The sequence below is a fragment of the Brachybacterium sp. p3-SID1565 genome, assembly GCF_025143785.1.
GTDB lineage: Bacteria > Actinomycetota > Actinomycetes > Actinomycetales > Dermabacteraceae > Brachybacterium > Brachybacterium epidermidis.
The window spans coordinates 1-48401 of the sequence record NZ_JAMBDS010000017.1 but is presented as its reverse complement, the minus strand read 5'-3'; the positions used below and the strand labels follow the sequence as shown (position 1 = coordinate 48401).

Genomic DNA, 48401 nt, shown 5'->3' with positions numbered 1-48401 from the left:
CGCGGCCCACGCTGAGGTGGACGACAACGCCCTGATGGAAGTGGCCCGCCTGACCAGGGTCTCCAGCTCCCGGACGATCAGCACGCTGGCCGGTCGCTACGACGTGCCGGAGGAGACGCTGCGCTCCGCCTACAACGCACTGAAGGACCGGTGGGAGCGGCAGGCACCGCCGCTCATGGACGGCGTGCTGGAGGTCATGGATGCCGTGCGCGCGGCCGGCGGTGTGAACCTGGTGGCCACCCACCGCGACCGCGACAGCGCGACGGTGCTGGTGGAGTCCCTGGGCCTGGAGATCGACGACATGGTGTGCGCCCCGGACGGCTTCCCCCGCAAGCCCGATCCGGCGATGCACCGAGCCCTGCTGGAGCGCAACGACCTGACCGCACAGGACTGCCTCGCAGTGGGGGACCGGCCCGCCGATGTGGAAGCCGCCGAGGCAGCCGGCATCCGCGCCTATCTGCTCACCACCCCCGGCATCCCCCTGGGGGCGCCGGGGATGCGGAGGATCCAGTCGCTCAGCGAGCTGCCCGTGTGAGGGCTGGAGCCCATCGACACCGGCAGGAGCCCCTTTTGGACCGCGGCGATCAGTGGCACCGTTCTGCTATGACGACGATCACAGGACAGTCGCTGCTAGGGGTGTGACCAAGGGCGACCTGCGCATGGCCCCCGCATCATCGAGCTCGCCGAGCAGGCGGGCGTAGAAGCGGATCCGTCGGCCCCGACAATGCTCGAGCTGGGCCTGGACACCGCGAACCGGGATGTGATCGCACCGTTCTGGGCGGCTCTGCTGACCGGCGATGCGAGCAACGTCGACGGGGACGACGTCGTCGATCCCAGCAAGCGGGTTCCGGCGGAGCCTGAGGGCACACGACCCGCGGCACTCGGGACATCCTGTGGCCCGACGCGCCAGCAGATTGTCGACGCGCTGACGGGGGCTGCGGGAGAGGAGCAGTCCTGACCGCCCCCCCCGTCGTACTTTACATAACGTACATTATCGGCGTGCACTCAAGATGGCGTCATGTGCCCCTTCGCCCAGGGGTGATGACGCGGAGCTTTGCGAGGAACCGTTCATCGCCCCAGCGCACGCCGTCGTGTCCGTGGGGTCATGGTGGACTCAGCTCGCCTGCTCCTCGAGATCCTCGAGGGTGAACTCCCCGCGGCGCAGTCCGCTCAGCACGCGCCAGGTGCGGATCACCCGCGGCAGGGAGATGACCAACAGACCACCGAGCATGTTGAACGGGATCACGATCGCGAACCATGTGAGGAACTGACCGATGGAGATGTCCGCACCAGCGAGCATGGCAGCGAAGATGACGATCGCGTTCAGGGCGCCGTGGAGCATGCCCAGACCGATCACCAGCAGGCCCGAGACCAGGCACACGATAGCGGTGACGACGTCGTTGGAAGTCCCCTGCTGCATGCGGGTGGACAGGGTGATGGTGGCGCCCGCCAGCAGGGACAGGCCGATCATGGCTCGGAGTGAGTCCTGGTCGAGGTACTTCTGGGCGGTATCGATGATGGTCCCGTGGTACCCCGGCAGTGAGAGCACGATCAGTCCCGCGAAGGCCAGTCCCCCGCCGAGGTTCGTCACCAGGCTCACCGCCCACAGGCGCGCCATCTGCACCCAGGTCCCCTGGCCCGCGATCACTGCGTTCAGCGGTAGCAGGAACTCCTCGGTGAACAGCTCCGAGTGGGCGAGCTTCAGAGCGAGCAGTCCCACGCCGAAGGCCATGCCTGCCAGCACATCGGAGCCTGTGGCCTGCTTGACGAGCACCATCGCCAGGATGCCGAGCCCCACGTCGATGCCACCGAACATGCCGGTGATGATCAGCTCGGGCCATTTGCGGTTCAGTCGCTCAGCGCCTTCGGAGACGGTGTCGAGCGCCTCGTCCAGCAGCTCGTCCTCGATGTCGAGGTCGTTGGTACCGAGCCGTCGGCGCTGCTCCCCCTGATCTAGCTGGGCGCTCTGATCCATGCCCAGATCCTAGGCCTTCGCGATCGTCGTGGACTGCCGCCCGGCCACCACGAAGCATGCGATGGAGATCAGCGAGCCCGCCACCATCGCGATCGCCATCGGCAGCGAGGATTCCGTGCCGGCCAGTCCCACCAGCGGAGCCGCCAGGGACGCGGAGAACGAGAAGCCCAGGCCCAGTATCGCCGAGCCGGTGCCGGCGAACTCCCGGGCCTGCTCCGAGGCCATCGCCGCGCCGTTGCCGAAGATCATCCCCTGCGGCGCCACCGTGAAGAAGAACGCCGGCAGCACGATCCACGCCGGGGTGTCGAAGAACAGGCTCCCGATCAGCAGCGCGAAGCTCGCCAGGCTCACCACCGCCAGGGCCACTCGCATCAGCCTGCGCGGGTGGATGGTGCGGGTGAGCCGGGCCGAGAGGAACGCGGCGGCCATCATGCCGGTGGAGTTGATCGCGAAGCTCACCGAGTACTGGGTGGAGGAGTAGCCCAGCATCTCCTGGACCACGAAGCTGGAGGCGGAGACATACGCCATCAGCGCGAAGGCCGAGAACGCGTTGACCAGCATGTAGGCAACGAACAGGGGCCTTCCCAGCAGGGCGCGCGCGTTGCGCAGGAAGGTCCGGAACCCGCCCGCGTGACGGCGCGACCGCGGCAGCGACTCCGGGATCAGGAAGAGGGTGCCGATCAGCGAGATCAGCGACATCGCGGCGATCACCACGAAGATCTCCCGCCACTGACCGACGATGAGGATCAGCCCGCCTAGCAGCGGGGCGACGATCGGGGCGATGCCACCGATGCCCTGCATGATGTTCATGACGCGGAACAGTTCGGGTCCGTCGGTCATGTCGATCAGCACGGCACGCCCCAGCACCATCCCGAAGCCGCCGCCGATGCCCTGCAGCACCCGCACGATCAGCAGCACTTCCACACTCGGAGCGAGGGCGCAGCCGATCGACGCGAGCAGGCACAGCACGATCCCGATCAGCAGCGGGGTACGCCGGCCGATGCGGTCCGAGAGGGGCCCGGCCACCACCTGGCCGCTCGCGGTGCCCACGAAGAACGCCGTCAGTGTGAACTGCAGGCTGGCGGCGCTGGTGGCCAGGTCCGAGGCCACCTGCGGGAAGGCCGGGATGTACATGTCAGTGGCCAGCGGCCCGATGGCGCTGAGGGTGGTGAGCACGACGATCACCATCACCGTGACCTTCGCGCGGGTGCGCGTCAGCTCCTGCTCGTCGGGCAGATGGGCGATGTCGCGATCGGCCTGGTCCTCCAGCACCGGGATGGCACCGGTGATGGTGGGCAACGACCCGGTGGTGGTGGGCACGGGGCCGGTGGTGGGTGCCGGTTCGTCGACCGCGGGGGCCTGCGCGGGCTGGTCGTGATGGTGATCGCGGGCGGGGGAAGCCACGGGCGTCCTTTCAAGGGGGAAACGGGCGAGCCGAGCAGGATCGCAAGGATCCCGCCCGGCTCGACCGCACCATCCTAGGGACAGGCGGGAACCACCAGAAGCGCTCAGGCCGTGGGCTGCGCTACTCCTTCGTGCACCTCGGCTGCGCGACGGCGACGTTCGAACAGCCACACCAGGGCCACAGCCACCAGATCCATCCCGATGTACACGAGCATGAAGGGGCCGCCCATGCCCACGGAGCGGTCGATCGCAATGTGCCCGTCGTCGGACCCGAGTGCCGACAGCACCATCATCACGACGTTGTTGACCACGTGGAAGGCGATCGGCGCCTCCAGCCCGCGGCTGATGATCGCCATCAGGCCCGTGCACACCCCGAACAGGACGTAGTAGGAGAGCAGCCACGGGTCGATCGAGGCGTGCATGATGCCGAAGACGAGGCTCGAGCCGATCAGCGCCACCACCACGGCGGCCTTCGCCGGCCGGATCCAGGAGCCGATCGCGGGCATGATCGCGCCGCGAAACATGACCTCCTCGGCCGCGGCCTGCAGCGGGGTGGTCAGCAGGGTGATCGCGATCAGCAGGATCACCCCGGCGCTCAGGCCGATGCTCTGCAGCATGCTGGGGTCGACGGCGACCATGATCCCGTTGACCACCAGCAGCAGCACCAGGAACACGCCGGTGTACAGACCCAGTCGGCCCCAGGAGGCGCGCCGGCCGATGCGGAACTGCTCGCGCACGGGCACCTTGCCGATCCAGCGCATCAGCAACATCGCGACCGGCGCCATCACAGCGATGCTCAGGTTCGCGGCCAGCATCATCCACGGCGACAGAGGAGCGCTGCCATCCACCGGGGGCTGCACACCGGTCACCACCATCTCGATGAGCATCACGATGGTGCCGACGATGATCTGCAGCACGAGCATCAGCACCAGCAGCACGGGGATGATCACCAGGGGCTTCCACCAGCTCATCCGCACATGCGCACCGAAGGGGCGAGCGTGGTCCACCGCAGGCGGTCGCGGGCAGGACGCCTGGGGCGGCATCGATGATCCGTAGGTCCCGTGCCACGTGGCAGGACCCTGCGGGGCGGGGACGCCGTGCTGGGCCGATGGACCTGGTGCCGGGGGGCGAGGAGTCTGCGTCATGGATCCATGATCGGGGATCGGTCCGACCGTTCGGTGCCGCCGTGCGTCCATGGTCGACCCCACCTGGGGCGGTCGACCTCCGGTGGTGATCAGACCATGGTCGGGTCCGCGGGGGCGCGATCCGCGAGGCGGGACAGGCGCGCCTGGTAGGTGGGGTCGGTGCGCTTGAGCCAGCGGATCACTGCGGCGGTGACGGGGATGGCGGCGTACTGCACGAGCACCTTGTACAGGAATCCCAGCAGGGTGTACTGCGCCCATTGCTCCACGGTGGTGATGCCGATGGCGGCCGCGGCGATGGTGCAGAAGATGACGGTGTCCACCAGCTCGCCCAGGCCGCTGGCGGTGAACAGGCGGCCGATCAGCCCGCGCTCCCCCGACCGCTGCTTCATCCGGCCCACCAGGAAGGAGTTCAGGGACTGACCGGCGGCGAACCCGGCCAGTCCCGCCACCACCACGATCCACACCGGGCCCAGGGCCAGTTCGAGGGCGTCCTGCTTGGCCAGGCCGTAGTCGTCGGGGAACGGGGGCAGGGCGATGATCACCTGGTAGCTGAGGGTGGCGATGACGCTCACGGTGAAGGAGGTGATGATCGCGCGGCGGGCGGCGCGGGGGCCGTACAGCTCGGTGATCACGTCGCCGAGGATGTACGCGAGGGGGAAGAGGAAGAAGCCGCCGTCGGTGATGATCTCGAAGCCCGTACCGGGAACGGTGCCGAAGGTGACGCCCTTGGCAGCGCCGATGCCGGAGAGGATCACCACGGTGACCATGGCGGCAAGGAGGATGTCGAAGTGAGAGGAACCCCGGTCGGCGTAGACGGCGCCGGCCGGGCTTCCAGGGTACTGACTGGTGGGGGTGCTGTTCGGTGAGGTCACCGGAGCAGGGTACACAGCCCTGCCCCGGTGGAGTGGACCTCAGATGCCGTGGGCGTCGTAGTCGACGTCGCAGACGAAGCTCTCGAACTGGGCCTGGGTGCCGTGCCAGAGGTTGGAGTCACCGGCGAAGGGACCGGAGTCGGAGTACTGCCACAGCTCCCAGCCCCACCAGCGGCCGGGCAGCAGCACGGGCGGCTCGGCGCGGTAGGCGGCCAGGAACAGGGGCGTGTTGGTGGGTGTCCATTCCCCCACCACGTCCATCCACCAGTAGTAGTTGGTGTAGACCACGGGCCGGCGGCCCACCGAGTCCTGGTAGCGCACCAGGAAGGCGGAGATCCACTCGCGCATCTCCTGCTGGCCCAGTCCGTAGTCGCGCGGCAGGCCGCGGTAGCCCTCCAGGTCGACCATGCCGGGCAGGGTGCGTCCGTCCTCGCTCCACCCGCCCCCGTTGTTCAGGAAGAAGTCCACCTGCTCCTCGGGGCCGCCGGAGTCCGGCCGGGCGAAGTGATAGCCGCCGCGCATCAGACCGGCGTCGCCGGCCCCGGTGTACTGGTGGTCGAAGTCGGGGCTGCGGTAGCTGCGGCCCTCCGTGGCCTTGACGTACGCGAAGCGGGAGCCCAGTTCGCGCTGGGCAGCCCAGTCCACGCGGCCCTGCCAGGCGGAGACGTCCTGCCCGTGGATGCCGGTGGCCGCTGCAGGAGCGGCAGGTTCGGCCGCGGCGGGGGCGGCGTGAGCGGACGCCCCGAGCGCGCCGGAGGCGCCGACACCGAGGGTGGCCATGCCGAGGGCCCCTCCGCGCAGCAGGCTGCGACGGGAGGATCCGGCGGGCGGGAGCGGGGGCTGGGACGGGGTGCGGGCAGGCGCGAGATGGCGCGGTCGATAGGCCGCCATGGGGTTCTCCTGGGGAAGCGGAGGACGGGGAAAGGGGGATGCGAGGTTCGCCACATCCGTGCCTCACCGTAGGAGCTGGGATCGCGCGATCGTGGGAGATCCGCCGTCAGGGCGTGTCGGTCTGCTCCTGGCGCACCACGAATGCCCGCAGGGTGCCCAGGATGGTGGTGGCCGCCAGCTCGGTGACGTCCCGGCCGTCCATCTGCTCACGGAGCATCAGGTCCACGAAGATCCCCACCAGCAGCTGGGCCAGATCCTCCGGCGCCAGCAGCGGCCGCTCGCCCGTCATGGTGATGCCCCGCATCAGCAGGTCGCCGATCTCGTCCCGCAGGCGCTCCCGCTGGACGGCGAGGCGGCCCCGCAGCTCCTCGTCGCGCAGGGAGCGGGAGATCGCATCGGAGTACAGCAGGTACCACTAGCGGCCGAAGGGGCGGATCGCCTCGAACACGGCCACCATCACCCGGTCGTCGCCCGCCTCGGCGTGCAGGCTCATGGCTTCCTCGACCGCGGTGCGCATGATGCCCAGCAGCTCTTCGGTGACCGAGGCGAACAGCTCGCTGAACACCTCCTCCTTGGTGGAGAAGTTCGAGTAGAACGCGCCCCGGGTGAATCCGGCGGCGGTGACCAGGTCGTCCACGGTGGCGCCGTCGATCCCCTTCTCCACGAAGACGTCCAGGGACGCCCGGACGAGTCGCGTACGGGTGTTCTCCTTGCGTCGCGTGGCAGCGGATTCGGGGAGAGGTTCGAACAGATCGGTCATGGGTCCTCATCGGCGCGCAGGGGCCTGGGTGCTGATGGTCTCTCTTCTGGAGGCGGCCCTTGGCATGCACTCAGCTTCACGAAAGCACCCCACTGATACATTAGTGTATCGAGTGCACCACTGTTTCCAGTTCGAGATCGTCTCGAGTGCGGGACCAGGCCCGATCCCGTCGCGGTGCACGTCTCCCCCGTCGTCCGCCTCGTCCCGCCTGGAGGCCGTGTGTCCTCATCCCTGTACCGCCTCGGCCGCGCCATGGCAGCGGCCGGGTGGAAGATCGTCGCCCTGTGGACGGCTCTGCTGATCGCGGTCGCCGCCCTCGCCTTCGGGCTGAACGGCTCCTTCTCCACCGAGTTCGAGATCCCCGGCACGGAGGGGCAGGCCGGCATCGACAACCTCGCCACCCGCTTCCCCGAGATGGGCGGCACCGCCGGCCAGGTGGTCTTCCGCACCACCGACGGCACCACGGTGGACGAACTGCAGGGGCCGATCGAGGAGACGATGACGGCGATCGGCGAGGTGGAGGGCGTGGAGGTGGCCCCCTCCCCCTTCGACGAGCTCTCCCCCGGCACCCGCAACCAGGACGACACCGCCCTGATCGCCCAGTTCCAGATGGACGGGCAGATCGGTGAGTTCCCCGCATCCGCTCCCAGTGAGGTGCTGGAGATCGTCGAGTCGGCGAACACCGCACAGCTCGAGGCCCACCTGGGCGGTCAGGTGCTCTCCAGCGCCGAGATCCCCTCCAGCATCGGTGAGGTCCTGGGCATCGTCGCCGCCCTCATCATCCTGGCGATCATCTTCCGCTCGTTCCTGCCCGCGATCATCCCAATCGTCACCGCCGTGGTCGGGGTGGGCATCTCCATGCTTGCCCTGGTCGCGCTCTCGGCCGGCGTGGACATCCCCTCGGTCACCACCGCCCTGGGGGCGATGCTGGGCCTCGCAGTGGGCATCGACTACGCGCTGTTCATCCTGCACCGACACCGCGGCAACCTCGAGCGCGGCGACGACGTCTCCGAGTCCATCGGCACGTCCCTGGCCACCTCCGGCAGCGCCGTCATCTTCGCCGGCATCGCCGTCATCATCGCGCTGGTGGGCCTGTTCGTCACCCGCATCCCCTTCGTCACCATCATGGGCATCGCCGCCGCCGCCACCGTCGCGCTGTCGGTGCTGGTCGCGGTGACGATGCTGCCGGCGATCATGGGCATCCTCGGGGAGCGACTGCGGCCGCGGAAGGTGCGACGCCTGATGGCCGACAACGGCGGCACGCTCCCGCAGGAGGATCCCTCCAGCGGCACCCGCAGGAAGCCCTTCGGCACCACCTGGGTGCGCCTGGTCACCAAGGTCCCCGCGCTGACGATCCTGCTGGTGGTGATCGGTGTGGGAGCGCTGGCCGTCCCGCTGAAGGATCTGGAGCTGGCCCTGCCCGACCAGGGCACCGATCAGCCAGGCACCCCCGCCCGCGAGACCTACGACCTGATCGCCGAGGAGTTCGGCCCCGGTTACAACGGACCCCTGCTGGTCACCGCCGACATCATCAACACCACCGATCCCCTGGGCGTGGTCGAGGCCCTCGAGACGGAGATCGCCTCGCACCCCGACGTGCGCGAGATCCAGATCGCCACTCCCAACCGGGGAGCGGACCTCGCGGTGATCGCCGTGGTCCCCGAGGGCGGCCCCACCGAGCAGTCCACCAAGGACCTGGTTCAGGACCTGCGCGAGGCCGGCCCCTCCTGGGAGGAGGAGTTCAGCATCTCCGAGGTCACGGTGACCGGTGCGACCGCCGTCGGCATCGACGTGACCGACATGCTCTCGAAGGCGCTGCTGCCGTTCGCGATCTTCGTCGTCGGCCTCTCGCTGATCCTGCTGATGGTGGTGTTCCGATCGGTCTGGGTCCCCATCAAGGCGTCGCTGGGATACCTGCTCTCCGTGGGCGCCGCCTTCGGTGTGACCGCGATGGTCTTCGAGTACGGCTGGTTCAACGGCCCGCTGTTCGTCAGCGTGAACGGCCCCGTGGTGGCGTTCATGCCGATCTTCGTGATGGGTGTGCTGTTCGGCCTGGCCATGGACTACGAGGTGTTCCTGGTCTCCCGCATGCGGGAGGAGTTCGTGCGCACCGGCGATGCGAAGGGTGCCATCGAGAGGGGCTTCACCGGCAGCGCCCCCGTGGTCACAGCCGCTGCCCTGATCATGGTGGTGGTGTTCACCGGCTTCATCACCTCCGGCTGGTTCATGCTGCAGCCCATCGCGGTGGGCCTGGCCGTGGGAGTGCTGGTGGACGCCTTCGTGGTGCGCATGACCCTGGTGCCCGCCGTGCTCGCCCTGCTGGGTCCTCGTGCTTGGGCACTGCCGGGATGGCTGGATCGCCTGCTGCCCACGGTCGACGTCGAGGGCGAGGGCCTCGAGCACGTCCTCGAGCATCGCGACTGGACCGAGCACAACGGGAGGGCCTCCCTGCGCCTGGACGGCGCCGTGGTGCCCACACCGGACGGCGGTGAGCCGCTGGGCCCGCTGAGCGGATCCATCGCCCCGGGCACCCTGCTGGTGGTGCGCAGCACCGACGACGCGGCCCGCGCCGCGCTGCTGTCGCTGATCGGCGGGCGCATCAAGCCCACCGAGGGTGTGGTCGCCCTGCATGACCGGCTTCTCCCCCAGGACACCGGCGTGATCCAGGCCCGCACCCACTGGATCCCCACCGGGGCCGACGTCTCCTCCCGCCTGGAGGACGTCACCGGCCGCGACCTGGCCCACCGCATGGTCGTCATCGAGCAGATCGAGGACCTCGCCCACGCCGCCACCGTCAGCGGTGACCGCACCGTCGCGCAGCTCGATGCGCTGCTGGAACGGGACGTGACCGTGGTGGTGGGATCCCGCAGCGAGCAGGCCCTGGACGCCGAGCACCATCTGCGCGCCTTTCTGCAGGACCCCACCCGTCTGACCGCACTTGCCCTGCACCGCTCCCCCGCCCCTGAAGGAGCCCTGGTATGAACCGCCTTCGCCATCCCCGCACCCTGATCGTCGTGCTTCTGCTGCCCCTGATGGTGGCGGCCGTCGGCATGTGGGCGCTCAGCGGTCGCGTGGACCGCATCGACCAGGTGCCCGCCGCCGTGGTGAACCTCGATGAGGGCACCACCATGGAAGTCGACGGCGAGGAGCAGATGGTGCCGTTCGGCCGCCTGCTGGCCGGAGCCCTCACCCAGCCCGACACCGTCACCGGGCAGGAGGCTCCGGAGATGACCGGCTTCGACTGGCGCCTCACCGATGCCTCCGATGCCCGCCAGGGCCTGCGCGACGGCACCTACGCCGCGGTGGTGACGATCCCCGAGGACTTCTCGGCCAAGGTGGGCACCCTGGGCACGCCCGAGGCTGTCCAGGCCCAGCTCCACGTCACCACCAACGACGCCAGCGGCCAGCTCAACGCTCTGGTGGGCACCGCCGTCGCGCAGGCCTCCGCCTCGACCATGGGCGGGGAGATGGCCCGCCAGTACCTCGACGGCATCTACCTGGGCTTCAACGACCTGCACGCCGGGTTCGACGAGGCCGCCGACGGTGCCCGCGAACTGGCCGACGGCACCTCCGAGCTCGACGACGGCCTGCAGCAGACCGCCGATGGCACCAGGGACCTGGCCGGCGGCGCCGGTGAGGCGGCCGACGGCAGCCGGGACCTGGCCGACGGTGCCTGGGGGCTCGCCGACGGCACCCGCGGCACCGCCGATGGCACGCGCAGCCTGGCCAACGGCCTGGGCGAGCTGGCGGACGGCACCGACGACCTCGCCGGCGGCAGTCGCGACCTCGCCGACGGACTGGACCAGGTGGCCGATGGCACCTCGGATGCCGCCTCCGGCGCCGACGACCTCGCCGGGGGCCTGGACCAGCTCGCCACCGGAGCGGACGACGCCGCCGGTGGCAGCAGCGACCTGGCCTCGGGCCTGGACGAGCTGGCCACCGGCACCGAGCAGCTGGCCGATGGGGCCGAAGCCCTGGAAGGCGGCCTCACCGGTACCGCGGACCAGCCGGGCCTGCTGGACGGCATCGATGCCCTGCGCAGCGGTGTGGAAGGGGACGGCACCGCGGAGAACCCGGGCCTGGTGGCCGGCGCCGATCAGCTGGCCACCGGGCTGGAGCAGTACGCCGAGGGCGTGCAGAGCGCCTACGACGGCCTGAGCGTCGGCCTGAGCGGTGATGGCAGCGAGGAGAACCCCGGCCTGGTGGCCGGCAGCCGCGGCGTCGCCGACGGTGCCGCACTGGTGGCCGACGGCGCCGAGGAGCTGCGCGACGGCATCGCCGGTGACGGCACGGCCCTGAACCCGGGCATGCTGGGCCTCGCCACGTCCCTGCGCGACCAGGCCTGCGCTTCGGGGGATCCCGCCCTGTGCGCCCAGGCCGAGGGCAATCTCGCCTACGTCCAGGGGGTCGACGACGGTCTCAACGGAGACGGCTCCGAGCAGAACCCCGGCCTGGTGGCCGGCGCCCGTGGCGTCGCCGACGGCGCAGGCGGCGTCGCCGAGGGCATCGAGCAGCTGGCCAGTGGCGTCGATGCCGCCTTCAACGGCGACGGGACCGCCGAGAACCCCGGCCTGATCACTCCGGCCCGGCAGCTCGCCGAGGGTGCCCGGGCCAGTGCTGACGCCGCTACCCTGCTGGTGGACGGCGTGGGCGAGTTCGCCGATGGGCTGCACACCTACGCCGATGGTGTCAGCGACTTCTCCGACGGCGCCCGCGACCTCGCCTACGGTGCCCGTGCCAGCGCCGACGGTGCAGGCGAGCTCTCTGCCGGCCTGCGCCAGCTCTCCGACGGCACCCGCGCCAGCGCCGACGGTGCAGGCGAGCTCTCCACCGGCCTGCATCAGCTCTCCGACGGCACCCGCGCCAGCGCCGACGGTGCAGGCGAGCTCGCCGACGGGGCCGGTCAGCTCGCCGACGGCACCCGCGCCAGTGCCGATGGCGCCGGGGCGCTCGCCGATGGCAGTGAGCAGCTGGCCGACGGCACCCGCGAGTTCGCCCAGGGCAGCGATGAGCTCGCCAACGGCGTGGGGCAGCTTGCCTACGGCACCGACGAGCTGGCCGATGGCACCGGGCAGCTGGCCGATGGCTCGGGCCAGTTGGCCGACGGCACCGATGAGCTCGCCACCGGGCTGCGGGAGGGCGCCGACGAGGTGCCCACCTACACCGAGTCCGAGCGGCAGCGGATGGCCGAGATGGGCGCTGAGCCGATCACTTCGGTCAGCGAGCGGCACAACGAGGCCGCCGGTGCCTCCACGGCCACCTTCCCGTTCGTGGTGGCGCTGGCCCTGTGGCTGGGCGCGTTCGCCTCCTTCCTGCTGCTGCCGGCGCTGTCCGGCCGGCTGCTGGACCGTGCCCTGCCGATGTGGCAGGTGGCGCTGCGCTCCCTGGCCCCGGCCGCCGTGATCGCCGTGGTGCAGGCCGTGGCGGTGCTGGCCGTGATAACGGCGACCGGCGTGAATCCGGTGTCGCCCCTGGGCGTGGGTGTGGTGGCACTGGCCGGGGCGGTCATGTTCGCGGCGCTGCATCAGGCGCTGCTGACGGTGCTGGGCAACCGCATCGGCCGGATCGTCTCAGTGCTGCTGCTGGTGCTGCAGGCCGTGGCGCTGGTGGGGATCGTCCCGGTGCAGACCGCTCCCCCGCTGCTGCAGTCGGTCAGCTCGCTGATGCCGCTGACGATCGTCTCCCAGGGCCTGGTGCATGCGGCGCTGGGCGGCGCGGTGACCTCGCTGTGGAGCGTGCTGGGATCGATCCTGGTGTGGGCGCTGGTGGCACTGGTGGTGACCCTGGTGGCCGCCCGCGGTGCCCGCAGCTCGCGGCGCTTCGACCGGGCGCCTGCCGCGACCGGCATGGTCCCCGCCGCGGCCTGAGCCGGCCTTCTCTCCGAGCGGTCCTGCCGCCGGCCCTCACCGGAAGTCCCGGGAGGCGCCGGCGGCGGTCAGCTCGAGATGCTCGACATCGTCGGCCACCAGGTTGACGGCACCGGTGCGGTTCTCCACGATCCCGCGCAGCACGACCGCCCGGGAGGTGCGCAGCAGCACCCGGTGGCGGGACCAGAAACCAGCCGAGCACACCACGTTCAGGATCCCGGTCTCGTCCTCAAGGCTGAGGAAGGTGATGCCGCTGGCGGTCTGGGGTCGCTGACGGTGGGTGATCACGCCTCCCACCCGCACCCGGCTGCCGTCCTCCACGTCCCGGCACTCACCGATCGCCAGCACCCCCTCGGCACCCAGATGCTCGCGCACCAGCACCATCGGGTGATCGGCGAGGGTGATGCCGGTGGCCCAGGCGTCGGCCGAAGCGAGTTCGGCATCGCTCATGCCCGGCAGCATCGGGGCCCGGGCGCCCACAGCGAGGCCCGGCAAGGTGTGCGGGGACTCCTGGGCGGCGGCACCGGCGGCCCACAGCGCCTGCCGGCGTGAGCCGGCCAGGGTGTCCAGCGCCCCCGCGGTGGCCAGCGCCTCCAGCTGTCTCGCACTCAGCCCCACTCGTCGGGCCAGCTCCGGGACGGAGGCGAAGGGGCCGCCGCGCTCGCGTTCGACGACGATCCGCTCCGCGGTGTCGGTGGTGATCGAGCGCACTTGGTCCAACCCCAGGCGGATCGCCGGTCCGCGTCGTGCCGCCTGGTCCTGCACCTGCGGGCCGGGGTCGTCGGTGGGCACCGTGTAGCCGTGGTGCTCGTCGTCGGTCTCCAGGTCGGTGCGGGCCCTGCTGCGCAGCACGTCGGGCCCCCGCGTGAGCACGCCGTGCCGGCGGGCATCCGCGACCAGCGACTGCGGGGAGTAGAAGCCCATCGGCTGGGCGCGCAGCAGGGCGGCGGTGAACGCGGCCGGGTAGTGGCACTTCAGGTAGGAGCTCGCGTACACCAGGTACGCGAAGGAATAGGCGTGCGACTCGGGGAAGCCGTAGTTGGCGAAGGCCAGCAGCTTGCGGTGCACCGCCTCGGCGTCCTCGCCGGTGATGCCGTGGCGGGCCATCCCGGTGAACAGGGCGTCGGACAGCTCCAGCATCTTCTGCGTGGAGCGCTTGGAGCCCATGGCACGGCGCAGCTGGTCGGCCTGGGCGGGGGTGAAGTCAGCGACGTCCACCACCATCTGCATCAGCTGCTCCTGGAACAGAGGCACACCCAGGGTGCGGCCCAGGGACTTCTCCAGCAGCGGGTGGATGAAGGTGACCGGTTCCTCCCCGTTGCGGCGGCGGATGTAGGGGTGCACGGAGCCGCCCTGGATGGGGCCGGGCCGGATCAGCGCCACCTCGACCACCAGGTCGTAGAACTCGCGGGGCCTCAGCCGCGGCAGGGTGGAGATCTGGGCGCGCGACTCCACCTGGAACACGCCCACGCTGTCCCCGGCGCACAGCATGTCGTACACCGCCGGGTCCTCCTGCGGCAGGGTGCGCAGCTCGAAGGACTGCCCGTGGTGCTCGGCGATCAGCACCAGCGCGTGGTCCAGCGCGGTGAGCATCCCCAGCCCCAGCAGGTCGAACTTCACCAGGCCCGCATCCGCGCAGTCGTCCTTGTCCCACTGCAGCACGCTGCGGTCGGCCATCGCCGCCCACTGCACGGGGCACACCTCGATCACGGGCCGGTCGCACAGCACCATCCCCCCGGAGTGGATGCCCAGGTGGCGGGGGGCGTCCCGCAGCTGCTGGGCGAGCTGCACCACGTCCGCGGGGATCCCCGCCTGGGCGAGGGAGGAGAAGGAGCGCTCGATGCGCTTGGAGAAGGCGTCCTGCGCACCGGGGTCGTAGCCGAGCGCCCGGGCGGCGTCGCGCACCGCGAGCTTGGCGCGGTAGGTGATGACATTGGCGACCTGAGCGGCGTTCTCCCGGCCGTAGCGCTGGTAGACGTACTGGATGACCTCCTCGCGGCGGTCGGCGGCGATGTCGATGTCGATGTCCGGCGGGCCGTCCCGCTCCGGGGCCAGGAACCGTTCGAACAGCAGCTGGTGGCCGACGGGCTCGACGGCGGTGATGCCCAGCGCGTAGCAGACCGCGGAGTTCGCGGCCGAGCCGCGCCCCTGGCACAGGATCCCCTCCCGACGGCAGAACGCCACGATGTCGTGGACGATCAGGAAGTAGCCGGGGAAGTGCAGCTCGGTGATGACCCTCAGCTCGTGGTCGATCTGCGCCCATGCCCCGGGGACCCGCTCGGGGCGTCCGGCACCCGGCCGTGGCCCGTACCGCTCCCGCCCCTCGATCTCCACCAGCTCCACCAGCCAGCTGGCCTCGTCGTGACCGGCGGGCACCGGGGAGGGAGGCAGGTCCGGGGCCAGCAGGCGCAGGTCCAGGGCGCAGTCCCGACCCAGGCGGGCTGCGGTCTGCACGGCCTGCGGGTAGCGCGGCAGCAGCTGCGCGAGCTCCTGGCCGCTGCGCAGGTGGGCGAGACGGTCCGAGAGGTAGGGATCGGCCTGGGCCAGCGGCACCCCGGCGCGCAGGGCGGCATGGGTGTCGGCCAGGCGCTTGGCGGAGGGCTCGGCGTAGTGGGCGTTGGTTGAGGCCACCAGGGGCAGGGTGACCTGGTCCAGGCCGTGGCTCTCGCGCACCAGGCGGGCGCCCTGTGCGAGGGCGTCGTGCAGCTCGTCGGCCGCTCCTCCCCCGCCGGCCACCAGCTCCACGGCGACGTTGCCGGGACCGAACAGGTCGATGAGGCGGGCGATGGCGTCGGCCGCGGCGTGGGCGGCCCCGTCGAGATCGCCGTGCGCCAGGTGCGCGGTGGCGGCCCGGGTGACCGATCCCTTGCGGCAGCCGGTGAGGATCTGCCAGTGGCCCTGGTGGGAGATACGGGACAGCTCGGCCAAACGGTAGCGGGGAACGCCCTTCTGGCCGCTGTCGAGGTGGGCGCCGGCGATCGCGGCGGACAGCTCCCGGTAGCCGGTCTCGTCGCGCACCAGCACCAGCAGGTGCTCGCCGTCCGGATCGGGCACCCCGGTGCGCGGCGGGGAGATCACGGGAGTGGTGCCGGCCTGCGCATGGCCGGGTTCCAGTCCCAGGGTCAGCTCGGCACCGAACACGGTGGAAAGGCCCTTCTCACGGGCGGCACGCGCGAAGCGCACCGCTCCGGGCAGCCCGTCGTGGTCCACCAGCGCCAGGGCGCTCAGTCCCAGGGAGGCGGCCTGCTCGACCATCTCCTCGGGGCTGGAGGCACCGTCGAGGAAGCTGAAGTGGGAGTGGGCGTGCAGCTCGGCGTAGTCCACGCGGTGCGTGGAGCGGGGCTGCGGGGGCGGCTCGGGCCTGCGCCTGCCGGTGTGCTCCACGGTGATCGGCGGGGAGACCAGGTGGGCGGGGCGGTCCGAGAGGATCGCCTCGAGGTCCTTCCACGCGGGTGGGCCCAGGAACCAGCGGGCCATCAGATGCCTCGTGCCACGGTGTTCGGACGGACCCGCTTGCTGTGGATCGCCTCAGTCATAGACGCCCTCCAGGAACCATTCACCGGTGCGGGACAGGGCCAGCACCGCGGCCTCCTCCTCCCCCGCGGCGGCGAGCACCAGCTGCAGGCGCGCCGCACGGTTGCCGCCCGTGGTCCACCAGCGCTCGTCGATCACCGTGGGGGAACCGTGCGTGAGCACGGGGTGGGTGCTGCCCGCCCGCAGCCCGATCCGTTGCAGGGCGGGAGTGCCGGGAGCGGTGACCAGCAGGCGGGCCGGGGGCGCACTGAGCAGCCCGCGGGCGGTGACCACCACGGGATCGCCGTGCGCATCCTGCAGCTGCACCGGGGGCGGGGTGCGGAACACCGTGGTCGGCACGGGCCGCGGCAGGGACCCCGGCCAGGGGCCCACCCGGCGGGGAGGCTTCTCGGTGCGCCACGGCACCAGCTGCACCTCCTCGGCCAGCAGGCGCCCTCCCACCAGCACCGGCACCTGCACGGCGTCCTCCCCGGCCAGGCCCTGGGCACGGGCGAAGGCACGGGAGGCCCGCTGCGCGGCCTCACCGGCACTGCCCCACAGGGCGGGAGCGTTCCGGGAGGCCGGCTCCAGCTGCAGGGGGTGCAGGCCGATCCGCACGATCGCCCCGGTGGCGGGACCGCCCAGGCGGGAGCGGGTGATCCAGCCGTCGCACTGCCAGCGGATGCGGTCCACGACGTCGGCCACGGTGAGCGCACCGTCGTGCCGCCAGGTGCGCTCCATCTCCTCGCCGCTCTCGGTGCGCGCCACGATCCGCAGCCGGGTGCACACCAGGCCCCGCTCCACCAGCATCGAGTGCAGCTGCTCGGCCAGCGGACGAGCCACGAAGGCGGCCTGGTCGGTGCGCACCAGGGGCGGGTCAAGAGCGGTCTCGGCCAGGATCGGCTGGGCGGGGTGGTGCGCGGCGGGCGGCGCGGGCTCCCGGCCTGCGGACAGGAGGTGCAGGGTGGCCACGTCGGGGCCGAAGCGGTCGGCCACCGAGGCGGCGGGCAGGGCGGCCAGGTCCCCCAGGGTGGCGATGCCCAGGCGCTGCAGCAGGTCGACGGTCTCGGGCAGGTCCAGTCGGCGCTCGGTCCGGTCGGCCCGGGTGGCGGTGGGCTGGCCGCGGTGCCCCCAGCCGGGGCCGACGGGGGCGTCGCGGAGGGCTCCGATCGGGTGCGGGGCGAGGTAGTCCCCGGAGCGGCCGGGGTGGACGATCCTGCCGGTGCGGGCGGCGAGCAGGGCCGCGAAGGGACCGTCGGCGATGCCCACGGAGCAGTCCCAGCCGGTGAGGTCGGCGACGGCGTCGATGATGCGCTCGGCGAGCACCGGCTCGCCGCCGTGGTGGCGAGCGGGACCGCGGGCGGCCATCAGCAGGGTGCCGGGGCGCAGCACGTCCACTCCGGCGGCGACGGTGTCCACCGCGGCGGCCACCAGTTCGAACAGTGCAGATTCGCTCTCGCGGTCGCCCTCCAGCACCAGGGCGTCCGGACAGGCGGCGCGGGCGGCACGACGCCGCATGCCGGGCAGCGCTCCCGCCCGCTGGGCGGCGGTGCCGGCGTGGGTGACGCGGTGCTGGTCCACCAGGATCACCGGGTCGAGGGCGAGGTCCACGGGTGGGGAGTCGGTGCGGCGCTGGTGGCGGTCCAGGGCCGCTACCAGCGGCCAGTCCGGCACGATCACGGCAGCGATGCGGGTGGCGGTGCGGGTATCGGTGCTGCTCATCAGCCGGCCCTCCGCACGGGGTGCAGGGCGAGGCGTGAGGCGGCGCGCACGACGACGGGGTGCGTCGCAGCGGTGCCGTGCTCGATCCGGCCGACCACCTGCGGCAGCAGCACCTGGACCTCCCGTTGCCCGGCGATGCCCCGGCCGCTGGAGGTGACGTGGAGGCGGCGCTTGCGCAGGCGCCCCGATCCCTTCCCCAGTCCGGTCCAGCCGAGGGTGGTGGTGTGCAGGGTGATGTCGGCGGTGCCTGGCGGACGGGCGGCCAGCACCAGGGTGTCGGTGGCGCGGGCCCTGCCCAGCAGGTTGCGCCACAGGGCCGGGGCGAGCTCCAGCTCGGGGCCGAGCACCAGCACGCCCACCCCGTCGGCGAGGGCGGAGAGCACCTGCGGGCGCTGTTCCCCTTCTGCGGGGGCGAGGGCGAGGCGGCAGGGGTCCAGCCCAGCATCCAGCGCGGAGCGCAGCCCGAGATCCGGCATCCCGGCGACGGCGCACCAGGAGTCCTCCCCTGCGGCAGCGACGGCGAGGGCCAGCAGCAGCGAGGTGGGAGCTGTGCCCTGGACCGCGATGGAGCTGCCAGCACGCACACCGGCTCCGGGGAACAGATCGGCCAGCGGCTCCGGGACGGGCAGGTGGGCGCCGGTGCCGTCATCCCCCTCGGGCATCCCTGTCTCGGGAGTTGATCCGGGAGCGGACCCCGGGGTAGGAACGGGGCGCAGGGCGGTGCGGTCGATCCTCCCGCCCCAGCGGGCGGCGCTGCGCTCGGCCGCGGTGAGCACGGCACGCGCCTGTGCCAGACGCTCCTGCTGGACGGGACTCTCGCGGGTCATCGCAGTCATGGATCCACCTCCGTTCCGCCTCCCGTGGGATCGTCGTACCGCCATCCGATCGACACGCACGTATCGAATGTGCGTTCGAACTCTACGCCGGTGGGCGATGGTCCTCAAGGAAAGCAGGTCATAGCTTCGAACAGTTGTACGAAGCGTGACGGAGGGGTATGACAGACGAGGATCCGCAAAGCACGAACCTGTCAGAACGGTGGGTCCTCCGGCGGGGGTGGGCGTTGCTGGTCGGGGGTGGTGGGCTGATTGTGGTGGGCGCGCAGTGCGCGTTGTTCGCGGTCGCGTTCGAAGGTCTGCCACGCGGTGGTGAGCTCGGCGACGGTGGTGGGGGTGGCCAGGTCGGTGTCGTCCTGGACGGCGATCTTCGCGCGGGCGTGGATCTCCCATGCGGTCACCCCGGGCCTGCTGGGGGTGCTGGTGTGGCGGGCAGGGTCGATGAGGCCTGCGGTCTTGAGGCGGTGGTGCATCCAGCACAGCAGGTGCAGGTTGTCGATCTCGGTGAGCCCACCGCGGGTGGGGTCGGTGTGGTCGTACTCCTGGATGTGGTCGCACTCGGCGGCCCAGGAGGAGGGCCTCGTGCAGCCGGGGACCGCGCAGGTGGCGTGCCGCAGCCGCAGGTGCTCGAGCATCCGCGTGGTGGGGCGGTAGGTCTTGGCGGGCAGGGGCAGGAACGCGCCGGTGGCGGGGTCGGTGAGAACACGGTGCCAGGTCTCGCACTGCCCGGCGAGCTCTCTGGCCATGACGGCGGGGATGGGGATGGTGCCATCCAGGGTGCCGGGTTCCTCGGATGCGCCGAGCAGGGTCAGGGCCGGGACGGTGACGGCGAGACGGAACCGCTGCCGCGGGACCTTCACGCCGTCGGTGTCCAGGCTCGCGCCGGTGAGCAGTTCGTAGCGCAACCGGGCCAGGGACAGGGGCTTGCCGTGGGTGGTGACCGTGCCGTCGGGATCCAGGGGCGGGGGCTCCCCGGCCCCCAGGGCATGGCGCTGGGCGTGCTGGATGGCGCGGGCGGAAGCGTCCAGGCGCTGGGCCAGGGTGAGGATCTCGGGGATCGGGCCGATCACCTGGAGGCAGCCGATGCCGTCCTCCCCCACCGGCAGCAGGTCCACGCGGCGTCGTCCTTCGGGGGTGTGCTGGGCCGGGGTCTGTCGCTGTGCGGTGATGCGGGTCAGGGCGTGGGAGAGGCGGCGTCGATACTGCTCCACCGTCAGCTGCCCCAGCGGCCAGGTGGCGATGCTCTGGTCGAGGGCGGTCAGGTCCGTGGCTGTCAGGTGACGGGTGCGGCGCAGCAGGCGCTGGAACCACTCGCAGGGGAACTCCCCGGATGCGAGCCGGGCGAAACAGCACGGGAGACCGGTGAGGGCGCGGTGGGCATCGTTGATGCGGTGGTAGGCAGTGGCGCGGGTGCAGCGCAGGGCCAGAGCGACTGCGAGGGTCTCGGCCTCGTACTCATCGGCCCCGGAAGGGTCACCGCCCTGCGGGAACTCCAGCTGCCGCCAGAATCCGGCCAGACGCCGGTACTCGACCGCCAGGCGCTGGGACTCGGCGACGCCAGCGGTGAGCAGTTCCTGCAGGCCCGTATCGACCAGCAGATCCCCCAGGATCGGGTCATCCAGATCTCCACCCGGTGGTGCCACCGGGGGGCGCGATGAGCCTGCCGCCGACGGTGACGGGGCCACCGGCGGTGACGGGGCTGCCGACGGCTCGACAGTCGCGGGCGTGGCAGGCGCGGCAGGGCCCGCACTCATGCGTGCCGCCCCCTCATCGCAGCGTTCCTTCCGCGCGTTATCTTCCAGCTCCCCCATCACACACCCCCTTTGGCCAGTTGCCTGTTACGACCCGTTCGTTGATTCGATCCTAGGGGCCGCCACCGACAGATCAATGGCACACAAGAAATGGGGACACAAATGTGGAGAACACATGAATGGGGAGGAACCTCGAACACCCAGAGCATCCCGACGCCGCCCTTGCGGGCCAGCCGCCAGGACGCGCCCCCGCCCTACAGAACCTACTGGTCAGCCCGTAGCAATGCTCCACCGGTGATAGGCGGCACCCGGAACCGTACCGTCGTTCGAATTGTGGACAACCACCCGGTGGGGAGGAACCCGAAACCGCCCCGAACACCGGCTGTGGAAAACCTGGTCCCGAACACCCTGCGCACATCGCGCGAACAGCAGAATGGAAATATCCTGGTGGACAATCCCCCCAGCTGCACGGCTCAGCCGGCCCCCAGCATCGCCCGTCGCTGCCAGAAGACGACCGCGCTCGCGGCAGCCACGTTCAGCGAGTCCACTCCCCCGGCCATCGGGATCACCACATGATCGGGGACGGCGCGCAGGGTCGCAGGGGTGAGGCCGTGCCCCTCGGTGCCCAGCACGAACGCGACCTTCCGGTCCGGCCCCAGGTCCACCACGTCGAGCGCCCGCGCCTCATCGGTGAGCGCCAGGGCCAGCACGTCGAAGCCCGCCTCGCGCAGCCGATCGGCATCGGCCGGCCATGCGCGCAGGCGCGTCCACGGCACCTGGAACACGGTGCCCATCGACACGCGGATCGAGCGCCGGTACAGCGGGTCCGCACAGCGCGGCGTCACCAGCACGGCATCCACCCCCAGAGCCGCGGCCGAGCGGAACATGGCCCCCGCGTTCGTGTGATCGACGATGTCCTCCAGCACCGCGACGGTGCGGGCCCCCTCCAGCACCGCGGCCACCGGCGGGAGCTCAGGCCGGTGCATGGCAGCCAGCGCACCGCGGTGAAGGTGGAAGCCGGTGATCCGCTCCAGCAGTGCCTCCTCGCCCACCAGCACCGGCGCCTCGGGGAACCGGGAGGTGAGCGGCGCGAACTTCTCCAGCCACTTCTCGCTCATCAGGAAGGAGCGCGGCTGCATGCCGGCATCCATCGCCCGTGAGATCACCTCGAAGCTCTCGGCCATGAACAGCCCGCGCTCCACCTCGATGCGCGAGCGCAGCCGCACGTCGGTCATCCGCAGGTAGTCGTCCAGCGCCGGGTCGGCGACGTCGTCGACCCCGATCCGGCGGATCTGAGGCTCCACCTCAGGACAGGGTGACCGAGCGCGCGCTGAACCGCTCGCCGTGGCGGTCCACCACCAGGGGCAGCCCGAAGGTCCGGGTGAGGTTCTGCGAGGTGATCGTCTCGCCAATGGGGCCCGCCGCGACCACGCTGCCGTGACGCAGCAGAAGGGCGTGCGTGTAGCCCGGCGGGATCTCCTCGACGTGGTGGGTGACCAGCACGGTCACGGGGGTGGCCGGATCCTTCGCGAGCTGGCTCAGGGTGCGCACCAGCTCCTCGCGGCCGCCCAGGTCCAGCCCGGCGGCCGGCTCGTCCAGCAGCAGCAGCTCCGGGTCGGTCATCAGGGCGCGGGCCGACAGCACGCGCTTGCGCTCACCGGTGGACAGGGTGCCGAACATGCGGTCGGCCTTGTCGGCCACGCCGAAGGCGTCCAGCAGCACCCGGGCGCGGTCGAGGTCCATCTCGTCGTACTGCTCGCGCCAGCGCCCCACGATGCCGTACCCGGCGGTGACCACGACGTCCAGCACCTTCTCCTCGACCGGGACGGTCTCGGCGAGCTCCTGGCTGGCCAGGCCGATCAGGGGGCGCAGCTCGAAGATGTCGGTGCGGCCCAGCCGCTCGCCGAACAGGTCCACGGTGCCGCTGGTGGGGTGCAGGCGTGCCGCCAGCAGGCGCATCAGGGTGGACTTGCCGGCACCGTTGGGGCCCAGCACCGCCCAGCGGTCGCCTTCAGAGATGGTCAGGTCGACGGAATCGAGGATGGCGCGCCCGCTGCGGCGGACCACGACGTCGTTCAGGGAAGCTGCTGCAAGGGCCATGGGCCGAGCCTATCGCCCTAGACTGACCGAGCCGTCCCCGCCCAAGAGCCAGCAGGAGCCCACCGTGCTGCACCGTCCCGTCTCGCTCCACGCCCCGCGCGGCTCCGTCGCCGCCGATGTGATCTCCCAGGGCATCGACGCCCTGCTGGAGGAGTACCGGGAGCAGGTGCCCCTCGAGTTCCTCGCTGAGGTGCTGGCCGAGGCGGAGCGCGCAGCGAGCAGGGCGGGCACGTCCGCGGGGGCCGGTGCCGGCAGCACCGACAGCGGCCAGACCGACATCGATCGCTCCGATCGCACCGACATCCCCTTCGTGACCCTGGACCCAGAATCCTCCACGGACCTGGACCAGGCGATGTACCTCGAGCGCACCGATACCGGCTACCGGGTGCTCTACGCCATCGCGGATGTCCCCCTGTTCGTCGAGCTGGGCAGCGCCCTGGACGCGGAGGCCCGCCGTCGCGGTGCCACCGTGTACCTGCCGGATCGCCGGATCCCCCTGCACCCGGAGGTGCTCTCCGAGGGCGTGGCGTCGCTGCTGCCGGAGCAGGACACGCCCGCGTTCGTGTGGACCTTCGAGCTGGATGCGGCCGGAATCGTCACCTCTGTGGATCTCGAGCGCGCGACGGTGCGCTCGGTCGCGAAGCTCGACTACGACACTGTGCAGCAGCAGCTCGATGCCGGGCAGGGCCACCCCACGATGCAGCTGCTGCAGGAGATCGGGGACCTGCGCCTGCAGCAGGAGGCCGAGCGCGGCGGTGCGAGCCTCAATGTGCCTGAGCAGGAGGTCGAGGCCGAGGGCGACCACGTGCGCCTGACCTGGCGCGACCTCAACGCGATCGAGGAGGCCAACGCTCAGATCTCGCTGATGACCGGGATGGCTGCCGCCCAGCTCATGATCGACGGCGGCGCGGGGATCCTGCGCACCATGCCGCCGGCCGAGCCCAAGGCCATCGCCCGCTTCCGGAGGCAGACCCAGGTGCTGGGCACCCCCTGGGAGGAGAACGTGGCCTACGGCGACTTCCTGCGCTCCCTGGACTGGCGCGATGCCGCCCACCTGGCCCTGCTGAACCAGGCCACCTCGCTGTTCCGCGGTGCCTCCTACGTCGCGTTCACCAGACCGGAGGAGCTGCCTGAGGATCCGGCGCAGGCCGCCATCGCCGCTCCCTACGCCCACGCCACCGCTCCGCTGCGGCGCCTGGTGGACCGCTTCGTGCTGCTGGTGTGCCACGCCCATGCCCGCGGACAGTCCCCGGATCCTGCCCTGCTGGCCGCGCTGGAGAAGATCCCCGAGGCTATGCGGTCCACCGCCACGAAGGCCGGGGAGCTGGAGCGTCGGGCGATCGAGCTGGTCGAGACGGCGGCCCTCGAGGCCTGGGTGGGAGAAGAGTTCGACGCCAGTGTGATCGAGCGTCGCGAGGCCTCCGAGGGGAAGAACGGCAACGGTGGTGCCCCCACCCGGGTGGAGGTGCAGCTGATCGACCCGCCGGTCACGGCCTGGGTGCCGATGGACGCCGAAGCCGGACAGGTGGTCCGGGTGCGTCTGGAGTCGGTGGACCCCCGGAAGGGGAAGGCCCACTTCGTGCCGGCGGGCCCCGCCGGAGCGGATGCGGCCGGCACCCCCGGCACGGCCGGCGCCACCACCGCCCAGAGCTACTGATGGACACCGCTCCGATGGCCTCCTCCGAGCTGCTGGCGCTGCCCCGCGCGGCGGTCCTGATGCTGTGGGCGGGTGCCTACCTGCGGGGGGACGCGGGACCCGACGACGCCGCCCAGCACGCTCTGGGGGCCGGGAAGGACCACTCGGGAGCCGAGGGGGTCGAGCTGTTCGACTGGCTCACCGGGCTGCGCCGACTGCCCCTGGTGCAGCTGCGTCTGGTGCTGCCGGTGCCTGGCAGGATCGCCGGTCTCGTCGGCCCGCCCACAGCGGTCCAGGCGGCGCTCGCGGCCGAACAGGCACTGGTGGTCACCGCGGCGGGGATCCCCGATCACACCCTGGTGCCCGAGGACACCCCGGTCTCCTCACTCCAGGGCCCGATCGCGCTGGTGGACTGGATGCAGTACCCCGCGCCGCTCGGCGCGAACCTGGCCCCTGCCAGCAGCTCCGGCACGGCCCGGGAGCAGCTGCTGCGCGTGATGCAGAGGGTCGCCGATTCCTCGCAGGACCTGGACCTGGTGCCCGACGAGCCGATCCCGGCCCGGGATCTCCCCTCCGGGTGGGCACGCACCATGCCGCCGCGGCACGTCACCGCAGCCGATGCGCACCTGCTCACCCTGGCGGGCAGGATCCTGGCGCTCAGTGCGCAGGAGCTGCGGGCCGGCTCCCCCACTGCCCGCGCGCTGGCCGATGACCAGGCCCGACGGCGACTGCTGGAGGAGCTGCGCGATGCCGCCCGGGAGGCACTGGTCGAGACGGTGCAACGGGCAGCGGACCCCGAGGGCTGAGCCCTCGCCCCGCACCCCCGGCACTCAGGCCCCGTGGGACTCCAGCACCGCGCGGTACACCTCGACGGTGCGCTCCCCGATGGACGTCCAGGAGAAGTGCTCGGCCGCGCGACGCCGGGATGCCTCCCCCATCTGCCGGGCGCGATCCGGGTCGGAGACCATGCGCTCCAAGGCCCGCGCCATGTCGGCGATGAACCCCTCGGGATCGGTGGGGGTGCCGGTGCCGTCGGTGAGCTGGTCGAAGTGCACCAGGTACCCGGTCTCGCCGTCCACCACCACCTCGGGGATCCCGCCGGTGGCGGAGGCCACCACGGGCGTGCCGCAGGCCATCGCCTCGAGGTTCACGATCCCCAGGGGCTCGTACACGCTGGGGCACACGAAGGTGGTGGCGTGGGTGAGGATCTGGGTGAGCTCCGTGCGCGGCAGCATCTCGGTGATCAGGTGCACGTTGCCGCGGTCGCGGTTCAGCTCGGCGACCAGGTCGTCCACCTCTGCGGCGATCTCCGGGGTGTCCGGGGCGCCGGCGCACAGCACCACCTGGTGCTCGGCGGGCAGCTCCCGCACGGCGCGCAGGAAGTACGGCAGGCCCTTCTGCCGGGTGATGCGACCGACGAACACGATGGTCGGCGCCTCCGGATCGATGCCGCGCGAGGTCAGAGCGGTGGTCTCCGGGTTCGGGGACCACTGCTCGATGTCGATCCCGTTGTGGACCACGTGCACGCGGGCCGGGTCCACGGCCGGGTAGGAGCGCAGGATGTCCTCCCGCATCCCGGCGGAGACTGCGATCACCCCTGCGGCGGCCTCGTAGGCGGCGCGCTCGGCGAAGGAGCTCAGGCGGTAGCCTCCGCCCAGCTGCTCCGCCTTCCACGGCCGCAGCGGCTCCAGGGAGTGGGCGCTGAGCACGTGGGGCATGCCGTGCAGCAGGGAGGCCACGTGCCCGGCGAAGTTCGCGTACCAGGTGTGGGAGTGGACCAGGTCCGCGCCCTCGCAGTCCGCCGCGATCAGCAGGTCGGTGCCCAAGGTGCTGAGGGCGGCGTTGCTGCCGGAGAGCTCGGCAGGGGGCCGGTAGGAGGTGGTGTCCTGCTCGTCGCGGTCCGCCCCGAAGGCGCGCACCTGCACCTCGATGTGGTCCCGGAGGACGGACGACAGCTCTGCGACGTGCACACCCGCCCCGCCGTACACCTCCGGCGGGTACTCCTTGGTCAGCAGATCCACGCGCATGACGATCCCTCCTCCGGCACCTTCGTCCGAGGGCCGTTCGACGACGTGATGGACACCACCCTTGCATTATCCTCGACGCATGCAGAAAAAGGTCCTCGCCATCGTTCTCGCAGGCGGAGAGGGCAAGCGCCTGATGCCGCTCACGCTCGACCGGGCGAAGCCCGCCGTCCCCTTCGGCGGGATCTACCGCCTGATCGACTTCGCTCTGTCCAACATCGTCAACTCCGGCTACCTGCGCGTGGTGGTGCTCACGCAGTACAAGTCGCACTCCCTGGACAAGCACATCTCCCAGACGTGGCGCATGAGCTCGCTGCTGGGCAACTACGTGGCCCCGGTGCCGGCGCAGCAGCGCATGGGCAAGCACTGGTACCGCGGCTCCTCCGATGCGATCTACCAGTCGCTGAACCTGCTTCACGACGAGAAGCCCGACTACGTGGTGGTGGTCGGGGCGGACCACGTGTACCGCATGGACTTCTCCCAGATGCTGGATGCGCACATCGAGTCGGGCAAGCCGTGCACGGTGGCAGCCATCCGCCAGCCGATCGAGATGTCCGATCAGTTCGGGGTGATCGAGACGGTCCCGGAGGACCCCACCACCATCGCCCGCTTCGTGGAGAAGCCCAAGGAGACCACCGGGCTGGCCGATGACCCCAGCCAGGTCCTGGCCTCGATGGGCAACTACGTCTTCACCGCCGATGCCCTGGTCGAAGCGGTCACCAAGGACGCCGAGGACGACGGGACCGCCCACGACATGGGCGGGGACATCGTGCCGTACTTCGTGGCACAGCAGGCCGCCGGGGTCTACGACTTCATCCACAACGACGTGCCGGGCTCCACCGATCGCGATCGCGACTACTGGCGGGACGTGGGCACGCTGGATGCGTTCTACGACGCCCACATGGACCTGATCGCCATCCATCCGGTGTTCAACCTCTACAATGAGGACTGGCCCACCTACACCGGTCACCGCACCGTGCCGCCGGCGAAGTTCGTCCACGCCGGGCCGGGCCGCATGGGTTCGGCGGTGGACTCGATCATCTCCCCCGGAGTGGTGATCTCCGGTGCGCAGGTCTCCAATTCGGTGGTCTCGCCCGGCGTGCGGATGAACTCCTGGTCGGCCGTCTCGGACTCGGTGATCATGGACGGCGTCTCCGTCGGCCGTCACAGCCAGATCCACCGGGCGATCATCGACAAGAACGTCGTGGTCCCGCCCCGCACTCAGATCGGCCTGGACGCGGAGCAGGACCGCGCGCGCGGCTTCGTGGTCACCGAGTCGGGGATCACCGTGATCGGCAAGGGCACGGTCCTCGAACTGTGACGGGGCCCGGGTCCGCCGGTGCCGTCACCGGGCTGCTGGTCTCCGACGTCGACTCGACCTTCCTCACCCAGGAGGTGATCGAGCTGGTGGCCGATCACGCCGGGGTGCGGAGCGAGGTGGAGCGCATCACCGAGCAGGCGATGCGCGGGGAGCTGGACTTCTCCGACTCCCTGCGCCGCCGGGTCGCCCTGCTGGAGGGCCTTCCCGCCGCCGTGCTGGCGAGTGTGCGCGAGGTGCTGGTCCCCACCGACGGTGCCGTCAACCTGATGCGCCACGCGCAGCGGGCTGGATGGGTGACCGCGCTGGTCTCGGGGGGCTTCCATGAGGTGATCGACGAGCTGGCCGCGGCCACCGGCATCCATCACGTGGTCGCCAACCGGTTCGAGATCCGCGAGGGTCGGCTCACCGGTCGGGTCGACGGGCCGATCATCGACGGGCAGGCGAAGCTGCGCACCCTCGAGGATCTCGCCGAGCGCTACGAGGTGCCGCGGTCGCGCGTGGTCGCCGTCGGCGACGGTGCCAACGACCGGGCGATGGTGCGCGCCGCCGGGATCGGCATCGCGTTCAACGCCAAGCCGGCACTGCGGGAAGCGGCCGACGTGATCGTGGACGGGAGCCTGGCCGACGTGTGGCCCCACCTGGAGGCCGCCGCCGGGGCCTGAGAGCGCTCAGGGCCTGACGATGGTGTGCAGTGTCAGCGAGCCGTCGGTGAGCTCGGACCAGTGCGCGAGCGGCCCGGAGAGGACGCCCATCGCACCGGTGGGCAGCCCGATCCTGGCCTGGGCCACGGATCCGGCATCCGAGTCGTCGTCGGCGAGCTGGGCGACCATGCTGGACATGGTGGGCTCGTGGCCGATCACCATCACCACCGCGTCCTCATCGGCGCAGGAGCGGATCAGCGCTGCCAGTTCGGTGGTGCCGCCGTTGTAGATGTCCTCATGGAGGCTGACCGTGCCGTCGAAGCCGTGCATGGTCGAGAGCAGGTGCTCCCAGGTCTCCCTGGTGCGCGCGGCGTCGGAGACCAGCACACGGGTGGGTCGCACGTTCTGGGACTCGAGGTACTCCCCCACCAGCTGCGCCTGGGAGTGGCCGCGATCGGTGAGGCGCCGCTCGTGGTCCGGCTGGCCGGCGCCGCTGTCGGCCTTGCCGTGGCGCATGAGGAGCAGGAGCCGACTGTCGGGGTCGGAGGATGACATGAGGGGGCGATCACACCTTGTGCATCGGGGACAGGAGGGCCGGGATCGGAGCGGCCAGGATCAGTGTCCCATGCCGAGGCCCCCGTCGACGGGGATCACGGCGCCGGAGATGTAGGCGGCGTCGTCGCTGGCGATGAACGCCACCACGCGGGCCACCTCGGAGGGGTCGGCGAAGCGGCCCGCGGGGATGGCCTTGCGATAGGAGTCCTGCAGCTCGTCGGAGAGCTGTGCGGTCATGTCGGTGTCGATGTAGCCGGGCGCGACCACGTTCGCGGTGATGCCGCGCGAGCCCAGCTCGCGGGTCAGCGCGCGGGCGATGCCGACCAGCCCGGCCTTCGAGGCGGCGTAGTTGATCTGGCCGGGCGAGCCGTACAGGCCCACCACGGAGCTGATCAGCACGATGCGGCCCTTCTTCCTGCGCATCATCGAGCGGATCACCCTCTTGATGGTGCGGAAGGACCCGGTGAGGTTGGTGTCCACCACGGACTCGAAGGAGTCATCGCCCATCCGCAGCAGCAGCTGGTCGTCGGTGATGCCGGCGTTGGCGACGAGCACCTCGATGGGTCCGTTGGCCTCCTCGGCGGTCTTCACCGCCGCGTCGAGGCTGTCCCCGTCGGTGACGTCCGCGGCCACGGTGAGCGCGCCGTCGGGCCCACCGGAGCCGGACCTGCTGGTGACGGCGACCTTGTCCCCGCGCCGCAGGAACTCCTCAGCGATGGCGCGGCCGATGCCTCGGTTGCCCCCGGTGATGAGGACGCTGCGCGGTTCGGTGGCGGGATCGGACATCGGCTCTCCTGAGGTGGGGTCGGGCACAGGGCCCCGGGCTGGGTGTGCTCTACGATACGTGGCAGGAATGGTCGCAACCTTCGGGGGGAGCCGACCGCAGTCGACATCGGGAAGGTGCCTCAGATGGCATATCGCTTCAATCCTCCGCCGAACTGGCCCATCGAGGACCCGAACTGGACTCCGCCCCCGGGGTGGCAGCCCGATCCGTCGTGGGGCCCGCCGCCGGCCGACTGGAACTTCTGGGTCGATGCGGATGCTCCTGCCGAGGGCGGTGACGCGTCCGGTGGTGAGGTGACCGGCGGCAGCGTGCCTGTCGAGGACAGCGCGGTCCAGGACGCCTCTGATCCCGCCCCCCTGCCTAAGGACGACGCCACCCGCGTGGCCGGCACCGGCGAGCCGGCCTCCACCGATGCCGCTCCCCTTCCCGAGGACGATGCGACCCCTCTCGCCGGCACCGGCGAGCAGGCGCCGGCCGAGGATCCCGGCAGCGCCGCGCAGGTCGGCGAGGGTCCGATCGAGCAGCCGGGTGCGCCCGAGACCGCGGAGTACGGCGGCCCGGATCTGGAGGCCGATCTGGCCCAGCAGGCACCCTACGAGACGGGCGACCAGGGCTACTCCGACCAGTCCTACCCGCAGCAGGGCACGAACCACCCTGTCGACGGATCTGCCACTGTCGGCGGTCTCGCCGCCGGAGGGGCCGCTGCCGGCTACGGCCAGGCATCGCCGAACCAGGGCTACGGGCAGGACTCCGTCGACCAGGGGTACGGCCAGGCATCGCCCTACGGTCAGGCGTCCCCCAGCCAGGGCTACGGTCAGGCATCGCCGAACCAGGGCTACGGGCAGGATCCCGTCGACCAGGGGTACGGTCAGGCATCGCCCTACGGTCAGGCGTCCCCGAACCAGGGCTACGGCTCCCCGGACAGCGCATCGCAGTGGACGGCCACCACGAGCCCGGAGAACGCGCCGAAGAAGAGCGCGATCGCTCGCTTCTGGTGGGTCGGCTGCCTCGTGCTGCTGCTCATCGGCCTGCTGATCGCCGGTCTGGTGGGCGGCCTGGTGCTGATGAACCGCGGCGGCGACGATCCCACAGGAGACGGGGGAACCACCACCACCGCCACGGAGGATCCCTCCTCCGAGGAGCCCACCTCCGACGATCCCACCTCCGAGGATCCCACCTCCGAGGAGGCCGCCTCCGAGGAGGCCGCCAGCGACGACGTCGTCACCCCGTCGGTGCTTCCCACCGTCGACCCGGCGGCCGAACCCGTCGAGGTCGTCTCCATGGACGGACGCGGCACGATGCAGGTCTCGATGGAATGGCTGCCCGCCGACCAGCTCCCCAGTGTGTATGGCGGCAACATCGAGCCCAGCGAGAACGGCGACTACCTGGCGGCGACGGCGAAGATCACCGTCACAGAGGGCGAGATGTACTTCAACCCGTTCACCTTCGCGGTCGTCACGCCGTACGGCGGCAAACTCGACCCCGCCACCGAGACCTTCTCGCTGAAGGACGCCGGGGTCGGCATCGATGCGCCCACCGACATCAAGGCCGGTGACGAGTACACGATCCGAATGCTGTTCGCACCTGTGCGCGCCGGTGGGCTGAAGCTGGAGTTCGACTCCTTCACCGACCAGTACACCTGGGACGTCCCTGAGTGACCGAGCGCTTCAACCCGCCGCCGAACTGGCCGGAACCCCCGCACGACGGGTGGCTGCCTCCCGCGGACTTCCGTCCGCAGCACGGGTGGGGGCCGGTTCCGGCCGGTTGGCGGCTGTGGCTGAGTGAGCGGCTGCCCTCGCGTGGGGAGCCGCCTCTGCAGCTGTCGGAGGACGTCCCGGCCAGCGGCGCCCGCCCGCGGGCGCGGGTGGACACCTATCCGGTGTCGGTGCTGAATCCCGGCATGTGGTCAGAGAACCACCTGCAGGACGAGGACTACGGCTTCCCCCCGGCGAAACCGGTGAAGAACCGTCCGCGGCTGCGGCTGGCGATGACGATCCTGGCGACCGTGCTGGGCTTCCTTCTGGCCGCCGCGACCGCGGTGATGTTCGTGATGCTCACCGACTTCGCCGTCGAGAAGCTGCCCGGCATGATGACCGGCTGGCTCGGTGCCGCCCTCCCGGTCACACCGGGCGACGTATGACGGCGTCCTCGTCCCAGGCCGCCCCGTCCGCCCGGCGCCGAGTCCTCCTCAGCCGCGACACCCTCGTCGGGCTGCTCGTCGTACTGCTGGCGATGGCCGTCTGCGCAGGACTGGGGCGGTGGCAGTACGGCCGGTTCGAGGACCGCCGCGACCAGGCCCGGATCGTCGAGGCCAACTACGACGCGGAGCCGGTAGCCCTGGATCAGGTGCTCGATGATCCGGCAGCCGGTCTCGGCCCGGCGGACGACTGGACTCCAGTGCAGCTGCGGGGCCAGTACTGCACCGACCGCGCCTGCGAGCTGTACGTGCGCAACCGCACCCAGGGCTCCCAGGTCGGGTTCTGGCAGCTGGTCCCCTTCGAGGCCGATGACGGCACTGTGCTGCTGGTGGTGCGGGGATGGGTGACCGCCCACGACCAGGACTCCGCCCCGGCCGATCCGCCGTCCGTTCCCGAGGGGCAGCGGACCATCACGGTGCGACTGCGACCGGCCGAACCCCCGCTCGAGCGCCGCGGCAACCCGCGCGGGCAGGTCCACTCGGTGGCGCCGGAGCAGATCGCCTCGGTGCTTCCTGCGGAGCAGTTCGGGGATCTCGATGCGGATCTGGTGACGGGGGCCTACGGCAGCCTGGTCTCGGAGGATCCGCCTGCGGACAAGCCCACTGCCCTGGAGCCCCCGGACACCTCCCTGGGCCCGCACCTGTCCTACGCGTTCCAGTGGTGGATCTTCGCCCTGTTCTTCCCGGCGGCCCTGGTCTACCGCACCCACCGCCTGATCCAGGAGGAGTCCGACGATGACGGCACCCCCTCCCGTGCCGCACGGGAGCCCCGTGCACGACGCCGCAGCCGCGATGAGGAGGAAGAGGATGCGCTCCTCGAGCACCCCCAGCACTGACTCCCCCCGGCCCGGTGGGCCGAGCAACAGGGCCGATGCGCCCCTGGATCCACCCTCCCGCTTCCTCCCCGGCCCGCGCCCGCGGCGGATCGCGCACCGGGGTCTCGCCCTCGACGGGGCGGAGAACACGATGCGAGCCTTCCAGGACGCCGTCGACGCCGGTGCCGACATGCTGGAGACCGACACCCGCGCCACTGCCGAGGGCCTGGCACTGGCCTTCCATGACGAGGACCTGCTGCGGGTCGCCGGTGACGCCCGCCGGATCGACAGCCTCGACGACACGCAGGCACGCGCGGTGCGGCTGGCCGGGAACGAGCCTCTGGCCCTCCTGGAGGACGTGCTGGGCACGTTCTCCGACCTCCCGGTGAACATCGATGTGAAGGCTCCCTCGGCGATCGAGCCGGCGGTCCGCGCCATCGCCCGCACGCGCAGTGCCGACCGCATCTGCCTGGCCGGATTCGACGACGCCGTCACCGCGCGGGCGGTTGAGAAGGTGCGGGAGGCCACCGGCATCACCCCTGTGCGCAGCCCCTCACGGCGTGCGATCGCACTGTTCCTGGGCCTGGTGGCCTCCGGAGCACCCACCGCCGCAGTGCGCAGGCTGCTGGCCCCCTATGGTGCACTCCAGGTGCCCGTCTCCCACCGGCAGGTGCCTGTGGTGACACGGCGCACCGTGGCAGCTGCGCACCGCGCCGGCTGCGAGGTCCACGTGTGGACGATCGACGAGATCCCCGCCATGAAGGACCTGCTGGTCATGGGGGTGGATGGTATTATCACCAACCGTGTCGACCGGTTGGGCGACCTGCTGGACGCGACCGGTTCACCGCACCGTGCAGCCACCGGGTCGTCCTGACGCCCTGGTTGGGCGCGGCACCAGTCGGGAACAGAATCCGGGCGCCCGGCGTTGCACCCCTCAGACCTCAATCCCCGAAGCACCGGCAGGCATGGCGCGGCACCGCGCCCCCGCCGGCAGGAAGCGAGAACCGCATGAACAGCCGCAGCCTGCGAGGCACCCGTCTGGGCTCCCTCTCCATGGAGACCGACGAGGGCGTTCTCGCCGCACCGCGCCAGGAGGCCGTCTACGACTGCCCCAACGGACACAACATCGTGCTTCCCTTCTCGGTGGAGGCCGACGTGCCCGCCGTCTGGGAGTGCCGCTGCGGCGCCACCGCGGTGCTGCGTGACCACGAGAAGCCCGAGGAGAAGCCTGGCAAGCCGCAGCGCACCCACTGGGACATGCTGCTGGAGCGCCGCGAGGAGAAGGACCTGCAGGTGCTTCTCGACCAGCGCCTGGAGCTGCTGCGGGCAGGGAAGCTGCACTCCAGCCGCACCCTGTGAGGTGCGCGCTCAGTCCTGAGTGATCGAGGGCGGGGTCGAACGGCGGGAGCCGTCGGCCCCGCCCTCGTCATGTGTGCCCGGGCGATCCGTGGGCTCCGCGTTCAGCACGATCTCACCATCGATGACGCCCCCGCTGGAACGGCGGTAGAGCACGCTTCGAGCACCCGTGGAACCGCTGCCGAGGCCCATGGCCTTCACGGTTCGGCGCTGCACCGGGGTGAGCAGCAGGACCACCCCGATGACGTCGGTGATGAGGCCGGGGAAGAAGAACGCGAACGCTGCGAGAACGGTGAACATCGGGCGCGAGAGATGATCCTGCACGTCCCCCCTGCCCCGCACCGCGCGCACCAGGGAGCTCAGGCGGACGAAGGACTGCTGGCCGGCGGCGATCAGCAGGGCCACCCCGATGATCCAGCCCAGCACCACGATCAGCACGGACCACCACAGGCTGGTGTTGACACCGATGATGATGAGGATGGCCAGCTCGAGGACGCCCAGCACCACGAAGGCGATCGGCAGCCAGGCGGACCAGCGGGGGCCCTCGCGCCGGGAGCCGCCGGGGCGCTCGCGGCCGGCGTCGGCCGGCGGTGTGCGGTGCGATGCAGTGCTCACGGCGTCTCCCCTCGTGTCGGACCGCGCCCAGGGTAGCCCAGCGCCCCGAGCACCTGCTGGGCGCGATGGCCCAGCCCCCACGCGGTCACCTTGACCAGGGCCTCCCGCACGATCGCGGAGCTCATCTTGCTGGCCCCCTCCGCACGTTCGTCGAAGTCGATGGGGACCTCCCGGATGTCGGCCCCGAGATCCCGGGCCCGACGTGTCATGTCCACCTGGAAGCAGTACCCCTGGGAGGCGACCTGCTGCTCCATCAGGCGGCGCAGCAGGGGGGCGCGGAAGGCTCGGAAACCGGCGGTGGCATCGCGCACCTCCAGGCCCATCAGCATCCCGGCGTAGAGGTTCGCGCCGCGGGAGAGCACGAGCCGGCGCAGCGGCCAGTCGTGGACACTGCCACCGGGAACCCACCGCGAGCCGATCACCAGGTCGGCCCCTTCAGCGACGGCGTCCAGCAGCCGCGGCAGCTGCTCGGGGCGGTGGGAGGCGTCGGCATCCATCTCGACCAGCACGTCGTAGCCCCGTTCGAGGCCCCAGGCGAAACCGGCCAGGTACGCGGGTCCCAGTCCCTCCTTGCCGGCCCGGTGCAGCACGTGCACGTGGTCATCGCGCTCGGCCGCACCGTCGGCCCACTGCCCGGTGCCGTCCGGGGAGGCGTCGTCAGCGATCAGGACGTGCGCCGCCGGGACCGAGGTGCGAAGGCGCCTCAGAGTGCCCGGGAGCGCCGCACGCTCGTCGTAGGTGGGGATCACCACCAGCACTCGCTGCTCCGGTGCGCTCATCGGCTGCTCCTCCCGTCCTGCACGCCCGCCCGTGAGCGGCTGCTGCCCTCTCCCCGGCCCGCGACCGCCGGCACGTGGCGCAGCACTCCTCGGCGCGGTCCGGTCAGCGCCCCCAGCCAGCCCAGCAGCCCCACGGCGCTGATGCCGATGGCGATCCAGATGCCGCCGGCGACGGCCGGGGTGATCCCGGTGCGCAGCGGCACCTCCGCGATCACTGCACCCTGCTCCCAGTGGTCCACGAAGTCCAGGCGCCGTCCCTCCGGCCCGAAGATCGCGGAATGGCCCACGGTGGACACGTGCACCACGCTGCGTCCGGTGACCACGGCCAGCACCTTGGCCTCGGCCAACTGCTGCACGGCCTCGTGGGAGTCGCCGAACAGGGCGTTGTTGGACTGCACCACCACCAGCTCGGCGCCCTCGCGCACCGTGTCGATGGTCAGGGTGTCGTAGGCGATCTCGAAGCAGATCAGCACCCCCACACGGCCCTCCCCCAGCCCCAGCTCCTGCAGGTCCATCACGCCCACCTCGGTGCCGGGGAGCATGTCCCGGCCCACCAGGTCCACCTTGTCGGTGATCATGCGGAAGAAGTCCCGGGCGGGGACGAACTCGCCGAAGGGCACGGGGTGGCGCTTCGCGTACACGTAGGGGGTCTCACCGTCGGCGGTCCACAGCACCGAGTGGTTGTAGCGGTGCTCCTCCCCCACCGGGGTCTGGGTGCCCACCAGGATGGGGGCACCCGCCTGCTGGGCGGCGTCGGTCAGTGCCTCACCGCGGTACGGGTCCAGGCGGGGGTCGTAGGCGGTGGAGTCCTCCGGCCAGACGATCAGCTCGAGCTGCCGCCCCTGCTCCTGGGTGGCGGCGGTGACGTCGTGGGTCACCTCGAGGTGGTTCTCGAACACACCCTCGGGCATGGCCATCGACCCCGGGTCGATGGGATCCATGGAGCCCTGCGCCCCTGCCACCGTCATGGACGGTCGGTCGTCGGGGGCGCGGTTGACCGGGTGCGGGACCACCATGGTGGCCAGCACCGCCGCGACCGCCATAGCCAGGGGCCACACCCCGGCGAGGCCGCCCAGGCCGCGGCGGCGCCGGCCCAGCACGCACAGCACTCCGTGGACCAGAAGCTGGCCCAGGGCGGCCACCACCAGCGCCATTCCCGCCATCCCGATCCAGGGCCCGAGGTTCAGCAGGGGCGAATCCGCCAGGGCGAAGCCCGTCGCGCCCCACGGAAGCCCGCCCCACGGGACGTGGCTGCGCAGCGTCTCCACCGCCACCCACAGCGCGCTGACCACCACCAGGGACCCGGCACCGAGACCGCGGCGCACCATCACGGTGCGTGCCAGCAGCCCGTACAGCACGATGTACAGCGACTGCACCACACCCAGCGCCAGCCACGGCATGGTGCCGGCATAGGTGTTCGCCCACTCCGTCAGGGGCACGAAGAAGGCGAGCCCCCAGGCCAGGGACGACAGCAGCGCGGGCAGGAAGGACCGGGTGAGCACTCCGATCGACAGCAGCGCCAGCGCCACCGGCATCAGCATCCACAGGTCGTACGGGGGGAAGGCCAGCAGCGCCAGCACGCCCCCGGCCGCACCGCACAGCAGTGCCACGGGCCAGGGCGTGGCGGTGACCTCCTCGCGGGGCTGTCGACGTTTCACGAGATCCGCCCACCCATCTCGTCGTGCGCCACGGTCCCGCGCACCACGGTGCGCAGCGCGCGCGGCGCGCCCTGGGCGAGGTCCGGGAGCAGCGGGGTGCGGGCGCGCGGATCCGTGGACCAGGTCTCGAACTGCTCACCCTGGCCCCGGACCGTGAGGTCCCAGGGCTCCCACACCACGAAGGTGGCCTCGGTCCCGGTGAGCAGGGAGCCCGGGGCGCGATCGCCAGCGGCACGGTGCCCACCGCGGGTGGCGGCCAGGAACGCGGCGCGATCACTGATGCGGCTCTCCACCGGGCCCTGCTGAGCGGCGGCACGCACCCATGCCCACGGGTCGGCGTGCTCGGCCACTCCGGCGGAGCCGAAGGCCAGCGGCACGCCGTCGGCCAGCAGGGACCGGTAGTCGACGCGCTCGGCGAGCGGGGCCACCACCCGCACGCCCTCGGAGGCGCCGGCCGCGCTGCCGCCAGGGAGGCGGCGTACGATGCCGCGGGCGAGGGCGGTCTGCTCCTGATCGGGATCGGGCAAGGTGCCGTCGGCGCTGGCGGAGGCGTCGACGAAGCCGGGGGTGAGCAGGCAGCCGGTCGCCTCGATCACCTGGGCACCAGGGTGCAGCACCCGGGCGGAGTCCTCCGGTCCGGTCCAGGCGATGAGGCCATCGGCCACGAGCATCGCGGAGGCCTCCGGATCCGCGGTCGAGTACAGCACGATCCCGGTGTACAGCTGGGCGGGAGCGGTGGGGCTCATCGATCGATCTCCTGTGCCACCAGCCCGCGGCGCACGGCGGCGATGGCGGCCCGGGCGGTGGCGCCCAGGCGTTCGTCGGGGGTCAGCTGGTCCAGCAGGTCCACCACCTGCCGGCAGTGGCGCACGAAGTCCCCGGGCGGCAGGTCGGAGCCCTCCAGGGCCGCGGCGAAGTGCATGCCACGCGCCCAGCGGTGCACCACGGCCGCCACGGCGGGATCGGGCGGCGGCGTGGCATCGACGCCGTGGCGGGACTCGGCGGCCTGCAGCTGCGCGGCGATCTCGCCCGAGGCGATCAGGGCGGCCTCCACGGCGGGATCGTCGATCAGCTCGGGCGCCCTGCCCTCGTCCCGCCGGGTCTCGTGGACGGCGGCGGAGACCACGGCGGCCAGGCCCGCCGCGTCCAGGCCCTCCCATGCGCCGTGCTCGAGGCATTCGGCGATCAGCAGGTCGCGGTCGCTGAAGATGCGTCGCAAGCGCAGCCCGCGCTCGGTGGGCTCAAGCTCTCCCTCCCCTGCCCGGGTCAGGTACCCCAGCTCCTCCAGCAGCCCGGTGAGCAGATCGAACTGCTTGGCCAGGGAGCTGGTGCGGCCCTCGATGCGGCGGTACACGCCGGCCAGGTCGCGGCGGGTGGAGCGCCACCGGTTCACCCAGCGCAGGTGGGACTCCAGCTCCGGGCAGTCGGCGCAGGGGTGGGCGGCGAGCTGATCGCGCAGAGCGATCAGCGTCTCGTCGGTGGCGGCGGTGGACGGTGTGCGGCCTGCCTTCCGCCGCACTTCGCGCCGCGGGTCGTCGTCGTGGCCGGCCAGGCGCTGGCGCAGTGCCGCGGCGGTGTCCTTGCGCACCTTGCCGCTGCCGAGCTTCTCGGGGCGGGGCAGGCGAAGGCTGTCGATCACGGCGGGCGGCGAGGGCAGGTCTCCGGGACGGATGCTGCGCAGGCGGGCCTCGGTGTCCAGCACCTGCACCTGGGGGCCGCCGAGCACCTCGCGGTCCACGTGCAGCACCACGGCGTAGCCGCGGCGCTTGCCGCCGGGCAGGGCCAGCACGTCGCCGCGCTGCAGGCTGCGCAGGGTGGACCGGGTGCGGTCGCGGTCGGCGCCGGCCCGAGCGCGCGACAGCGACTTCTCCCGCTCGCTCATGCGCTCGCGGATGTCGGCGTACTCCACGAGGTCCCCGCGGTCGCACTCCATGGCCTGGCGGTAGGACTCGGCCGTCTCCTCCAGCTCCCGGGCGCGCCTGGCCAGTCCCACCACGGAGCGGTCGGCCTGGAACTGGGCGAAGCTGGTCTCGAGGGTCTCCCGGGCACGAGCCAGGTCGAAGCGGTCCAGCAGGTTCACCGCCATGTTCGCGGTGGGCCGGAAGGCGGAGCGCAGCGGGTAGGTGCGTCGGGAGGCGAGGGAGGCGACGGCGTCGGCGTCGAAGCGGGGGCCGGCCATCACCACCGCGTGCCCCTCGGTGTCGATCCCGCGGCGGCCCGCGCGGCCGGTGAGCTGGGTGTACTCCCCGGGGGTGAGGTCGGCGTGCTCGACCCCGTTGAACTTGACCAGCTTCTCCAGCACCACGGAGCGCGCCGGCATGTTGATGCCCAGCGCCAGGGTCTCAGTGGCGAACACCGCCTTGACCAGGCCGCGTTCGAACAGGTGCTCCACGACCGTCTTCAGCAGGGGCAGCATGCCCGCGTGGTGGCAGGCGTAGCCGTCCAGAGCCGCACGGCGGAAGGCCGCCACGCCCAGGATCTCGGCATCCTCGTAGGGGATCAGCGAGAGCTCCTCGTCGAGCACGGCGCGGATCTCGCGGCGCTCCTGCTCACTGGTGAGCCGCACCCGGGACTGGGCGCACTGCCGCACCGCCGCCTCGCAGCCGGCCCGGGAGAAGATGAACATGATCGCGGGCAGCAGGGCGTGCTGATCCAGCAGGGCGAGCACCTCGGGTCGGCGCAGGCTGCGCTGGCCGCCCCCGATGCGGCCGCCTCCCCCGCTGCGCCGGTCATCCCGGTGGTCGCGGCTCCCGCGGTGGTCGTGGTCCCGACGGTCCAGGTCGTGGCGGGCTTCGCGCTCGGGTCGGCGCTGGGCGGAGCCGCGCGGCCGGTGGCGGCCGCGGGTGCCCCTGCGGCTGGGCAGGCCGCCGCGGCGACCCCGGTCAGGACCGTGGCGCTCCGGCAGCTGGGTGGCCAGCGCGGTGAGGCGGTGCAGCTCCGGATTGACCTGCCGATCGGACCGGGCCCCGGGGCCGTGGGAGATCACGGGGTCGCCGGAGTCGTCCACGAACAGGTCCAGCATCTGGTCGCCGATGATGACGTGCTGCCACAGGGGCACAGGGCGGGTCTCGGAGACCACGATCTCGGTGGAGCCGCGCACCTCCTGCAGCCAGGCTCCGAACTCCTCGGCATTGGAGACGGTGGCCGAGAGCGCCACCAGCTGCACCGAGGGGGCCAGGTGGATGATGACCTCCTCCCAGACGGGGCCTCGCAGACGATCGGCGAGGTAGTGGACCTCGTCCATCACCACGAAGCCGAGTCCGTCCAGGAGGGAGGAGTCGGCGTACAGCATGTTGCGCAGCACCTCGGTGGTCATCACCACCACGTCCGCGTCCGGCCGCACGGAGGTGTCCCCGGTGAGCAGACCCACCCGCTCCGCGCCGAGCCATTCGGTGAGTTCGGCATGCTTCTGGTTGGACAGCGCCTTGATGGGGGCGGTGTAGAACACTTTGCGCCCCTGGGCGAGTGCCAGGTGCACCGCGAACTCGCCCACCACCGTCTTCCCGGCGCCCGTGGGGGCTGCGACCAGCACCGACCGTCCCTGCTCGAGCACCCGACAGGATGCCAGCTGGAACTCGTCCAGGGCGAAGGGGTACCGCGCGGTGAAGGCGGCCAGCTCGGTGCCCTCGATCGCCTTCTGCTCGCGCCGCTCCGCGGCCCAGCGGGCGTACTGCTGGGCGGGCGAGGGGGTGTCCGAGGACGAGGTGGGGTTCACGGCTGGCTCCGGCCCAGGTCGGCGAGGATCCGCACGGCTCCGGGCAGCACGCGGGCGGTGATGGGCAGCTCGATGCGCGGCTCGCCGTCGGCATAGGCGCGCAGGCGACCACCGTCCCGCAGCCCCACGGTGACCTTCCGCACGGGCTGGACCTCGAAGCCGTCGACGCTGGTGTGGGTGCCCTTGAACACGCGGGGGAAGAAGCGCAGCAGCTTCGTGCGGCCGATACCGGTCAGGGTGACCAGCTCCAGCACGCCGTCGTCCACCCGCGCCTCCGGCACCATGCGCATGCCACCGCCGAACACCCCGGAGCTGCACAGGGAGATCAGGGAGGCGTCCAGGTCGATGCGCTCGCCGTCGTCGATGCGGATCCAGTACGGCAGGGGTCGGAACGAGGGCAGCTCACGCAGCACGGCGGTGGAGTACCGGACGGCGTGGCCGCGGGAGGCGCTGTTCGCGCGTGCGTTGACCAGGGCGTCGAAGCCGAGGTTCACATTGCCCAGCGCCAGGGAGCGGTGGGGCAGCGCGTGCTCGGAGGCGCAGGTGATCTCGATGGCGTCGATGGTGACCACCGGCCGGGACAGCGCGTGCAGCAGCACTCGGGTGGCTTCCTCCGGTGAGTTCTCCGGCAGTCCCAGGGCGCGGGCGAAGTCGTTGCCGCTTCCGGCCGGGACCACGCCCAGCCGCACCGGGGTGCCGGCCACCACCTCGGCCCCGAGGGACACCGTGCCGTCCCCGCCGACGACCACCAGGGCGGTGAGGGTGTCGCGCACCTCGAGCGCACGGGCCCGGGCCACGTGGGCGGAGGATCCGGACAGGTCCACCACGGAGATCCCGGACAGGCGCAGCAGGTTCCCCACCTGGCGGCCCACCCGGTGAGCGGTGCCGAGCGCTGCGGTGGGGTTGAACAGCAGCCCTACCCGGAGTCGGCTCACCTGTTCTCCGGCTCGTCGATGCGGGAGGGGGCGTCGATCGGTTCGACGAGGTGGTCGATCCGGCTGGCCTGGTCCGGTGACAGGCTCTGGGCGGCCTCGGCCTCCTTCTTGTCCCGTCGCTTGTCGTTCCAGATGGAGATGAACACGGCGGCGAAGAAGAGGCTGGAGATCGCGGCGGACATGCCGATCAGGGTGAAGGGATCCGGGGTGGGCACCATCATCGCGGTGAAGGCGAAGCACAGGAAGATCACCCAGCGCCAGGCCTTCAGCATCGAACGGCCCCGCAGGATGCCCAGGAAGTTCAGCAGCACCAGCACCACCGGCATCACGAAGGCGATGCCGAAGGCGAGCATGGTCTTGACCAGCAGGGCGAGGTACTCGTCGTACTTGATCAGCTGCTGGACGCCATCGGTGACCGGGGTGAAGCTGAGCAGCACCGGCACCAGCTGGTTGACGGCCCAGTACCCGGCGGCGCAGCCCAGGAAGAACAGGGGGATCGCGGCACCGAAGAAGCCCAGCGCGTACTTGCGCTCGTTCTTGTGCAGGCCCGGCATGATGAACAGCCATGCCTGCAGCATGATGATCGGTGCGGCCAGCAGCAGGCCCAGGTAGGCGGACATCTGCAGCCGTACGCTCAGCCCGGTGGCGACGCCCTGGAAGTTCAGATCCGCCTCCATCCCTGCCTTGGAGGCGATGCGGAAGGGACGCTGGAGCGCCTCGAACACCGTGGGGAACAGGAACCAGCCGACGATCGCGAGCACCAGCACGGCGAGGGCACAGATCATCAGCCGATTGCGCAGCTCGGTCAGGTGCTCGCCGAGGGACATCCGACCCTCGGGGTCCTTCTCCTTGCGCTTCTTCGGCGTGCGGCGTGCCTGGCTGTCACGGGCCACGGGTGTGCTCCTCCCAACAATCTGGGTCCGGTCGCGCTGCGGCCGGACCCGTCCTGTCGTTCAGCGGCTCGGCCGCCGAACGGATGACCGCTCAGTCGCGACGGTAGAGGTCGTCGTCCTCGCGCGCACGCACGGGCTCGCGCTCCAGCTCCTCGCGGTCGCGGGGGTCGTACTCGCGGTGGCGATCACGATCGTCGCGATCATCGCGGTAGCGGTCACGGTCGCGGTCATCGCGGTACCGGTCGTCGTGGTCATCGCGCGCACGGTGGGAGCCGCCGTGGCGGTCCTCGTCCTCATCACGATCATCACCGCGCATCTCCTCGACCTCGCTCTTGAAGATGCGCATCGACTGGCCCAGGTTGCGTGCCAGACCCGGCAGCTTGCCGGCGCCGAACAGCAGCACGACGAGCAGGATCAGCAGGACGATCGCCCAGGGGTTGCGGAACATTCCCATGAAAAAGCACCTTTCAGAAGCGCCGCGTGTGTGCGGGAGCGCGCCCATGGTCCCACAGCGGACCGTGTCGGCGTCGTACCCGGGAGCGGCGACGTGCCCGCCGTGCGACGGGCCCTCTCAGGGTAGCGCTTCGGAGGCGCGATGCCGCAGTTCGGAGGTCCGCGAAACGGTCACGATCGTGTCTCTGAGCGATGTGGGATGGACCACGTCGGCTGCACCGGCGGCTTCGAGGACCGCGTCGACCAGGGGGGAGCGCAGAGGGTCCACCAGTCGAGCGTACGAGGCTGGCTGTGTCTCGGTTCCCGCCTCACGCAGTTCACGGGCATCGAAGGCCTCGGCGATCCAGTGCGCCTCGGGCTCCAGGCGCAGCCACACCTCCCCCTCGACCACGCCGGAGAGGTCCAGGGCCGCACCCGCCTCAGCGGGATCCGCCGGGTGCTGCGGTGCGCCGTCGGGGAGCACCTCCACCACGCGGTCCAGCCGGAACCGGCGCTCCCCCTGGGCCAGCTCGCAGTACGCCCGCAGGTAGGAGCGGATGCCGTCGGTCTCGATGCGCACGGGTCTGATCCGTCTCACCGAGGTGCCCGGCCGGTCCGGGGCGGAGTAGCGGATGGTCAGTGCACCGGACGGGTCGGCGGGGTCATCGACCGCCAGGGCGCGGTGGACGGCGCCGAGCACGGTCTCGGCGCGAGAGCCGGGCAGCTGCGCTCCCGTCCCGTTGACTTCGCTCGCCTCCCCTGCTCCCGACGGCGTCACGCCTTCTGGACCGGTCTGTGCGGCGGTTCCTGCGCGAGCGCCGGCATCTGCACCCTCAGTGACCGTGTCGCGGCTTGCGAGCAGCTTCTGCCGGGCGGCGGCCACCAGGCGCACCTCCTCCCCGGCGGCGGGCTCGAGAGCGGCCAGTCCCGCCAGCAGCGCGGTGACCTCGACGTCGCTCAGGCGCAGGGCCCTGCGCAGCGGTTCGGCATTGCGCACCCGCACCGTTCCCTGTTCCCATTCGGCCTCGATCAGGTCCTCGAAGCCGGTTCCCATGTCGCCGCACACGAACAGCACCTGCAGGTCGGCGATGAGCTGCTGCTGGCTGATGCCGAGGGCCTGGGCCAGCTCGGCAAGGTCCACTTCATCACGGGACTGCACGTAGGACGCCTCGCTGATCAGGCGGGACAGCTGATCGCTCCCGCTGCCGGAGACCCTGATCCTGGGCGCGGGCCGTGCGGGAGCGGCCTGAACGGCGGCGAGGTCCCCGGGTCCTTCGTGCTGCTCGGCGATCCGAGAGAGGATCTGGGCGATCTCCGCCCTCCATGGTGCAGGATCGACCAGAGTCGTCCAGCGCGCGGAGCCCAGCACCAGGCGGCGCAGTGCCGAGCGGGGCAGGATGGGCGTCTCGAAGCGCTTCGCCTCGAGCGGGGCGCCGGCACGATCCCTCAGCTCGAGCGCCTTGTACGGGGACGCCTCGATGACGGCGGGGGCGGAGTCCCCGCCGGTCTGGAGCCTGCCCAGGACCTCGGCGAGATCCACTCGCGACGGCCTGGTCCGGGTGGCGGCCCCTCCGACGCGGGGGAAGGACTCGATGCGGGAGGCGCGGAACACGCGGGCGTCCTCGCGGTCCCGGTCGTAGCCGTGGACGTACCAGTGGCCGTCGTGGACGCCCACCACCCACGGCTCCACCGTGCGGCTGGTGAGGGCACCCGTGGTGGCACGGTAGTCGAAGCTCACCGCGCTGGCCGAGGTGACCGCCTCCAGCAGGGGGGTCAGCACCGGCAGGGACTCCACGGAGCCGCGGGGCGCACGGCGCAGCAGGTCCGGGTCGGCATCGTGCCCCAGGCTCAGCAGCTTGGAGCGCACCCTTCGGGCCGCTCCCCCGGCGGCGGCATCGTCCCAGGCGCGGCTGGCGGCCAGCAGCACGGTGTACTCCTGCGTGGTCAGGTCGAGCACGGCATGGCCGGGGGTGGTGTCCAGGCGGTAGTAGACGGTGTTCTCGTCCAGCACGTCCGGTTCGCTGACCAGCGGCAGGCCCAGGTCCAGGATGGCGGCCTTGTCCCGCTCGAACATGCGCTCCGCAGCCGTCTCGCTGGGCGCGGCCGCATAGTCAGGGATCACCTGGAAGAGCTTTGAGCGATCGATCCGTCGGCGCGAGCCGATCGTCATGATCACGTTGAGCAGTCGTTCCACACCACGGGCAGCCACGGCCTCAGGCTACCGCTCCGGGGTCCGCGACGACCTACGCTGGGCGCATGCTGCGCTGGGAACGTGCCACCGTGATCGACCATCGCCCCGGTTGGGTGGGGGTGCGCCGCCTGCTGGTGCGGATCGACGCCACGGGGGAGACGGTGAGCGCGCTCGCCTACCCCGAGCTCACCGGGGAGCCGGGCACCGGCGAGCAGGTGCTGCTGAACACCAATGCGCTGCGACGGGGCCTGGGCACCGGTGGTGAGGCCATGGTGGTGGCCCGGCCCGCGCACCTGCCAGCGGCGGAGGAGATCGCCGGGCACATGGTCAAGGCCCGGTACACGCCGATGCAGACCATGGTCGACGCCATCGACGACCCCGCCTCCGAGCACTACGAGATCCTTCAGCACGCCGAAGGCCTGGACGGCATGCCGGTGGTGGTGGCGGATCTGCACTCCTCCCTCCCGGCCGTGGTGGCCGGGGTGCGGGCCGAGGCGCCGCTGGCCCGGATCGTCTACGTCCACACCGATGCGGCGGCCCTCCCGGCCGCCTACTCGGCGACCGCCGCGACCCTTCGAGAGCAGGGTCTGCTGGCGGCGATCATCAGCGCCGGTCAGTCCTTCGGAGGGGATCTCGAGGCGGTCACGGTGCATTCGGCCCTGCTGGGTGCCCGGCACGTGGCAGGGGCCGACGTCGCCGTGGTGATCCAGGGGCCGGGCAACCTGGGCACCGGCACCGGGTGGGGGTTCTCCGGGGTGCAGGCCGCTGAGGCCGTGCACGCGGCCCACGTGCTGGGCGGGGTGCCGGTGGCGGCCCTGCGGGTCTCGAGCGCCGATGCGAGGGCGCGCCACCGGGGCCTGTCCCACCACAGCGCGACCATGTTCGGCAGGGCCACCCTGGCTCCCCTGCGCCTTCCGGTGCTCGACCCGAGCGATGACGAGTACAGCGCTTTTCATATGTCTGTCACCGAACAGGTGGAATCTGCGATCATCGGGCCGGCGCTCGAGCGTGGCTGCCGACATCAGCTGGCCCCCGTCCGCGCCGAGGGGCTCATCGCCGCTCTCGAGGCACTTCCGGTACGGCTGTCGACCATGGGCCGTGGGCTGGGGGAGGATCCGGAGGCGTTCCTCTACGCCGCACTGGCCGGGCGCTGCGCTGCCTCCCTCACCACGGACTGCTGAGCGGGCACATCAGGCCGTCACGCTCGCGCGGGGCGCCGCGATCTCAGCCCTCGTGGTCGGGGGCCTCGCCCCGCTCACGCACCAGTGCCGCCAGGCGATGCGCATCGGCGATGCCGCGCTTGCCATCGGACCGCTGGATGGCCCAGGTGGCCAGGGTGCTGCCATCGGCGAGGTCCAGGTGTGCCCAGGGATCGCCCATGGGGAAGCTGACGCCCACCACCTCCGGCCAGGTGACCGTGCGGGTGCGGAAGAGGTTGCGCACCTCGAGCTGCTGCGGGCCGGCCACCACGCGCACGGAAGCCTGGAGGTGGCAGAAGAGCGCCGCGAGGACACCGACCATCACCATGCCGGCGCGGTCCAGGGGGCTGAAGCCCGGTATCAGGATCGCTCCGCCCACCAGCGCGGCCAGCATGATCACGGCGACCGCATAGCCCACCGCCCGCACCATGCGAGGGCGGAACACGACAGTGCCGGCGGTATCCATCACGACAGCGTCAGATCCGACAGGCCTGGATCGCCGTGACCAGGATGGCGCGGGCGCCCACTTCGTACAGCTCATCCATCATCCGATGGGCATGCGCACGCTCCACCATGGAGCGCACGGCCGACCACTCCCCGCCGTGCAGCGGGGATACGGTGGGCGACTGGAAGCCGGGGGTGATGGTCACGGCCCGCTCCAGCTGGGCGGTGGGGATGTCGTAGTCCAGAAGCACGTACTCGCGGGCCACGAGGACGCCCCGGATGCGGCGCTCGAGCACCTCGAGGGTGTGGGCGGTGGTCTCGTCCAGCTTCATGCCGGGACGGGAGAACAGCACTGCCTGGCTGGTCATGATGGGCTCGCCGAAGGGTTCCAGGCCGGCCTGCCGCAGGGTGGTGCCGGTCTCCACCACGTCGGCGATCACATCGGCCACTCCCAGGCGGATCGAGGACTCGACCGCTCCGTCCAGGTGGACCACCTCGGCGTTGATGCCGTGCCCCGCCAGGTGATCGCCGACCAGGTTCTCGTAGCTGGTGGCGATGCGGGTGCCCTCGAGGCTGGTGACGTCGCTGTGCTCGCCCACGGGGGCCGCGAAGCGGAAGGTGGAGCGGGCGAAGCCCAGCGGCAGGATCTCGGTGGCCGGGGTGCGGGAGTCCAGCAGCATGTCCTGGCCGGTGATGCCCACGTCCACGGTGCCCGAGCCCACGTACACGGCGATGTCGCGCGGGCGCAGGTGGAACAGCTCCACGTCGTTCTCGTGGTCCACCACCACGAGCTCCTTGGCCATGCCGCGGCGGCGGTAGCCGGCCTCCTGCAGCAGCTCAGCAGCGGGCTCGGACAGTGCGCCCTTGTTGGGGACGGCGATGCGCAGCACGGGAACTCTCCTGGGTCGCCCGGGGAGGGCGAGGGGTCGGGGGTGGGCAGGGACGGGGTGTCGACGGGTGCCGGGCGGGGCCGGCGGGAGGACAGGCTCGCGTTCGCGGACCTGGAGTCCTGCTCAGAGGCGCCGGTAGACGTCCTCGAGGGTGATGCCCTTGGCGATCATCATCACCTGCAGGTGGTACAGCAGCTGGCTGATCTCGGTGGCGGCATCCTCGAGCGACTCGTGCTCACAGGCCATCCAGACCTCCGCCGCCTCCTCCACGATCTTCTTGCCGATGCCGTGCACACCGGAGTCGAGCTCACGCACGGTGCCGGAGCCCTCCGGCCGGGTGCGGGCCTTCTCGGTGAGCTCGGCGAACAGGGCCTCGAAATCCTTCACCCCGACAGGGTACGCGCCCGTGGGGGGGGGCCGGGGGGCGGGCCCCCCCCCCGGGCGCTGGCGCCGTACCCGCCCGTCACCGCCGGGTGGTCAGGTCCAGG

Annotated in this window: 42 protein-coding genes; 14 read left to right on the top strand and 28 right to left on the bottom strand. The window is 71.4% G+C overall.

All coding sequences use genetic code 11. The features are described from left to right. The coding region (locus tag M4D54_RS06065; protein WP_259890717.1) for an HAD-IA family hydrolase at nucleotides 1–535 on the top strand (535 nt) is incomplete at its 5' end. Nucleotides 536–724: 189 nt separating this feature from the next. Next, on the top strand, nucleotides 725–958 hold the full coding sequence (locus tag M4D54_RS06060) for a hypothetical protein (protein ID WP_259890716.1): 234 nt from the start codon (nucleotides 725–727) through the stop codon (nucleotides 956–958). A 156-nt stretch (nucleotides 959–1114) separates the two neighbouring features. On the opposite strand, the gene M4D54_RS06055 is transcribed toward M4D54_RS06060, so the two are convergent. The 7 genes from M4D54_RS06055 to M4D54_RS06025 form a co-directional block, all read right to left on the bottom strand. Then, nucleotides 1115–1975, bottom strand: coding sequence for a formate/nitrite transporter family protein (locus M4D54_RS06055; protein ID WP_259890715.1), 861 nt, complete (start codon nucleotides 1973–1975; stop codon nucleotides 1115–1117). Between the two features lie 9 nt (nucleotides 1976–1984). Next, a complete protein-coding gene (locus M4D54_RS06050) occupies nucleotides 1985–3379 on the bottom strand; it encodes a multidrug effflux MFS transporter (protein ID WP_259890714.1) in 1395 nt (464 codons plus the stop codon). A gap of 104 nt (nucleotides 3380–3483) precedes the next feature. Then, a complete protein-coding gene (locus M4D54_RS06045; protein WP_259890713.1) occupies nucleotides 3484–4350 on the bottom strand; it encodes a CPBP family intramembrane glutamic endopeptidase in 867 nt (288 codons plus the stop codon). A 263-nt stretch (nucleotides 4351–4613) separates the two neighbouring features. Continuing rightward, entirely contained in the window at nucleotides 4614–5396 is a 783-nt protein-coding gene (locus tag M4D54_RS06040) for a queuosine precursor transporter (protein ID WP_259890712.1), read from the bottom strand. Nucleotides 5397–5435: 39 nt separating this feature from the next. Further along, entirely contained in the window at nucleotides 5436–6287 is an 852-nt protein-coding gene (locus M4D54_RS06035) for a GH25 family lysozyme (protein WP_311199681.1), read from the bottom strand. Between the two features lie 106 nt (nucleotides 6288–6393). Continuing rightward, nucleotides 6394–6591, bottom strand: a complete 198-nt coding sequence (locus M4D54_RS06030; protein WP_259890709.1) for a hypothetical protein — start codon at nucleotides 6589–6591, stop codon at nucleotides 6394–6396. 111 nt (nucleotides 6592–6702) lie between these two features. Continuing rightward, a complete protein-coding gene (locus tag M4D54_RS06025; RefSeq protein WP_259890708.1) occupies nucleotides 6703–7047 on the bottom strand; it encodes a TetR/AcrR family transcriptional regulator in 345 nt (114 codons plus the stop codon). 219 nt (nucleotides 7048–7266) lie between these two features. Between M4D54_RS06025 and M4D54_RS06020 the strand changes: the two genes are divergently transcribed. Both M4D54_RS06020 and M4D54_RS06015 read left to right on the top strand, forming a co-directional pair. Continuing rightward, the gene (locus M4D54_RS06020; RefSeq protein ID WP_259890707.1) at nucleotides 7267–10029 is read left to right on the top strand and encodes an MMPL family transporter; all 2763 of its coding nucleotides are present in this window, start codon (nucleotides 7267–7269) and stop codon (nucleotides 10027–10029) included. Next, entirely contained in the window at nucleotides 10026–12914 is a 2889-nt protein-coding gene (locus tag M4D54_RS06015; RefSeq protein ID WP_259890706.1) for a YhgE/Pip domain-containing protein, read from the top strand. Before M4D54_RS06020 ends, M4D54_RS06015 begins: the two co-directional genes overlap by 4 nt. Before the next feature lie 36 nt (nucleotides 12915–12950). Here the strand turns inward: M4D54_RS06015 and M4D54_RS06010 are convergent, their stop codons facing one another. The 6 genes from M4D54_RS06010 to M4D54_RS05985 all read right to left on the bottom strand — a co-directional run bounded on the left by M4D54_RS06010 (nucleotide 12951) and on the right by M4D54_RS05985 (nucleotide 22833). Further along, complete coding sequence (locus M4D54_RS06010) at nucleotides 12951–16391, bottom strand: error-prone DNA polymerase (RefSeq protein WP_259890705.1); 3441 nt, start codon at nucleotides 16389–16391, stop codon at nucleotides 12951–12953. Between the two features lie 51 nt (nucleotides 16392–16442). Continuing rightward, on the bottom strand, nucleotides 16443–18149 hold the full coding sequence (locus M4D54_RS06005) for a DNA polymerase Y family protein (protein ID WP_259890703.1): 1707 nt from the start codon (nucleotides 18147–18149) through the stop codon (nucleotides 16443–16445). After that, the gene (locus M4D54_RS06000; protein ID WP_259890702.1) at nucleotides 18149–18985 is read right to left on the bottom strand and encodes a hypothetical protein; all 837 of its coding nucleotides are present in this window, start codon (nucleotides 18983–18985) and stop codon (nucleotides 18149–18151) included. The genes M4D54_RS06005 and M4D54_RS06000 overlap by 1 nt, the downstream gene beginning before the upstream one ends. Before the next feature lie 191 nt (nucleotides 18986–19176). Then, a complete protein-coding gene (locus M4D54_RS05995; protein ID WP_259890701.1) occupies nucleotides 19177–20625 on the bottom strand; it encodes an HNH endonuclease signature motif containing protein in 1449 nt (482 codons plus the stop codon). 581 nt (nucleotides 20626–21206) lie between these two features. Further along, the gene (locus tag M4D54_RS05990) at nucleotides 21207–22037 is read right to left on the bottom strand and encodes an RNA methyltransferase (protein WP_193866355.1); all 831 of its coding nucleotides are present in this window, start codon (nucleotides 22035–22037) and stop codon (nucleotides 21207–21209) included. 1 nt (nucleotide 22038) lies between these two features. Beyond that, the gene (locus M4D54_RS05985) at nucleotides 22039–22833 is read right to left on the bottom strand and encodes an ABC transporter ATP-binding protein (RefSeq protein WP_193866356.1); all 795 of its coding nucleotides are present in this window, start codon (nucleotides 22831–22833) and stop codon (nucleotides 22039–22041) included. 64 nt (nucleotides 22834–22897) lie between these two features. On the opposite strand from M4D54_RS05985, the gene M4D54_RS05980 reads away from it, so the two are divergent. Both M4D54_RS05980 and M4D54_RS05975 read left to right on the top strand, forming a co-directional pair. Then, nucleotides 22898–24490: an RNB domain-containing ribonuclease gene (locus M4D54_RS05980; RefSeq protein ID WP_259890700.1), complete on the top strand. Its 1593-nt coding sequence runs from the start codon at nucleotides 22898–22900 to the stop codon at nucleotides 24488–24490. Next, nucleotides 24490–25275, top strand: coding sequence for a hypothetical protein (locus M4D54_RS05975; protein ID WP_259890695.1), 786 nt, complete (start codon nucleotides 24490–24492; stop codon nucleotides 25273–25275). The genes M4D54_RS05980 and M4D54_RS05975 overlap by 1 nt, the downstream gene beginning before the upstream one ends. Before the next feature lie 24 nt (nucleotides 25276–25299). On the opposite strand, the gene glgA is transcribed toward M4D54_RS05975, so the two are convergent. After that, entirely contained in the window at nucleotides 25300–26496 is a 1197-nt protein-coding gene (glgA, locus tag M4D54_RS05970; RefSeq protein WP_259890694.1) for a glycogen synthase, read from the bottom strand. A gap of 79 nt (nucleotides 26497–26575) precedes the next feature. On the opposite strand from glgA, the gene glgC reads away from it, so the two are divergent. Together glgC and serB are read left to right on the top strand one after the other, a co-directional pair. Beyond that, nucleotides 26576–27814, top strand: coding sequence for a glucose-1-phosphate adenylyltransferase (gene glgC / locus M4D54_RS05965; RefSeq protein ID WP_259890693.1), 1239 nt, complete (start codon nucleotides 26576–26578; stop codon nucleotides 27812–27814). Next, nucleotides 27811–28476: a phosphoserine phosphatase SerB gene (serB, locus tag M4D54_RS05960; RefSeq protein WP_193866361.1), complete on the top strand. Its 666-nt coding sequence runs from the start codon at nucleotides 27811–27813 to the stop codon at nucleotides 28474–28476. Before glgC ends, serB begins: the two co-directional genes overlap by 4 nt. Before the next feature lie 6 nt (nucleotides 28477–28482). Here serB and M4D54_RS05955 read toward each other — a convergent pair whose 3' ends face one another. Together M4D54_RS05955 and fabG are read right to left on the bottom strand one after the other, a co-directional pair. Beyond that, a complete protein-coding gene (locus M4D54_RS05955; protein WP_193866362.1) occupies nucleotides 28483–29010 on the bottom strand; it encodes a histidine phosphatase family protein in 528 nt (175 codons plus the stop codon). 60 nt (nucleotides 29011–29070) lie between these two features. Continuing rightward, a complete protein-coding gene (fabG, locus tag M4D54_RS05950; RefSeq protein ID WP_193866363.1) occupies nucleotides 29071–29796 on the bottom strand; it encodes a 3-oxoacyl-ACP reductase FabG in 726 nt (241 codons plus the stop codon). 123 nt (nucleotides 29797–29919) lie between these two features. Here fabG and M4D54_RS05945 point away from each other — a divergent pair, with 123 nt between their 5' ends. The 5 genes from M4D54_RS05945 (at nucleotide 29920) to M4D54_RS05925 (ending at nucleotide 34165) form a co-directional block, all read left to right on the top strand. Next, entirely contained in the window at nucleotides 29920–31452 is a 1533-nt protein-coding gene (locus M4D54_RS05945; protein WP_259890692.1) for a hypothetical protein, read from the top strand. A gap of 242 nt (nucleotides 31453–31694) precedes the next feature. Then, a complete protein-coding gene (locus tag M4D54_RS05940) occupies nucleotides 31695–31934 on the top strand; it encodes a hypothetical protein (RefSeq protein ID WP_228019699.1) in 240 nt (79 codons plus the stop codon). Beyond that, a complete protein-coding gene (locus M4D54_RS05935) occupies nucleotides 31931–32827 on the top strand; it encodes an SURF1 family protein (RefSeq protein ID WP_259890691.1) in 897 nt (298 codons plus the stop codon). The genes M4D54_RS05940 and M4D54_RS05935 overlap by 4 nt, the downstream gene beginning before the upstream one ends. Next, nucleotides 32799–33680, top strand: coding sequence for a glycerophosphodiester phosphodiesterase family protein (locus M4D54_RS05930; protein ID WP_259890690.1), 882 nt, complete (start codon nucleotides 32799–32801; stop codon nucleotides 33678–33680). The genes M4D54_RS05935 and M4D54_RS05930 overlap by 29 nt, the downstream gene beginning before the upstream one ends. A gap of 134 nt (nucleotides 33681–33814) precedes the next feature. Then, a complete protein-coding gene (locus M4D54_RS05925) occupies nucleotides 33815–34165 on the top strand; it encodes an RNA polymerase-binding protein RbpA (protein WP_193866368.1) in 351 nt (116 codons plus the stop codon). A gap of 9 nt (nucleotides 34166–34174) precedes the next feature. Here M4D54_RS05925 and M4D54_RS05920 read toward each other — a convergent pair whose 3' ends face one another. The 9 genes from M4D54_RS05920 to M4D54_RS05880 form a co-directional block, all read right to left on the bottom strand. Continuing rightward, the gene (locus M4D54_RS05920) at nucleotides 34175–34777 is read right to left on the bottom strand and encodes an FxsA family protein (protein ID WP_259890689.1); all 603 of its coding nucleotides are present in this window, start codon (nucleotides 34775–34777) and stop codon (nucleotides 34175–34177) included. Further along, complete coding sequence (locus tag M4D54_RS05915; RefSeq protein ID WP_259890688.1) at nucleotides 34774–35556, bottom strand: polyprenol monophosphomannose synthase; 783 nt, start codon at nucleotides 35554–35556, stop codon at nucleotides 34774–34776. Before M4D54_RS05915 ends, M4D54_RS05920 begins: the two co-directional genes overlap by 4 nt. Then, nucleotides 35553–37214 carry an apolipoprotein N-acyltransferase gene (gene lnt / locus M4D54_RS05910; protein ID WP_259890686.1) on the bottom strand — a complete coding sequence of 554 codons (1662 nt, stop codon included), beginning with the start codon at nucleotides 37212–37214 and terminating at the stop codon, nucleotides 35553–35555. The genes M4D54_RS05915 and lnt overlap by 4 nt, the downstream gene beginning before the upstream one ends. After that, nucleotides 37211–37960: a hypothetical protein gene (locus M4D54_RS05905; protein ID WP_193866372.1), complete on the bottom strand. Its 750-nt coding sequence runs from the start codon at nucleotides 37958–37960 to the stop codon at nucleotides 37211–37213. The genes lnt and M4D54_RS05905 overlap by 4 nt, the downstream gene beginning before the upstream one ends. Then, the gene (locus M4D54_RS05900) at nucleotides 37957–40929 is read right to left on the bottom strand and encodes an RNA helicase (RefSeq protein WP_259890685.1); all 2973 of its coding nucleotides are present in this window, start codon (nucleotides 40927–40929) and stop codon (nucleotides 37957–37959) included. The genes M4D54_RS05905 and M4D54_RS05900 overlap by 4 nt, the downstream gene beginning before the upstream one ends. After that, the gene (locus M4D54_RS05895; protein WP_259890683.1) at nucleotides 40926–41864 is read right to left on the bottom strand and encodes a diacylglycerol kinase family protein; all 939 of its coding nucleotides are present in this window, start codon (nucleotides 41862–41864) and stop codon (nucleotides 40926–40928) included. The genes M4D54_RS05900 and M4D54_RS05895 overlap by 4 nt, the downstream gene beginning before the upstream one ends. Beyond that, nucleotides 41861–42757: a twin-arginine translocase subunit TatC gene (gene tatC, locus M4D54_RS05890; RefSeq protein ID WP_259890682.1), complete on the bottom strand. Its 897-nt coding sequence runs from the start codon at nucleotides 42755–42757 to the stop codon at nucleotides 41861–41863. The genes M4D54_RS05895 and tatC overlap by 4 nt, the downstream gene beginning before the upstream one ends. Before the next feature lie 91 nt (nucleotides 42758–42848). Further along, entirely contained in the window at nucleotides 42849–43211 is a 363-nt protein-coding gene (gene tatA, locus M4D54_RS05885; RefSeq protein ID WP_259890681.1) for a Sec-independent protein translocase subunit TatA, read from the bottom strand. A gap of 117 nt (nucleotides 43212–43328) precedes the next feature. Beyond that, nucleotides 43329–45398, bottom strand: coding sequence for a WYL domain-containing protein (locus M4D54_RS05880; protein ID WP_259890680.1), 2070 nt, complete (start codon nucleotides 45396–45398; stop codon nucleotides 43329–43331). 47 nt (nucleotides 45399–45445) lie between these two features. Between M4D54_RS05880 and M4D54_RS05875 the strand changes: the two genes are divergently transcribed. Beyond that, nucleotides 45446–46561: a DUF3866 family protein gene (locus M4D54_RS05875; RefSeq protein WP_259890679.1), complete on the top strand. Its 1116-nt coding sequence runs from the start codon at nucleotides 45446–45448 to the stop codon at nucleotides 46559–46561. A gap of 43 nt (nucleotides 46562–46604) precedes the next feature. On the opposite strand, the gene M4D54_RS05870 is transcribed toward M4D54_RS05875, so the two are convergent. From M4D54_RS05870 to M4D54_RS05860, 3 genes are all read right to left on the bottom strand, one after another. Then, nucleotides 46605–47045: a PH domain-containing protein gene (locus M4D54_RS05870; RefSeq protein ID WP_193866377.1), complete on the bottom strand. Its 441-nt coding sequence runs from the start codon at nucleotides 47043–47045 to the stop codon at nucleotides 46605–46607. Nucleotides 47046–47055: 10 nt separating this feature from the next. Then, nucleotides 47056–47913 (bottom strand): ATP phosphoribosyltransferase, encoded by an 858-nt coding sequence (gene hisG / locus M4D54_RS05865; RefSeq protein ID WP_259890678.1) that lies wholly within the window; start codon nucleotides 47911–47913, stop codon nucleotides 47056–47058. Between the two features lie 123 nt (nucleotides 47914–48036). After that, nucleotides 48037–48300, bottom strand: coding sequence for a phosphoribosyl-ATP diphosphatase (locus M4D54_RS05860; RefSeq protein WP_193866379.1), 264 nt, complete (start codon nucleotides 48298–48300; stop codon nucleotides 48037–48039). Between the last annotated feature and the right edge of the window lie 101 nt (nucleotides 48301–48401).

Bases quoted from the DNA above. Each gene is read 5' to 3' on its own strand.
- M4D54_RS05925 (WP_193866368.1), top strand. From the start codon at position 33,815: ATGAACAGCCGCAGCCTGCGAGGCACCCGTCTGGGCTCCCTCTCCATG.
- M4D54_RS05945 (WP_259890692.1), top strand. From the start codon at position 29,920: ATGGCATATCGCTTCAATCCTCCGCCGAACTGGCCCATCGAGGACCCG.
- M4D54_RS06000 (WP_259890702.1), bottom strand. From the start codon at position 18,985: ATGACTGCGATGACCCGCGAGAGTCCCGTCCAGCAGGAGCGTCTGGCA.
- fabG (WP_193866363.1), bottom strand. From the start codon at position 29,796: ATGTCCGATCCCGCCACCGAACCGCGCAGCGTCCTCATCACCGGGGGC.
- M4D54_RS06010 (WP_259890705.1), bottom strand. From the start codon at position 16,391: ATGGCCCGCTGGTTCCTGGGCCCACCCGCGTGGAAGGACCTCGAGGCG.
- glgA (WP_259890694.1), bottom strand. From the start codon at position 26,496: ATGCGCGTGGATCTGCTGACCAAGGAGTACCCGCCGGAGGTGTACGGC.
- M4D54_RS05930 (WP_259890690.1), top strand. From the start codon at position 32,799: ATGCGCTCCTCGAGCACCCCCAGCACTGACTCCCCCCGGCCCGGTGGG.
- M4D54_RS06045 (WP_259890713.1), bottom strand. From the start codon at position 4,350: ATGAGCTGGTGGAAGCCCCTGGTGATCATCCCCGTGCTGCTGGTGCTG.
- glgC (WP_259890693.1), top strand. From the start codon at position 26,576: ATGCAGAAAAAGGTCCTCGCCATCGTTCTCGCAGGCGGAGAGGGCAAG.
- M4D54_RS06005 (WP_259890703.1), bottom strand. From the start codon at position 18,149: ATGAGCAGCACCGATACCCGCACCGCCACCCGCATCGCTGCCGTGATC.
- M4D54_RS06060 (WP_259890716.1), top strand. From the start codon at position 725: ATGCTCGAGCTGGGCCTGGACACCGCGAACCGGGATGTGATCGCACCG.
- M4D54_RS05975 (WP_259890695.1), top strand. From the start codon at position 24,490: ATGGACACCGCTCCGATGGCCTCCTCCGAGCTGCTGGCGCTGCCCCGC.
- M4D54_RS06030 (WP_259890709.1), bottom strand. From the start codon at position 6,591: ATGCGGGGCATCACCATGACGGGCGAGCGGCCGCTGCTGGCGCCGGAG.
- M4D54_RS05935 (WP_259890691.1), top strand. From the start codon at position 31,931: ATGACGGCGTCCTCGTCCCAGGCCGCCCCGTCCGCCCGGCGCCGAGTC.
- M4D54_RS05955 (WP_193866362.1), bottom strand. From the start codon at position 29,010: ATGTCATCCTCCGACCCCGACAGTCGGCTCCTGCTCCTCATGCGCCAC.
- M4D54_RS05915 (WP_259890688.1), bottom strand. From the start codon at position 35,556: ATGAGCGCACCGGAGCAGCGAGTGCTGGTGGTGATCCCCACCTACGAC.
- M4D54_RS05870 (WP_193866377.1), bottom strand. From the start codon at position 47,045: ATGGATACCGCCGGCACTGTCGTGTTCCGCCCTCGCATGGTGCGGGCG.
- M4D54_RS06015 (WP_259890706.1), top strand. From the start codon at position 10,026: ATGAACCGCCTTCGCCATCCCCGCACCCTGATCGTCGTGCTTCTGCTG.
- M4D54_RS06025 (WP_259890708.1), bottom strand. From the start codon at position 7,047: ATGACCGATCTGTTCGAACCTCTCCCCGAATCCGCTGCCACGCGACGC.
- M4D54_RS05905 (WP_193866372.1), bottom strand. From the start codon at position 37,960: ATGAGCCCCACCGCTCCCGCCCAGCTGTACACCGGGATCGTGCTGTAC.
- tatA (WP_259890681.1), bottom strand. From the start codon at position 43,211: ATGGGAATGTTCCGCAACCCCTGGGCGATCGTCCTGCTGATCCTGCTC.
- M4D54_RS06055 (WP_259890715.1), bottom strand. From the start codon at position 1,975: ATGGATCAGAGCGCCCAGCTAGATCAGGGGGAGCAGCGCCGACGGCTC.
- M4D54_RS05985 (WP_193866356.1), bottom strand. From the start codon at position 22,833: ATGGCCCTTGCAGCAGCTTCCCTGAACGACGTCGTGGTCCGCCGCAGC.
- M4D54_RS05875 (WP_259890679.1), top strand. From the start codon at position 45,446: ATGCTGCGCTGGGAACGTGCCACCGTGATCGACCATCGCCCCGGTTGG.
- M4D54_RS05940 (WP_228019699.1), top strand. From the start codon at position 31,695: ATGTGGTCAGAGAACCACCTGCAGGACGAGGACTACGGCTTCCCCCCG.
- M4D54_RS06035 (WP_311199681.1), bottom strand. From the start codon at position 6,287: ATGGCGGCCTATCGACCGCGCCATCTCGCGCCTGCCCGCACCCCGTCC.